Here is a 57671-nt window from a genome sequence, read left to right as displayed (position 1 = left end):
TGCTTTACCGTAATCAACCATTACTTGCTGCAGTTTTCGCTCATCACAGTCGTTGATATACAAATTAAGCGGCGTCATTTTGCGCTCTACATAAACATGGCGCAAAATAAGTGCATTACCCGAGATCACTAAGCTATCGCCAATTTGCTGCTGCATTGTTTGTATAAGCTCATCACTAAATCGGCTTAAATCAAACGCTAAATAACGAAATTCGTGTGTATCAACTAGGCGGCCTACTCGGTCAGCTTGTTTAACAAAGTCGTACTTGGCCATTACTTGTTGTTTGGTGGCTGTTTTTGGTGCACTAAATTTATCTTTTATTACCTTATACACATAATCTGAGCCTGGGGTGGTAAATACCAGCATCACCATGCCCGGCGTACCCGGCGCAAGTGTGTATTTATCGTCAACGGGGCTATTACGGGTGGTATCAACTTTGTAACGATAAAACTCGGTTTTCGCGTGTTTGATAAAGCCTATGGCATTAAACAGCTCAAAACGTTGCTTATGAGGCATTAAAACACTGAGGTAATCAACGTATCGGGCGGGTTGGTCAGTGTCGACCATAAAATAAGTACGCGCAAAGCCAAACAACAAGCTGAGTTGATCAGCTCCCATCATCACGGCATCAATGTGCAAACCTTTTTCACTGTTTAATAGCGCAATCGCAAATGGCATGTTATCGCCATTTTTAGCAATACAGCGGCCTATGATGTAGCAGGCTTTATTTCTGAAAAACAATGAATTAGCGTATTCAATATAACCGTCGTTAAGTGCAAGCAGCTCATAAACTTGTGGGCATTGTTGTTTCGCTCCAGCAATCAAGGTGCGCTGTAACATGGCAACATCATCAGTAAAATCAGCGTATTGTGACCGAAATACATGGCGCTTGATCAAGCTGCTGATGGCACATTCAAAGCCATTTTGCAGGGAAATGCGGCTAACCAATGAATCAAAGGGTCTTGGCCCCAGTTGATATCGTGCTTTTAATACAAACAAGTGCACATTGCGAATTTTTCGTGAGTCCCAAATTGCACCGAAGGTTGAGTTAAAAAAGGTATGAGCAATAGGCTGGTTTTCATGGCTTTGCACCATTTCTGCGTATATTTGTTTGGCTAATAACCAAAGCGCGGGGTCGTCTACTTCGCTATAAGCAATAATTTTTACCGCTTGGCTTACCTTTTTTACTTGCCCTTCGTAAACTTGCAATCGCGATTTCATAGCCCCTTGAACTTGATGCCACTGGCGCTGTTCAAAACGACTTTGTGCACCGAGGGTAATATTTAAAAACTCTGCAAACATAGCCTCAAAGCCAGCATACACCGCACGGGCAAGCTTAGTCGCTACGACCTGATTTAACTGTTCGCTGTGTGATTTAACAGCCAAATGTGAACTTTGCTGTGGCATTATTTTTATCGCTTATGCTGATTATTTTAGTCGCCTTGTTTACACACAATAGCAAGCGCGCTTTAATTTAGGTAATTAATAAAGATAATAAATAAGATTGATCAAATGAATATTAGGCACGTCGACCTCAACCTATTGGTGTATTTAAATGTCCTCATTGATGAACAAAGTGTGTCTAAAGCCGCCAATAAACTGGCTTTGACTCAACCTGCAATGAGTAACGCCCTTAAGCGTTTACGTGATTTATTTGATGATCCATTATTAGTGAGAGCCGCTGGCACAATGACGCCAACAGCAAAAGCGCTTAGCCTTAAACCTGAGATAGAATCACTGTTAAAAATGGCTGAGGAAATTACTCAGCCAAGTGAAGTATTCGGCCCGAGCACCGCCAATATTACGTTTCGGATCATGGCAAACGACTATCTTGAATCAACCCTTATTGCGCCGTTTATCACCCAGCAGCTAGCAAAGAATCCGGGGCTTAACTTTGATATTTTGAGCCCAAGCGATGTTAATCTTCAAGATATGGAAAAAGGCACCATCGACCTTGCCATTAATCGCTTTAACGGCCTGCCCCGCTCATTCCACCAAGCCAGTGTGTGGCGAGATAATTACTGCTGCTTAACACACCCAGACAACCCTTACTTACAACAGCAAAACCTTGAAGGCTACCTTGCACAAGAACACATTTGGGTGAATCGGGCTGGTTGGGGCGTAGAAGCGGCAGTAACAAATAAATCAGGCAGCCAAAAACTCGGCTGGGTCGATGAGGCATTATGGCAACTAGAACAAACCCGCAATATTCGCGTATTCACCCGCCATTACATGGTGGCGAGCCTACTTTGCCAATCACCTCAACTCATAGCAACATTGCCCCGCCGCCAAGCCATGTTATTAGCAAAACACACTGATTTGGTAATAAGTCCAGTGCCATTTCAAATAGTCCCTATTGAAGTAAAAATGTTATGGAGCCCTTTGCTACATCACGCAAACCCACACCAGTGGCTGCGTAGAGAGCTACTTGCCTTTGCCAGTACCGTGGCTGATCGCTAAAAACAGTATAATATTGATAAAATCAATATCAGTTATTGAAAACAACAATTTCATTAATAATGAGTGAAGGGCTAGAGTGAAGTTAAGCACATAAACAAAGAGAAAATGATTATGGAAACTTCAGCGCAATTCACTCAACAGGACGGCCTTTACATCAATGGTCAATTACACTCATTCATCGAGCAGCAGCTTTGTAAAAAAAGCGATTTAGCTTGCGAAGAAATTTACCAAACACTCGCAACAATGGTTGATGAGTTTGGTTGCCAATGCCGTAAAACCAAACATCAAGATGATGATGTTCTACAAGCAGAGACACTGTTAAAAGCATATAGCACAGTACGCACTCACCCGCATTGTCATGTTGATGCACAAACAACAACCGCAGTACTTGATGAATACTGCTGCCAAGTTCCGGCTATTTTAGTGGTTGCGTTAATGGATACATTAACAGGCATGACAAGCAACGAACCTGGTGCAGAACACATTTACCAACGTGCAGCACAGTTAACAGGTAAACCATGTGTCTACGCAGTTAAAAGCGCCAATGCCGCTTAATATGGTTCATTATTTGAGTTACTTATTCGCGCGATGATGCTTGTTGCAAAATCACTGCAACTAAGCATCGTCGCATCGGCTACTAGGTTAGCCAAATCAAACGTCATTTCATTTGCGCTAAGCGTCTGCTCTAGGGCTTTTTCAATATTATTCGCCGCTTCGTGCCAGCCCATAAAACGTAGCATCATGACCGCACTTAAAATACTGCTTGTTGGATTTGCACTGTCTTCCCCGGCAATGCGATTAAATGTGCCATGAGTCGGTTCAAAAAAGGCCACTTCATTATTTAAGTTTGCCGCAGGCATAATACCTACCCCACCAACCTGTGCGGTTAGCATATCAGCTAAGTAATCACCATTCTGATTGGTTGTTACCACCACATCAAATTGCTCTGGGGTGAGCAGTGCTTGTTGTAGCATGTTATCGGCAATGACTTCTTTGATGATTAAATCATCTTGCTCGTCACGCTTGATCACTAACCAACGACCATTTTCATGCGCTACAGCGTTAAACTCTTGCTCAGCAAGGGCAAATGCCCAACGTTTAAAGGCGCCATCGGTAAACTTAAGTACATTGCCTTTGTGCACCACAGTCAGTGATTCACTGTGCTCTTTAAGGGCAAAGTTAAGGGCGTAACGCATCAGTCGCTCTGCCGCCTCTTTCGAGCTATTTTTAATGCCAATACCGCATTGGTTATCAAAGCGAAGTCGGGTGACACCCATTTCTTGGCACAGAAAATCAAGCATACGCTCGTTATCGATACTGCCAGCCTGCCACTCAATGCCTGAGTAAACGTCTTCTGAGCTGTCGCGTATTACTGTGATTTGGGTTTTTTCAGGCTCTTTTAAGGGCGATGGTAAATGCGGATAACTGCGAATGGGCCGCATGTTAACGAATAAGTCCATCTCATGACGAAGAGCCACATTTAAAGAGCGAAAACCACCGCCAAGGGGGGTTGTTAGCGGCCCTTTTATGGCAATTTTATACTGCCTAACGGCATGCAGGGTTTCTTGCGGGAACCAGTCGCCATCGTAAAGCGCTGCTGCTTTTTCGCCATTGAACACTTCCATCCAATGTATTTGTTTATCGCCTTGATAAGCATGATTCACTGCAGCATCAACAATATCACGCATCACCGGGCTGATATCTTGACCAACACCATCGCCTTCAATGTAAGCAATAACCGGGTTATCAGGAATATGCCATTGACCCTTACTATCGATAGTAATTTGCGCGCCATTCGAGGGTACTGAAATATGTTGATACTGCATCATGCCTTCCCAGCAAGGTGTTTTAATAATATTAATATCAAGAAATAGCTAATTTGTCTGTGCTTACAAAGAAATAGCCGCTATTCAAGCAATCAATGCGTTACCTTGGTTATCTCGTCTTGCATGGCACAAAATAAGGATGCAATAAGCTGCGTATCGAGCGTGACGGTATCTTTTTTAAGCGCAGCATCAACGGCAACTGCTTTAACATAAAGCGTTTCACATTCGAACATGTTCGCAGCGCCTTTAAGCATATGAACATTTCTGCTTAAGCCATCAATGTCCATATTTTTGTATTGCTCGCGCATTTCTCGATACTGTTCTTCAAGACCTTTTATGTAGTCATCTTTAAGCGCCTGAAACTCTTTTTCAGGTAATTTGATATCGGCTAACTCATCGCAATCTAAGTAACTGGCAATTTTATGGCTAAACGCGTTTCTATCAATTGGTTTAGCAATTAAATCATTAAAGCCTTGCTTCATATAACGGGCAATTTCATGCTTCATCGTATTCGCTGTCAGTGCAATGATAGGCGCGCTCACTCCCGTTGCTTGCATCATTTTTAATGCTTCTTGACCGTCCATAATCGGCATTTGAATATCCAGTAGAATAAGATCAAAGCTGTCTTCAAGTGTTGCTTGCACTGCGTCTTTACCATTTTCAACGGTGGTCACTGTCAGCCCCATACGCTCTAATATTCGCGCAATTAAGCGTCGGTTGTCTGGGTGGTCTTCGGCAAGTAATACTCTGCCCTTTAAGTTCTCTGGTGCATCAAGCTTACTAAACGGTGAGGTTTCAACGAGCTTCACTTCGCTCATGTCATTGAGCCAGCGTGTATTATCTGTAGTATAAATCGACATGGTGAAAATAAACTCACTGCCAGAGCCGACATTACTTTTAACGCTAATATCCCCATCCAATTTCTGCGCAAGGCTCTTTGAAATATTAAGGCCAAGCCCGGTACCGCCATACTGGCGAGAAATACTTGAATCCGCTTGATAAAAGGCACTAAACAGGGCTTGTTGCTCTTTGTCTGTCATGCCAATACCGGTGTCTTTTACGCTTATCGACAACTTATCGTTATGACAGCTCACCGTTAAAGTTATACGCCCCACTTGAGTGAACTTAAGGGCGTTGGTTGTTAAGTTTAATAAGATCTGCCTTAAACGACTCGGATCGGTAATTAGGTAATCTGGCAACGGGAACTGATAATCAACACTGAACTTTAAGCCCTTATCACGGATTTGCTTGCCAATAAGTGACTCAATATTGGCAATCGTGGCAAACAAGTCTGTTTCGACTAAATCTATTTCTAGCTTGTTGGCTTCAATCTTCGACATATCGAGTATATCGTTTATTAACCCAAGAACATGGCGGCTATTTTGCAATATAACGCCAATCCCATGGTTGCGCTCATGAGGCTTAATGTCCCCGAGCATAATGCCATCTGCATAGCCAATAATTGATGTCATTGGGGTGCGAATCTCATGACTGATATTCGCTAAGAAACGGCTTTTAGCTTCATTCGCATCGCGAAGCTCTGAGGCGAGTTCTTCAAGCTCCAAGGTTCTTAAATGGACTTTTTCTTCTAGATTTTTATTGAGTTCTACGTTGTCATCGTGAAGCAGCCTAAACTTATCAGCAACAGCAAACGCCAGTAACATGGCATCCATCGCTGTGCCTATCAAACCCAATAAATATAAATTAATGGAGGTAGCAGGCAGCAAGCCTAAATTAGTTAAATTTCCGACCATATTCGGTAGCATCATGGCAATGTAAGCAAGCACAAAATAGCGTGCTGGCTTAAAGCCAATGAGCATACAGCGAATACCTATGTATAAGCCTAAACATAAAGCAACACCCGTTACTAACGTTGACCAATAAAAACCAAAGCTTGGCCATAAAATACAAAACGGAATACCCAAAGTGGCGATTACACCCACAGTCAGGGATAATTGTGCCAGTTTCGGAAATGTTTCTTTGAGTTTAAGTAAGTTGTTGTAAAACAGAATATTGGTTAATGGTGTGAGGGCAAAGCCGAGCCAGTGAAGATGGGGATTATAGTAACCAAACAGCTGATCAGAAATATGGAAAAAATGGCTCCAAGCAAACACCCAGGATGCAGTAAATAATGCGTAATACAGGTGTGTAACATCACGGGAAACCAAGTAAATTAATAAGTTATATAAACCAAGTGCAATGCCCACACCAAAGCACAGCATCATGATCATATTTTCGACGGTTATGTTTTGAAAATAATCTTGATAAGGCGTTAATACCAGCTTTGCGGGAGTATAAAAGTAGTCACTCTCAAAATAAGTGATAAGCGTATAGTGCTTACCTTTTTCAAGAGATAAACGATTACCATAGTGAAAAGCAAATTGATTTGGCTCGACCCCACCGGTTACAAAGTGCTGTATCGGGGCAGTTGGATCAGTAATATCGTAAATGCGGCTTTCTATTTTCGAAACCAGGGTGTTGTATGGGTAGAGAACTAAATCTTCAATATCACTTAGATTTTCAATTTCAACAATTAACCAATAACTACCGCCGACCGAGCTTATTCGAGATTGTGGTTTTTTGCTGGCTCGCCAAGCATCAATCGCAGCCACCGATTGCGGAAACATATTATCATTTGCCGTAAACACTTCACCTACATCATGAAGGTTTTGATCAGCCACAGCATCGGTGTAGACAAACGTCTCTTGTGCATTAGCCGCAACACTTAATAGCAATAAAAACAGCAGAGTGCTTAAATACAGCTTTAACCGCATTCACAAAACCCCTGTACCATTTTGGAGATGGCAACGACTAGAATTGCAGTGAAACATCAAAGCCATAGCGACGCCCTTCCCCTTTAAAGTCTTCAAGCATGCCTAAGAACGAGCTTAAATCGAACTTTAACTGACTGTATTCAGTACCAAATAAATTTTTGCCCCATAAAGTAAATGACCAATTATCAACATCATATTTTAGATGCGCATTAACAATGCTAAAGCCGTCTTGGCGGGCATATGGGTTCATGTTCTGGTCAAAATAAAACTCAGACTGATAATCGTAAATAATGTTGGCCGATAACGGATACGACGCCAAGCTGGTATCGTATTTTAATCCCGCTGATACATTCCATTTAGAGGTAAACGGCAGTTGGTTATCGGTAATACTGTTGCCAAGTGGGTCAACGTAATCTTCAAATTCAGCATGAGGGATATAGCCAACTGAAAGTAGCATGGCTAATTGTTTAGTTGCTTGGTAATTAATTTCAGCTTCAAGGCCGTAAATGATTGAATCAGCAACATTTTCAAGTAATTGCACAGGAGGCATTTGCGGTGTTTCTGACGCTTGGTTCATAAACACTTGTTGGTCGTTATAGTCATAGTAAAACGCCGCCCAATTCATTCTTAGTTGCTTGCCAGGCCAGAACGACTTTAAGCCAACTTCATGGGCATTCAAGCGCTCTTTGCCATAGTTTGCTAAGATTGCTTGTTCTTCAGATGACAAAAAGCCTCCGTTGTAGCCACCACTTTTACTACCATTAGCAAAACGATAATAAAGATTGCTTGCATCTGAATAGCGATAATTAACGGCAAATTGACCAGTAAAGCCATTGTCTGATTGCTCATCGGTAACGCGATAAAATGGTACAAGCACTCCGTCTAAGTCGTTCACATCAACCACCGCATTTAACGTGGCGATTGAGTCATACTCAAGTGACTCATAGTCATATCTAAGGCCGGCTGTAATCATCCATTTATCTGCGACAGGCACTTCAATTTGGCTAAATACAGCCAAATTTTGCATCTTGATTTCGTTATCGTAAATAAAGGTCGCGGTTAAGCTTGTCGGTAAAATACCCCGGAAATCACGCAAAATATCATTTAAATTATCTTGCTCAATCGTCTCATCTGCAAAATAAACACCACTGGTGAGTGTGTAATCAGCAAGTTCGTTTAATAACCTGAATTCTTGGCTGAATAGTTGGGTATCTAGCCCTAATACTCCTTCGCACAAACGAGCTGGCGATCCATCGCAGTTAAAAGCGTGGCTTCTTTCTAAATCGTTAAAGCTCGAAAGTGAGGTAAATGTACTTTGCTCGTTTAAATGCCAATTGACTTCGGCGATAAAACCGTAGCCATCAGACTTATGAGGTGAGTCGTTATTGACACTCACAGCAAAGAAGTCATCACTGCCATCATTAAAACCAAAGTTATCAAAACAGCCTGTTGAGCCCGCATCTGCTGGTGAACACAGCTCACCCGTTAAAGGGTTTGCGACAATACCAATACTACCAACTGGCTGGGCAATACCATCCCAATCTTCAATATGCGCTTGCAGGTAAAGATCAACATCATCCCACTCCGACAAAAAAGACACACGTGCATTTTTTTGCTCCATGCCTGCTGTTGGTGAGTCTGCATAAGTATTTTTTGTTGAATATTCATAGTCTTGATAGTTAACAGCAATACGCATTGCGCTGGAGTCTGAGAGTTGCTGGTTCCACATACCATCGACGCTGGTGGCGTTGTTATTAGCAGCACCTAATGTTAGCGAGCCATAGCTATCAAACTCAGGGCGATTTGAGCGTATAAGTATTGCACCACCGGTAGAGTTACGACCAAATAAGGTACCCTGCGGGCCGCGTAAAATATCGAGTTGTTCAATATCGTACAAGTTAACAATTTGATTATTAGCAGACCCCACCGCAACGCCATCAAGATACATGGCCACAGGTGAAGTATTCGCCGTATTATAATCAAGTAACCCCACCCCACGGATGCTCACAGCGGGAGGCGTCCCTTCTGCGGCGTTTTGGGTAATTTTAACGTTTGGCGCAAACAAACCAATTTCAGTTGAATCTTTAAAATGCTGAGCTTTTAAAATTTCGCCATCCACTTGGCTTACCGCTACACTCACGTCTTCAATTGCTTGCGGACGCTTTTGTGCATAAACGCTAATAACTTCCATGTCTTTTTCAGTCTCAGCTCCTTGTGCAACAGCGCTTGCCATTACACATGCCGCCAAGCTGGTGCTCGACAACATCATAAACTTAGGATCTTTAAGAAAAGGACGCTTCATTGGCTTTTAGACCTTAAAAGAGGGAAACTTGTTAAATTGTTGTAATTTAGTGGTAAGTATAGACCAAACAATAGATTAAAGTCGCATATAAATCATGAAAATTCATGACTTATACGCATACTTTTTTACAACTTTACTCACACTAACCTTTTTCGAATGCATGCTCTCCGCTGATTTCGCTTGGCCAACCACATATTGCCCGCGCTGTTTGCATACCGGCCATCACAGCAGCCTCAACACAGCCTGCATTAACCCCTGTTTTTATCCAGTCGCCAGTGATGCGCAAATTAACAAACTGACTGCCATCTGTAGCCAGGCGGTATTTACTCGAATCAACCACAGATAAAACATAGCGCTCACTAGGATCGACATTAACGCGCCAATATTGCTGCTCAAGAACAGGTAAAATGCTATGCGGATCACTGTAAAAAACCTGCCAATCAAACTTGTTATCAATATAGGCTTCAGGCCAAAGTGGCCGCATATCTGCGCTAAACAAATTATGCATATTCAATTTTACTTCGGCTTTCATTTGCTCTGGGAATTGATGTGCACTGGCAGGTGGGTAGTTTTCGCAGCTAAACGCACTGCAAAAATAGGCAATGTTCACAGGCGCATTTTCACTTGGCCAATCTTCTTTATCGAGTAAGTTACCCATTGCCGCCCAGGTATCAAACGGCTCGACAAAGCCACTTAAAATAGGCCCTTCGTGAGCAGCATTAGTTTGCGTAAAGCCAAGTTGTGAGTCGGTTTTATTCAACCATACTTGGCAAGCCTGAGTCGCCACACTTTGCACTTTTGTTGCTTGTTGAGAAAGCGCGTAATCTACAGCTAAAAGTTCAGAGGCAACGTGTTCAAGAGAGGCAACCGACACACCTAAAATCAGTGTATCAAAATCAATACCATGGCGAAGCGTCACTGTTGGCAATGCAGTACTAAAGTGTTCTTGATACACTTCGGGCCAATTACTCCAAAATGACTCTAAATTGATTTGATATTCTTGCAATAAGTGCGCTTGTTCGGGGCTGATTTGCTCATACAGGGGTTCACTTGGCCAGCATGGCAGCTGCTTTACATCTATGAGCGGTTCATAGTCTTGGCCAACTAAACTGACCTGTTGGCAAAGCTCAATCTCACTTACCTGCGGCTCACCTTGGTCAGTTTGCCCAGCAGATAAGTTAGTTAACTGATGGAAAAACTTAAACTTAACGCCGCGCTGCTTTAAAAGCTCATAAATTGGACCAAAAATGACATCGCCCATGCCTGCTTGCATTTTCCACATTACGCCGCCTTTATAGCAAAGACCTATACGTAACATAGCAAGGGCGGCAACGCCTGCTTCAACATTGGGTTTACTAAAGTCACCTTTAGGGTAAGCGAACACCAAATCATAAAAGCCGCGCACTGGCGCTGAATCAACGCTGTAAGTTTTATTCGCACCATTTTTTTCGAGCCACTGACGAAAATCGTAGCAATTAATGACACCAAAACCGTCGCGATATACTTTGTCTTTAATCAGTCCTGTGAGCATTGCAATCGCAAGATCGGCACAAATATAAAGTCTGCGCAGCTCCGGGTTGTCATCTAGTAGATCAATAACTTGGTCTTTAAACCAACGTTTTAACTTTCTGACGATATACCAAATCACCAGCCGATCGGCCTGCTTATCTGTATGGGTGGCCTGCTTTTCGGTGAACTGCAGCAAATGAGTTATCAATGTTCGTGGGTTCGAGGCAATTTCAGTTGCACCTGCTTCAATATCATCAATGAATTGCTTTGCGCCATTTAAATGGGTATCAATGTCTGCTTTGATTTCTTGATACATGTGTTTGAGTAACGATTGATCCCGTGATTTTTTAGTCACTAAAATGGTTTTAGCATCTTGCTGCTGACAAACATGCTCAATGCCTTCGGTCCATTTTTTTAGCCATGCTAATGTCATGGTGACAAAGTCCCACACTGTTATATCTAGACTGCCATCAGCGGGGTTGCCTTCAACGGTAGGAAAATCAATTGGCCAAGTTTGCCATTCGTTATCAATAAACTCTTGTAAAGCAATAAAATTGTGTGGTTTAAATGCCTGCTGCCAAGTAGCCAATGAACAACTAGCTGGTCGATTGAGTGAGTTATACACCCCTTCTAAGGTGCGAAAGCTATTCACGTAGGCGCCAAACCAAACATGTAAACCATGCTCTTCGATTCGCTGTCCAAAATGGGCGTTTCGGCCACTCGCCCCTTTACCGCCAATGCGCCAACCCTGTTGATAAACGGTAATTTCGCGCTGGCTTTGCCAATTAGCTTGCTCGGTTAAATACACTGCCGCAGTCATCGCTGCAACACCGCCACCGACAATGGTGATTTTTTCTTTTTCCATGGTTACCCCTGTGCTGGTAACAGTTGTGTTGCGCCAAGCTGGTCAAAGTCCATATTGACGTAAAAAGGTAAATGAACCGCTTGTTTGCCAAGTGCGATGCCAAACATGTCATGCAAAGGAAAGCTCGCAAGAGCTTTTACATCCAAGCTAAAATCATTGTGTAAAAGTTTTAATTGATGAATTTTTGTGATTAACGAGGGTGAGTGAACCACGCATTGATAAACGGCTTTATCTCCTTGGCCATCGGGAAATTGTTTAAACAAAATCTGATCCATCTGCGGATGAATAAACCCGTCTAACAATTGTTTAAGAAGCGATAAATCAATGCCTTTAATTTGCGCATCAAACAAATCTGTAACGTGTTTAGAAAAATGCGATAAGTTATCGAGTAAGTTTTCCTTGGTACTTGCCTGTGTTTGCTCAATGGTTAATAGCTCATGCATCGCTAATTTAGAGTCAGGGTTAAACACATCAAAACATTCTAAAGAAATACTAAAGGCGCCCGCATCACTCACAGTCGCAGGCATTTGATATTCACAGAGGTATTTATTGTAGCCCCAGGCTTCCCGGCCATTAATCAAAGCATAAATGTTATTGACGCTAATAAATGCCGGATACCAATATAAATGACTAATATCTCCATCGAACATTTTTGCTACTGGGAGCCAAATAATAATATCGGTTTCTTGCATCCAGCCATGCTCTGAAAACGGTGGCGTTAACGAAGAAATTTTTTCGATATCAGTGAAGGTAAGTAAACACGTGCTCCCTAACACATTAAACGAGGTTGACTCGGTTGCTAGTAGGTTTAAAGTTGCATCAACATACTGTTGCATTTTTTGCTCACAGCCAGACACAAAAAATCCGTACATTTGCGCATTGATCATTCGACAAGGTGGTTTAGCAACTGGGTTAGATAAGAAGTGGCTGTAATTTGCTTGGTCCGTCATAGTCATTACTTATATTATTGTTTAGTAATGACTATAGACTAGTTTTTAATGGTTGGTGGCAACTTCTAGATGACAACTTTCTTTTAACAGTTGTTCTGTAAATTGCTGATAGCCAAGCTGATTAAAATTTTCAGATAATGGATTCATAAAACCATGTCCAAAGTCGGCTATTTCACAGCTCACCTTCGCTTTACTTTTTAATGTTGCAATCACAGGCTTTATATCAAAATGTTCTTCACTGTGGGGAAAAATAAATCGGCAAGGAACTTTGGCTTCAAGCTCAAGGTGGTGCCTGACTTGGGATGGATAAAAGGCAATAATTTTTTTAATGAATGAATTTTTTAACTCTGCTTGAGCTCGCCAAACGGCAGCTGCGCCTGCACTAAATGCAATAATCGTGGTTGGCTGACGAATAGCGGCCATTTTGACATGCACCCGTTCAAAATAACTATCATGCCCGCAATGAGTTATAAAATGCTGGTATTGAAACTGCTCGTTTATAGGGAGCTGAATTTCTCCTAGATAAGGATCGCAAAGACTCACTTTACCGCGAAGCTGCTGAGCAAGCAGCGATAAATGCGCTGTTTTACCGAATATATCTGATACCAAAAGGTAATTCATAAGCATACTTCTTATTGTTATTTTGTGCCTAATCACAATACGCCTGTTTCTGTTAAACATCCAGAGATTATTTTTGATGTTTAAAAAATAAACCTTGCGCTTAGTTAATTCTTACAGTAATCTGCTTGTCTGGTTTTTAGAAACCACGCGGTTAACCCCTTACCTTGATCCAGTAATTCCCGCATATTCGTATAAATACTTGCAACTTGTTTGCTAAATGACATTTTGATGAATTTTCAAATCATCACCAAACTGTCACAAACTTAGTCAACACTGTTAGCAAGACAACAAATGTCGGTCTGTATTTTTAAATGCCTTTTAAAGCTCTACAGACACTGACAAAAGAAAGAGTGAGTTTTATTATGTCATATAAATACAACGGATCTTTGATCCAGATCGCACATCCAGTGCAATCAATCTCGGTAAATAAACAGCGTGTAATTTTTAGTGACACGCAGGGCTTAAAAAATGCCATCTTCCAAAAGGCCAGTGATGCACGCCAGTTTGTGAAGTGGTTAAAAGCCAACTAAACCCTACCGATAAACGCCAGCCAACAAGCTGGCGTTTTAGTTTTCACCACCAGCCTGCATATAGCTAAATTCCTGCTACACTTATATTTTTAGCCCATAAATAGGTAGTAAAAATGCGTTTTGTGTGGTCTATTTTACTATTACTTTTTTGCCTGCCAGTTGCTGCAACCAAGCAACCGAAGGCTATTGAGTGGATCATGGTCGATTTTGCCCCCTACTACATCATGCATGATAAATATGAAGGCACAGGTCGTGATGAAAGTGTGATCAAATTATTAGAAAAAGCACTGCCTGAGGTTTCATTTAAACGCACTTTATTGCCAGCCAGTCGTGCCGTGCATGAACTATCAAACCCACAAAATAATTACTGTATGCTGTCGTTATATCAAAGCGAGCACCGCAAACAGCATATTCAGTTTACTGAACATTCATCAACTGTTGGTTTGTCGCCGTCTATTGCAATACGTAAAGAGTTAGCAAAAAAACTTAAGCTAGACTCAACAAAACCTGTGTCACTTAAATCATTACTAGCCGAAAACCTTGCTTTAGGGGTCTCTATGAGTCGCTCTTTTGGAGCAAATATCGACAAAGTGATTAACGAAAGTCATGACGCTAATATTATCTCTCGCCCCGGCAGAGACACCCTCGCAAGCCTAACTTATATGCTACAAAAAAAGCGTATTGATATATTACTTGGCTACCCTAGCGAACATTATTACTTGGCTCATTCCATGGGCTTTGAAGGTGACTTAACTCAACTATCACTTACTGAAGCTCCGGCGTTAAGCATTGGCTATATAGGCTGCACTAAAAACAAGCAAGGTGAAGTAACGGTAAAATTATTAGATGAAGCTCTTGAGAAAATCGCTCATACAGATGCTTTTCATGATGTTTTAGTTCGCTGGCTACCGGATAATTTGCAGCCCATTTTAGAAAAGAGATTAAAAGATAGAAACGAAAGTGCCGCTCATTAAGCGGCACTTTTAATTTTACCAACCCACAGTTATGCGAATTGGCGGTCGTATTAACGGTGCTTACTTACGCACACCTTCAATGAATAAACCAATATCAACATGCGTAGAAGCCGGACCAAGGTTGTAGTCAATACCGTAGTCAGTTAATTTAAGACTTGTTTCGCCTTCAAAACCAACACGGTAACCGCCCCACGGATCTTTACCTTCACCAATTTTGTCAATTTCAAAAGTAATGGTTTTGGTTACACCATTCAAGGTAAATTCACCAGTAACATCTGCTTCGTCACCGTCTTCATCAAACTTGATTGAGGTACTTTTAAATGTTGCAGTTGGGTATTTATCAACATTTAAGAAGTCTTTACCGCGTAAGTGCTTGTCACGCTCAGCATGGTTTGAGTCGATGCTTTTAGTATCAATCGTTACATTGATTTTAGATGCATTAGGCGCTTTATCGTCATAGCTAAAATCACCTGAGAAAGTATTAAAGCGACCATGTAACCAGCTGTAACCTAAGTGCTTAATTTTAAAAGTTACAAATGCGTGTGCACCGTCTGTATCAATAACGTAGTCAGCTGCATTTGCGTTTGCTGTTGAGAAAAGTGCAGCACTTAGTGCTGTGCCTAATAGTAATTTTTTCATGTTAATCATCCTTCAATGGTTTGATCATTCTAATTAAGGTTTTATCTTTATCGATAAAATGATGTTTTAGTGCCCCTAAAGCATGTAAAACAACCACAGCTATTAGCCCATACGCGGCATAAAAGTGAATTTTACCTGCAATATCTTCTTGGTTCGCCACCGACTCTGGTAATGCCGGCACAGCAAATAAATTAAATACTTCAATTGCACGGCCATCAGCCGTAGAGATTAAATAGCCAGATGTCACAATGACAATTAAAGCTAAATAAATTAGTTTATGGACTGAGTGTGCAACTCGATTCATTGCTTTTGAACTACCTGCAACAGGCTCAGGTTGGGTGCCTAATAAGCGCCAACCAAAACGAAACAACAATAATGCCGCTAAGGTAATGCCCACGCTCTTATGTAAGTCCAAAGAGCCTTTGTACCATGCGTCGTAATAGGTTAGCTCAACCATATACACGCCTAAGCCAAACAAACCAAACACCCCAAGTGCCATTAACCAGTGCACTAAGATGGCAACCCAGCCATAACTTGACTTTGAATTCTTTAACATACTCATTTCCCATGAGAATCGTGAAACTAGATATAGATTAACCGATGGGTTATATAATGAAAATAGCGTAAAACGAACAGCTTCTGTGCGTATATGCACATCTTAGAGGAAAGGGTAAAGTTGTAAGGGAAAGGGGAAAGACAGAAGGTGCTAGGTGCTAGGTGCTAGGTGCTAGGTGCTAGGTGCTAGGTGCTAGCAGTAGTATGAATACTCGTTGATAAAAGCGTTTTAATTCTTAACGTGATAAATTTTTAGTTTTACTCACAACCGTTTAATCACTCAACCCAATAAACTCAGCCGATTTCAAAAGAAGTCACGCCAAAAATACGGTTTAATGGCAAGCTAGGACATTCGCCGGTATACATCCTGGCGGTTTCGAACGACACTTGCATGTTGTACTTCTGTGCTAAAGCGACAGCAGCTTGATTTATTTCTGGCGTATCAAGGAAAATAGCGTCAGAGGCACTCACTTTAGATTTTAAAGCAAGAAACAAAGATTCAGCCAATTCTGGTGAGTCGGCAAATAAAGGGCCAATCTTAAAGCCGTTCTGACATTTGCGAATTACCCCGTATCCTGCCAATTCCCCATTGCTCATTACGCCCAAAGCGTCGCATTGGGGTTGGCTTAACCAGGCTTTAGTAAAGTTTGCCCTATTTACTGGGAAAAAAGCCTGTTCGTATGCGACAATAATTTCGAATGGCACGGCATTAAGATCAACAATATCTGCACTTTTTGGTGAATTACCACCGCCGACTCCTGCAAAACGAATATTGCGATAAGCCAGGTTAAAACCAGACTTTTTATAGTTTTCTTGCTGTTCCACCACACCATCAAGGCCAATATTCAACCCTTCAAGGCGCTTTAACGCGGCATTCCAAATTTGTATTCCGTAACCTTTGCCACGGTAATCAGGTTTAACAATGTAAAAGCCAATAAAGCCAAATGCATCGTGGTAATTAATGGCAGAAATTGTAGCGATAGGCTCATCGTCAAGAAAACCAACCAGAAATCCTTCAGGATCAGCTGCAAAATAACAATCTGCATCATTAAGGCCTGGATTCCAACCTTCTGCTGCAGCCCAATCAATCATGAGTTCGACTTCCTGTTTGGTCATGGTTTTGATTGTAAAGTGTTTACTCTGCATCTGCTTTCCTTAAAAAATTGAAAATAACTAAAACTTAATAGCTCTTTGATAAGGGTGCTACTTAGAGTATGCCTATTTTTACAATTGCATACCTAAATATAGACGGCTAACTAATTGGAGCATGCTTAAGTTAGCCGCTATAAAAACGTATAGATATTCTAGAGCAATTATATTTTACTTGCTGTTATTTCAATCCTGTACACTTCAACACCCTCAGTGCCCACCTCAATCGTTGCAGGTTCGTTAAGGTTTACCATTAACTTAGGTTCTTGAAATTTATTGTAAGAGCCATTTTCAAATTTATAGAGTGCAGATGTTAGTGTCACAGTTTGCTCGTTCAATGTAGGGGTTACATCAAATTTAAGAATATCATCTGCAGTCACTGTTTGAGTTTTGTCTTCTTCAGTTTTAACAACGTGCGTTTTTACAAGTTGATTATTCAAATAAAGGTTAAGGTCTAATTGCAAGCTTTCTGCAGCTGAGGCACCAAATGCAGCGAGAGATAACAGTACCATTCCTAACTTTTTCATTATATTTTCCTTAATAGTAGGCTTACCCCAAAATGGGAAAAACCAACTTATCAGGTACTGAGACTTGGCGCAATTGTTTAACACTCTGTAAGTTAAGTGTTTTTATTCGCATATGAAGCAAACTTTCGTTACTAGCTACTTCTTGACTGGTGATGACTCAAAGATCTCGTAATGTCGCTCAACACAGGTGGTTACTTTACCCCATAAAGAGTTTTTAACTCTTTGCTGATGATATTCAAATGCCAATTTATCTATAAACTCTTCGTATACATCAAAGCGAAGTGGGTTTTCTGTATGTTCAGTAACACTGAAAGTAATACAACCAGGCTCTTCTAGGGTAAGACGCCTATGAGTCACCAACTCAGATTTAACGTTCTCTAAGTCAGATTCAGGAACTAAAATAAACCCTTTCAACGTTACTTTTGACATAAATATCCTTTTAGAATGAGTCGGAACATAACGGCAAGAACTGGGTAGTCGCAAATTGCTGGCGTCCTGATATATTTATCAGGCCCTCAACTAGTAATGACCCAGTTTTAATAATTGATCTACTGCCTTTAAAACTTACCGCTTAAAGCTTAAAACTATTAACTTTCAGCTATTCGCCTTCTTCCACCAAACCAACATAAATCTGGCTATTGGCATCTACCTGAAAGCAGCTGATCAGGTTTTCTTTCACCAACTCTAACATGGCGATAAAACTAACGACAACACCACTTCTGCCCTCTTCTACCGTAAAAAGAGTACTAAAAGGCAACTGTGATTGCGCTTCTGAGAGTTTATCTAAGATTAAGCTCATCCGTTCACGGGTCGATAAGGCTTCTGCGGTAATATGATGGTGTTCAAATGTTTTAGCTCGGGCCATAACGTCGCTTAGTGCAACTAACAGGTCTTTCATGTCAACGTCAGGTAACAGTACCTCACGCTCACTCAATTCTGGCACCAGTGCTTCGGCTACAAATATATCGCGGCCTTCGCGAGGGATCTCATCAAGATTTTCTGCGGCTTTTTTAAATTGTTCGTATTCTTGTAAACGTCTTACAAGCTCAGCTCGTGGGTCTTCTTCCTCTTCAAGCTCTTCATGTTTTGGTAATAATAATCGTGATTTAATTTGTGCTAATAACGCCGCCATCACAAGGTATTCACCAGCCAGTTCAAGCTGAAACTCGCTCATCATTTCAACATAACTAACGTATTGCTCTGTAATACTAAAAATAGAGAGCTCTAGTACATCGAGTTTATGTTTTTTAATTAAATACAAAAGTAAGTCGAGAGGACCTTCAAAGGTTTCTAAAATGATCTCTAACGCATCAGGTGGAATATATAAGTCTTCAGGTTTATCGACCACCGCTTTGCCATGCAAAAAAGCCAGTGGCAGCTTTTGCTGTACTGGCTCTTGTATATTATCTGGCGCGTCAAGCTCTGGGCTAGTCAATGAAGTCTCTACTCAAATGGTTTAGTATCACCGCAACCCACACGTAAGATTTCGATATCATCATCCGACAAGTCAATTACTGTGGTTGCCTGTTCAGGAAGATAACCACCATGAATAATTAAATCAACTTGCTTTTCAATGCGATCGCGAATTTCATCAGGATCAGCCTCGGTATATTGCTCACCCGGTAAAATTAAAGAACACGACATTAACGGCTCACCTAATTCAGCCAATAAAGCACAGGTGATTGGGTGTTCGATAACACGAATACCAATGGTTTTTTTCTTTTCGTTTAATAAACGCTTTGGTACTTCTTTAGTGCCTTTAAAGATGAACGTATATGGCCCAGGGGTGTTATTTTTAATCAACCTGAATAACTGATTATCAACGCGAGCATAAGTAGATAGCTCTGATAAGTCACGGCAGACCAAAGTAAAGTTATGGTGTTTTTCAATACCACGAATACGTTCGATGCGCTCTTTTGCTTGCTTATTACCAATGTTACAGCCAAGTGCATAACCCGAATCGGTTGGGTAAACAATAACACCGCCCTGCTTGATAATATCAACCGCTTGGCTGATTAAGCGTGGTTGCGGATTATCTGGATGAATATGAAAAAACTGACTCATTACACGCTCCTATTGCCCTTCCCATGCTTGCCAAACCCCTTGGCAATCTTTTGGTAAGTATAAATTTTTACCTAACTCCAACCAACTGGTCGGAAAATGAAAATCTGACCCTTGTGACGCAAGTAAGCCATATTCACGACTCAGTTCACCTAAAAACTGGCGCTCACTGGGTGCTTGCTGTGGTTGTGCAACTTCCATCGCATCGCCACCTGCGCCTTTAAATTCAATAATTAACTTACGTAGCCATTTGTTAGACATTTGATAACGCCCAGGATGAGCAAGAACGGCAACCCCACCGGCTTGGTGAATGGCAGCAATTGCGGTTTGCATATCACACCAACTACTTGGTACATAGCCTGTTTTTCCTCGCCCTAAGTACTTTTTAAATACCCCAGGAAAGTTTTTAGCAACACCACGCTCAATCAGCGCTCGGGCAAAATGCGCTCGTGTGATCTGTGCGTTTTCAGCAAATGTTTTTGCTTGGTCGTAAATGCCTTCAAAACCATTTTTAGCAAGGCGACGACCGATCTCTAAAGCGCGATCTTCACGCTTGCCTTGTTGCGCTTGTAATAGTGACAACAGTGCGTCATTTTCATCATCAACATTTAAGCCAACAATATGAATTTCAAAGCTTTCCCATTTTGTTGATACTTCAACGCCAGCAATTAATTTAAGCGGTAAATTATCATTTGCAATGACTTGGCGAGCTGGCTTTATCGCACTTAACGTGTCGTGATCGGTAATTGCAAACACATCTATGTTTTTCTCAACCGCGCGGTGTAACAATTGCTCGACTGATAGCTGACCATCTGAGTATGTGGTGTGGCTATGTAAATCGTATTTTATCAAAGGGAAAGACTGCTTTACGTAAGTTCTTGAATCAATAATGTGAGTATAACAAAAATTTACTGCCAAGGCGTGATTATCTTTTTAGGTTAGACATATATACCCACATAAATGGGCTATTGCGAGGGGTAAATGCCCAACACGTATTAATATGTAAATTAATGCTTGACAGTATTGGCTTAGGTACGCTTTACTGTATGCACTTTCAGACACGTTAAATAAGAAATAACAATGAACAAAACAATTCAAATCACAATTTGGTGGTGGCACTCGTAACTAGCGGGTGACGAATTGTCGTGTCTAACGATTTCAAAACCCGCTCATGTAGCGGGTTTTTTTATATCTAAATTTTAAGGTTTTATAATGAATTACATAGCAACTCTTACACATCATTGGTGGTGGCGCCTGGCTTAGCGGGACGGTAAGGGTCTATCTAATTTATAGGCATCTTTATACGAACCCCGCCAAGCATAGCTTCGCGGGGTTTTGTTTTTTAAAGAGTTTTTGGGAATGAGGGAGAATGAGGTTTGATTTTTAGTCATATAACAACGACACCGGGTGAAGTAACCAGTATCACTCAAGTGCGCGACTACATCAGTAGCCCACTTGCGTTATACAGTCTACTCGATAAGCCTAATTCACTGCTGTTAGAGTCTGCTGAAATTGATTCTAAAGACAGTGTAAAAAGTCTAATTTTGGTTGACTCAGCGCTACGTATTGTTTGCCAAGGCAAACAGGTCACACTCACTGCACAGTCAAATAACGGCAAACAATTACTGCCTTATTTACAAACTCATGTGCAAAACTGCTCTGCTGAGCTTGTAGAAGACACATTAACGTTAACCTACAACGAGGTAGCAAGCGACATTGATGAAGCCAGTAAATTAGTAGCAGATAACGCTTTTAGTGCGCTACGTAGCTGTATTAATAGTATTAAAAGCACCACAGACAACCCATTTTCTGTGTTCTTAGGCGGTGTATTTGCCTACGATATGGTTGCTAATTTCGAAACTCTTTCTGATGTGCCTGACGGCGAAAACAGCTGCCCAGATTATGTTTTCTACCTAGCCGAAACGTTAGTTGTCATCGACCATCAAGCAAAAACAACCGAGCTAATTGGCAATGTATTTAACGGCCCTGAAGTTCATGCTAATTGCTTTGAGGTTGGTCAACAGTTAGAGCGTTTAAATGCCGTATGTGACAATGCACAAAGCTACCAAGGGCAAAAGCAAACCGGCTCAAACCCAATTTCTGTTGATGTTAGCGACGAGCAATACTGCGAACATGTCATCAAGTTAAAAAACAACATCGTTGATGGCGATATTTTCCAAGTTGTTCCATCACGTACTTTTTCTCTCGCCTGCCCTGACTCACTTCATGCTTACAGCCAACTAAAACAACAAAACCCAAGCCCATATATGTTTTACATGCGCGATGAAGAATTTGTGTTATTCGGCGCATCACCCGAGTCAGCCCTCAAATATTGCGCAGAGAGTAAACAAGTTGAGGTATACCCAATTGCTGGTACTCGCCCTCGCGGCAAGTTTGCTAACGGGCAAATTAATCCAGACCTAGACAGCCGCATTGAGCTTGAACTTCGCAACGACCAAAAGGAACGTGCCGAGCACCTGATGTTAGTTGATTTAGCGCGAAATGATGTAGCCCGTATTAGCGTACCAGGCACTCGTCACGCTAAAGAGTTATTAAAAGTAGACCGCTACTCACAAGTGATGCATTTAGTTTCACGCGTGGTGGGTACTTTAAAACCTGAACTCGATGCGCTACATGCTTACCAAGCTTGTATGAACATGGGCACCTTAGTGGGTGCACCTAAAGTACGCGCGGCTGAGTTAGTTCGTCAAACCGAACAAAAACGCCGCGGCAGCTATGGCGGTGCTGTGGGTTATTTAACGGGCGATGGCGCCATGGATAGCTGTATTGTTATTCGCTCTGCCTTTGTTAAAAATGGCACGGCCTACGTACAAGCAGGTGCAGGTGTGGTGTTTGATTCAGACCCACAATCAGAAGCCAATGAAACCCGCGCTAAAGCACAAGCTGTGATCACTGCGATTCAATCGACTTACGAGGCACAATAATGACGACAACATCAGCCTATAAAATCTACTTTTTAGATAACTTTGATTCATTTAGTTATAACTTAGTCGATGAACTTTCTATGTTAGGGTGCCAGTTAGTGGTATACCGTAATAACATCAGTGCACAAAGCATCTTTGACAAAATGTGCCAAGAGACCGTACCTGTGTTACTAGTACTTTCACCCGGCCCTGGCGCACCATCTGATGCGGGTTGTTTAATGGAACTCATTGAACTGTGTAAAGGCCGCTTCCCTATGCTGGGTATCTGTTTAGGGCAGCAAGCACTAACACAAAGCTACGGTGGGGTTATTGGTCATGCAGGCGAAACTGTGCATGGCAAGTCATCAATTATTGCGTTGACTGAGCACCCAGTATTCGCGGGTATGGGCGATAAAATGCCAGTTGCTCGTTATCATTCATTAATGGCAACCAAAGTCCCTGATGACGTTGAAGTAATTGCTTGTTATGAAAATATTCCAATGGCAATTTACCATCAACAAGATAATGCCCTTGGCTATCAGTTTCATCCTGAGTCAATTTTAACGCCAAATGGCGCATTGCTATTACAACAAAGCATTGAATTTTTAACAGCACGCGTGCAGTAGAGGAATAACATGGAAGCAACAACTCAAACCCAGTTAAACCAATTATTAGCAAAGCAAGATTTATCATTTTCGCAAGCAACTGAATTGTTTGACGCCATCATGAATGGCAAGCTTAATGATATTGAATTAACTGCTGCACTTATCGCCCTAAAACTAAAAGGCGAAACAAGTGATGAAATCGCCGGTGCTGCAGCATCAATGCGTGCCAATGCAGTGCCATTTCAAACCAACAAAACCTTGCTTGCTGATAGCTGTGGTACCGGTGGCGATGGCTCAAACACAATTAATATTAGTACCACGGCTGCTATTGTTGCCGCCGCTGCGGGCATCAATATGGTCAAACATGGTAATCGCAGTGTGTCGAGTAATTCGGGCTCTGCGGATTTACTTAAAGCCTTGGGTATCAATATAGATATGAGCCCTGAGCAAGCGGCCCATTGTTTAGAAAATACCGGCTTTACATTTTTATTTGCGCCGCATTATCACAGTGGTGTACGCCATGCGATGGGTGTGCGTACGGCCCTTAAAAGCCGCACAATTTTTAATATTTTAGGGCCACTGGCCAACCCTGCTGCCCCTGAGGTGCAATTGCTTGGTGTTTATGACCCTTCGCTGTGCTTACCCATGGCCGAAACCTTAAAAACCCTTGGCACAATACGCGCTTTGGTGGTTCACGGTGCAGGCACTGACGAAATTGCCTTACACGGGACAACCAAAGTGGTTGAACTTAATAACGGTAAACTGAGCGAATACACGCTAACAGCGAGCGATTTTGGTCTTGCAAACTATTCACTTGAACAACTAGCAGGCCAAGGCCCAGAATATAACGCAAAAGCAAGCTTAGCGATTTTACAAGGTCAAGGTGAAATGGCGCATAACGCAGCCATTATAGCCAACGTTGCCGCCCTTCTTTATTTAACCGATAAAGCAAGCGATTTAAAAGCAGCCGCAGATCAAGTAAGCGAATTATTAGCATCAGGCAAAGCGATGGACACATTGAACGCAATTATTGAGGTAAGTCATGGCTAACGTGTTAGACAAAATTGTTGCCGACAAACGTATTGAATTAGAACAAAGAAAAGCACAGCGCCCGCTTGAGTCATTCATTAGCGAGGTTGTGCCAACCAAGCGAGACTTTGAAGCGGCATTAGCAGCAACCGGTACGCAGTTTATTTTAGAATGTAAAAAGGCCTCACCGTCAAAAGGGCTTATTCGCGAACCATTCAATTTAGAGGAAATTACATCGGTTTATAAAAAGTACGCAACCTGTATGAGCGTACTAACGGATGAAAAATATTTCCAAGGCAGCTATCAGTACCTTGAATACGTGCGCAGCCAAGTGGAACAGCCGCTTATTTGTAAAGATTTCTTTATTGATGAGTACCAAGTTTATTTAGCACGCTTATCTGGTGGTGATGCCATTTTATTAATGCTCTCAGTTCTTGATGACGAGCAATATTTAGCGCTTCACAAGGTGGCTGATTCTTTAAATATGTCGGTACTCACTGAAGTCAGTAATGAGCAAGAAGTTAGTCGTGCACTTGCACTTAATGCCAGCCTAATTGGTATTAATAACCGCGACCTTCGTGATTTAAGTACTGATCTTGCAACAACTGAGCGTTTACGTCAGCTTATCCCAAATGACAAAGTAGTGATTTCAGAATCGGGCATTTATACCCATAAAGATGTAAAACGTCTTGCACCATTATGCGATGGCTTTTTAATTGGCAGCTCACTGATGGCTGAACGCGACTTAGAAGCCGCGTGTCGTAAAGTGATTTTAGGTGAGAACAAAGTGTGCGGTTTAACCCGTTCACAAGATGCGATGGCAGCCTACGCCAGTGGTGCTGTGTATGGTGGCTTAATTTTTTATCCTAAGTCACCGCGCTATGTCGATATAGACTGTGCCAAGCAAGTTACGCAAAGTGCCCCACTCGCGTATGTAGGTGTGTTTGTCAATGCACCTCTAGAACAAGTGGTCGATTATGCACAAAGCTTAAAATTAGCGGCCGTGCAATTACATGGCGATGAGAATAGCGAGTATATTCAAAGCCTCAGAAAGCAATTACCGATTGGCTGTGAAATTTGGAAAGCCCAAGCCGTTAAAGGTGAATTACCTAAACCGCTTGAAGGGGTTGATCGCCATTTATACGATACTTACAGCAAAAGCCAAAAAGGCGGCACAGGCGAAGCATTTGATTGGTCAGTGCTAGAGACGGCAACCGTGCCGTTTATGTTAGCCGGGGGTTTAAACCCAGAAAATATCCATGCAGCGCTTTATCGCGGTGCTAACGGCCTTGACCTAAATTCTGGCGTTGAAGCGTCAGCGGGTAAAAAGTGCCAAACAAAATTACAAAATGCGTTTTCGCATATCAGAAATTATTGAGGTTAGAATGCAAAATCCAGCTTATTTCGGTGAATTCGGTGGTATGTTTGTACCACAGCTGCTTGTGCCAGCACTCAAGCAACTAGAAGCAGAGTTTAATAAATCACAAAACGATCCTGCTTTTCAGGCTGAGTTTGAAAAACTATTAAATGAATACGCAGGTCGCCCTACACCATTAACACTGACACGTAACTTAGTTAAAAACCCTAAGGTAAAACTGTATTTAAAGCGTGAAGATTTACTGCACGGTGGTGCGCACAAAACCAATCAAGTACTTGGTCAAGCACTCCTTACCAAACGCATGGGTAAAAAAGAAGTGATTGCAGAAACAGGTGCCGGCCAACACGGTGTTGCAACGGCCCTTGCCTGTGCCCTACTTGGCTTAAAATGCCGTATTTACATGGGTGCAAAAGACGTTGAACGTCAGCAACCAAACGTATTTCGTATGAAACTAATGGGCGCAGAGGTTATTCCTGTCACAGCGGGCTCTGGCACCTTAAAAGATGCCGTAAATGAAGCCCTGCGTGACTGGTCAGCAAATTACAAAGATGCTCACTATTTACTAGGCACTGCAGCAGGCCCTCACCCATTCCCTACAATGGTACGCGAGTTCCAAAAAATGATTGGTGAAGAAGCAAAACAACAAGTGCTTAAAGCAGAAGGTCGCTTACCAGATGCTGTGCTTGCTTGTGTAGGTGGTGGTTCTAACGCCATTGGAATGTTTACAGACTTTATTGATGAGCCAAGCGTTAAACTAATTGGTGTAGAGCCTGCTGGTAAAGGCTTAGATACCCACCAGCATGGTGCAACCTTATGTAAAGGCACCAAAGGCATTTTACACGGTACCTATACCTACATTATGCAAGATGATGATGGCCAAATTGAAGAGTCTTACTCTGTATCAGCAGGTCTTGATTACCCTGCTGTTGGCCCACAGCATGCTCACTTGCATGAAACTGGCCGTGCTGAGTACGTAGGTATTACCGATACTGAAGCGCTTGAAGCATTCCAACTACTGGCTAAGAACGAAGGGATCATTCCTGCACTTGAATCAAGCCATGCCCTAGCATATGCCCTTAAATATGCCGAGCAACAAACCGAAGACACCATTTTAGTGGTTAACCTAAGCGGCCGAGGCGATAAAGATTTGGCTCACGTACACAGTGTTTTATCAGAAGAAGGCGCACTATGAGCCAGACTAACCGTTACGGACAGCTGTTCGCCACATTAAATGAAACAAACCAAGGTGCTTTTGTACCCTTCGTTACGATTGGCGATCCTAATAAAGCACTGAGTGTAGAAATCATCAAAAGCTTAATTGATGGCGGCGCTGATGCCCTTGAGCTAGGTATTCCATTTTCTGATCCGATTGCTGATGGCCCAGTGATCCAAGCTGCTAACATTCGTGCACTTGATGAAAACATTAATACCCAAGATTGCTTTGATATCATCAAACAAGTGCGCCAGTACAATGCCGATATTCCAATTGGCCTGTTATTGTATTCAAACTTAGTGTTTAAACGTGGCATTGAGAAGTTTTATCAAGATGCTAAAGAAGCCGGTGTCGATTCAATTTTAGTGGCTGACGTGCCGCTACATGAATCAAAGCTATTTCGCCAAACAGCAATGAAAAATGGCATTGACCCAATTTTTATTGCTACACCGAATGCTGATGATGACACTTTACGAGAGTGTGCGTCATATGGCCGTGGTTACACATACCTTCTTTCACGCGCAGGTGTGACAGGTACAGAAACCAAGGCACAAATGCCAGCAGATTCATTAGTTAAAAAACTAAAAGATTACCATGCTGCACCGGCATTACTTGGTTTTGGTGTATCAACACCAGAAGATGTTAAATCAGCACTTGAGTCAGGAGCCGCTGGTGCGATTTCAGGCTCTGCGGTTGTTAAAATCATCGAGGCAAACCTTGATGATCAAGCAGCAATGCTAACTGGTTTAAAAGAGTTTGTAGCCAGTATGAAAGCAGCTACAAAGTAAGTTTGTTTTATTACTTCAAAAAGGGCCATAAAGGCCCTTTTTTGTTCTTAACGATTCATGGTTAATGATGGCGGTGCACACCCTCTTTAATCTCTTCTATGAATTTTCGATTAAAGGCCTCTAAGTCGGCTGGGCTTCGGCTTGTAACTATGCCCTTATCAACACACACCTCTTGATCAACCCAATTAGCTCCTGCATTGATCAAATCTGTTTTGATACTTGGGTATGAGGTTACTTTGCGCTCCCGTAGTTTGTTAATTTCGGCTAATAGCCATGGACCGTGGCAAATCGCGGCGATAGGTTTGTTTTTACCGGCACTGAAAAAACCATCAACAAAGGCTTTTGCTTCGCTATCTTGACGTAACGTATCTGGGTTGAATAAGCCACCAGGCAGAAGTAACGCGTCATACTCTGCAGAGTCTGCTTCGCTGACTACACGGTCAACACTGACTCGCTCACCCCATTGGTTTTCATCCCATGCTGTGATATCGCCACGCTCAAGTGACACAACTTCGACAAGTGCACCAGCTTCTAATAATGCGCTTCGTGGTGACAATAGCTCGCTTTGTTCAAAACCATTGGTTGCAAGAATGGCAATCTTTTTACCATTCAGTTGGCTGTTTAAATTTGACATGTTATCTCCTTATTTAGGTAAACCTAAACGATTAACAGCAGACAACATGCCAAACTTAATATGTTGAAAATATTGAATAAATTTTCAGGTGTTCTATTTATGCTCTGTAAATACTACAACAGCTTTGCAAATCCTGCTTATAAACCGTCTTTGAGTGCTTTAGCAGGTTTAAAAACTGGCTTGTTAGCGCCTTCTATTTCAATTTCTTCACCGGTTTGTGGGTTGCGCCCTTTGCGTGCTGGGTAATAACTCAGAGCAAACGTACCAAAGCCATTAATTTGCACTTGGTCGCCCTCAGAAAGAGACTTTTCGATAGCATTTAACATGCTGGTTAAGGCAGCTTGTGTGTCTTTTTTTGTTAACTCACTGTGGGCAGCCATTTGCGATACTAACGCGGCTTTATTCATAAAAAGTGCTCCAAAATACGCCGCTTAATCATCTGAGGTTAAGCGGAAAAAGATAAGGTAAAACAACCTAAACGCAGGTTTAGGCCAGATTGGCTCGGGAGGCTAAGCTTTCAGGGCTGTTAAGTCAACCTTGTATCTTGCGTGATAACTTGATACAACCCAGTATCTTTTTAAATTAGAGCATTTATAAATTTATGCATGCGATTATTGAATACATCCCGCTGATTTTATTTTTTGCGGTTTTCAAGTTAGTTGATATTTATTGGGCAACAGCCTTGCTGATGCTAACCACCTTAATTCAAGTTGCTTACTGTTATTTTAAAGATGGTAAAGTGCCAACCCGTCACTGGGTGTTTTTTGCTATAGCGGTGGTGTTAGGTACCCTCACCTTAGTGTTCCACGATGAGCAGTTTGTGAAATGGAAAGCCACCATTGTGTATGCCATTTTCAGTGTTACTTTGTTAGTAAGCCGCTATGTACTTGGCAAAAACTTAGTGAAGAAAGCACTTAGCTCGATTTTAGAAAATGCCTCTGAGAGTAAACAAGAAATCAACGTACCTGAAGCGCTCTGGAACAAACTTAACCTATTTTGGGTTGCGGTGACTGCAGGTATCTCGGCGCTGAATATCTACATTGCCTATAACTTCTCGCTCGATTTTTGGGTTAACTTTAAAGTGTTTGGCTTAATGGGCATTACCTTTGTTTGCGTGTTAGCAACGATCATCACCCTATTCAAATACTTACCTGAAGATGACGAAGAGAAAGATCCAAAGCAATCTTAATGTCATAAATCTGTCGTCTTAGCTTGTTAGCGTAAACAAAAAACACGCTGAGACGACATTGAACGCTAACCAATACCGCTGGCTTGAATTTACCCTCATATTTGTTTCTTTGCCGCTATTAGGCTTCTTTCTTCGTGCCTACCTCGCTAACTGGCTTATTCCTGCCCTTATTATTTTAATGGCCGTGTGCGGCATGTTGCTTTTATCTGATCCCCATTTTAAACGCTTTCGTTTAACTAGCCTTGGGCAATTTAGTGCGGTAAAACGTCGCTTATTTAGTTTCTTCTTTTTAGGGGCGTTATTCTCCGGAATGTTTTACGGCATTATGAACCAAGAAAACTGGTTTTCACTGCCACGAAACTCATTTAACGATTGGCTAATGTTGTTATTGCTCTACCCCATTTTATCGGTGATGCCGCAAGAACTTATTTTTAGAACCTATTTTTTCCATCGTTATAAACGCATTATGCCAAGTAAAACAGTTCGTATTATTGTCAGCGCATCAGTGTTTGCGTTGGCGCATATTGTCTATGCGAATATATTGGCCGTGCTTCTAGCATTTTTAGGTGGGCTGTTGTTTTCTTACACCTATGCGCAAAGCCGCTCAACCTTCGTGTGTGTGATTGAACATAGCTTATGGGGACTTTGGATGTTTACCCTTGGCTTGGGTGATGTGCTTGATGCCGGGGCCTTTTAAAATAATAAAGGTAGGCATAAAAAAGCCGCGCAAAGTGCGCGGCTAAGTATTGAACTGGTTTTTAAAATCCGAAAATACTAAATGCAAAAAACTTAGTGGCCACCGTATTTACAAAAATTAGTAATAAAATGGCAGGGATAAACGTTGATAGCGAGAAGTTCACATACTTCTCTGTAAAGCTACCAACATAGCCTTCACAGCCTTGGCTTAGCTCTGCCGATAAGTTTGCTTTTTTCCAACGATACATAACGAATAAACACACCATTAAACCATTAAGCGGTAAAATTGTGTCGTAAAACACATCATAAACGATATCAAATAAGCTCTTATCTGCACCGCCATAGCTAACAAACTTTGTAAGCGAGTCAACCATACCAAATGACATGGTACACAGCACAGTCAATACACCTGTAGATAAGGTTAAGATAGCCAGTGCTTTTTTACGGCTGATACCTTTGCGGTCACTTAATGTTGCAGTTGGCACCTCTACAATTGATACAAGTGACGTAATTGCAGCAAAAAAGACAAGTAAGAAGAATACAAACGCAACAATTGATGCACCCACGTAGCCAATATCAGCTTGTAACGCTAATAAAATTTTTGGTAGGTAGACAAAAATCATCGATACTGACGAGTCAGATAAAGTACTTGGGTCAGTATCTGGGTTAAAACTGAAAATAGCTGGAAGCACCATTAGACCAGCAATAAATGCCACCATCGAATCAGTAACTGCAACCATTTTTGCACTACCAACAATATCGTCTTTCTTAGAGATATACGATGCATAGGTCATTAAGATACCCATACCTAGTGACAACGAGAAAAACGCTTGAGCTAATGCACCATTTAATACGCTGGCATCCATTTTTGAAAAGTCAGGCACAACATAGTACTTAACACCGGCCATTGCGTTATCAAGAGTTAGTACGTATACAACCAATGCGGTGAGTAGTACAAATAAAGCTGGCATCATAAACTTAGCCGCTTTTTCAATACCTTCTTTAACACCGCCCACTAAAATCAAGTTAACGATGATGGCAACCACGGCCATGTAACCAAACACGGTGTAGCTATTGATAAAAGTGCCAAAGTTATCTGGCTGGGCCAAGGCATCTAGATTACCAAATGCGGTTTGCGATAAATAACCGAAAATCCATACCGTGATCACCATATAAAAAACAGCAATCATAAATGGCGTTAATACGGCTAAAAAGCCAGCAAAGTTCCATTTAGGATCATTGCCTGCTAAAAATTTGTATGAACCAAGTGGATCTTTTTGCGCTTTACGACCCATGGCCATTTCAGCCATCATCACTGGCAAACAGATAAAAATGACAAACAATGCATAGACTAAAAGGAAAGCACCACCGCCGTTTTTTGTAGCTGAAACCGGAAAACCCACTAAGTTTCCGATACCTACAGCAGAACCGGCTGCCGCTAAAATAAAACCGAGGCGGGAGCTAAAATGCTCGCGTTTTTCGCTCATTTAAAAACCTTATTATTATTTTCTCAACCCAGCGACTCTACCAGTGTTTCACCGCGTATTTCAAGCTTTATAAGTTAAAGTTATATGGGTTTGTGTAAAGATTATTACGCGAATAATCTCTCGTCTATTGCTAAGAATATGCTACTATTTTTTAAAAATAACATTGAGAACACACCATGCTGTATATGATTTATTCAACTGATGTTGAAAATAGTTTAGAAGCTCGCAAATCTGCACGCCCTGCTCACTTAGCACGCCTTCAAGAATTAGACGATCAAAACCGTTTATTTACGGCAGGCCCATTGCCAGCCATTGATAGTGAAGATCCGGCTGACGCTGGTTTTACTGGTTCATTAGTGGTAGCAGAATTTGACTCATTAGAAGCTGCACGCGAATGGGCTGCAAACGATCCGTATATTGCGGCGGGTGTTTACGACAACTCAGTCGTAAAACCATTTAAAAAAGTATTTGGTTAACCTCTGAACTTAACTGAATCAATAATTCAGTGTTTGTTCACGGCTTATTAACTAAGATTTGGCTATTGAATTACAGAATTTAACGTAATTACTTGAATTTTAGTTAATTGGTTAATTAAACTAAATGGGTCTGGTTTAGGAGTTCCCCGTCATGCGCATATTATTAGCCTTCAGTTTTAGTCTTTTATTTGCATTATCAAGCTTTCATGCTGATGCCAATAAGAAACAAGCCCAAGAGGTGACTAAAAAGCAGGCTGTGACGATCGCCAAAAAATCTGAAGACGGCCGAACCCTAAAAATCACAGAGCAAGATAAAGTATTTACCGTAAGAATTTTAAAAACGAACGGCCACGTGGTTGATGTCCATGTGAACAAAAAGACTGGCGAAGTGAAAAGGATTAAGAATGCGAATTTTAGTTATTGAAGATGATTTACACTTAGCAGATAACCTTCGTAATGCCCTAGAAAAAGAGCGTTACAGCGTTGACCTTTGTCACGATGGTGAAGCTGGTTTATTCCATATTACCGAATACCCGCTAGATATGGCGGTAGTCGATTTAGGCTTACCTAAAGTAGATGGTATTGAATTAATTACCAAAGCACGTGCACAAGGTATTACTATTCCTATTTTGATTTTAACGGCACGTGACCGTTGGCAAGATAAAGTAGAAGGCTTAGATGCTGGTGCAGATGACTACCTAACTAAACCTTTCCACGTTGAAGAGCTAATTGCCCGCTGTAATGCACTTATCCGCCGCAGCGCAGGTAAAGCAAACCCAGAAATGACAGCTGGCCCTATTAAAATTCATACTCGCTCACAGCAAGTATGGGTAAACGATAAAGAACTTAGCTTAACAGCATACGAATACAAAGTTTTAGAATACCTAATGGTTAATCCACAAAAGGTAATTTCTAAATCTGAATTAACAGAGCACATTTACGACCAAGACTTCGACCTTGATTCAAACGTAATTGAAGTTTTCGTATTGCGTTTACGTAAGAAGCTTGACCCTGATGGTACCCTAAACCCAGTTGAAACATTACGCGGCCGTGGTTATAGGCTAAAAAGTCAGTGGTAGCATCGCAAATACCGCTTAAAGTAAGGCAAGGATTTATCCTTGTCTTTGTTTTATTAGTCGCCCTACCAATTCTGTTTTTCTCAATTGGTAAGGCTTACTACGCCTCTTTGGTCGAAGCGACCGAAAAAACCCTTGAAGCTCACTTATATTCATTAATCTCTGAAGTCGATTTCACTGAACGCGGCATCGTTATGCCAAGTACTATCTTAACGCCAGAGCTAAACAGATTAAACTCAGACACCTATGCGATGGTTTATCGCGGTGACTTGCCGGTTTGGTACTCCGAATCGGCGACCAATATCAACTTTATTCCTGATAACTTTGAAGCCCCTGCAGGCTCTGCTGATTTTCGCCGTGTTGAATACAACAATACCGTGTACTGGCAGTTAACGCTTACCGTTATTTTAGAAAACATTGACCAATCAGAGCATGCACGTTTTATTCTATTAAAGCGTAATGATGCCCTACTGAGGCTGATGGATGGCTTTAAGCAAACACTCGTAAATTGGATGTATGTCATGGGTGTGGCCATTGCTGCGCTAATGGCAATCGGTTTTGTTTGGAGTGCAAGGCCACTGCAACGACTCGACAAAGAAATAAAAGCCATTGAGTCGGGTGATAACCAACAAATTAAAGGTCTTTACCCGGTTGAACTACAAACCATTAAAGCCGATTTAAACTTATTGCTTGAATCGCAGCAGCGCCAAAAAGAACGTTATCGCGCGTCATTAAGCGACCTTGCTCATGCATTAAAAACACCTTTGGCAGTGCTTAAATCTAGCCCATTGGCCAATGATGCGGATGCACAAGAGCAGCTAGACCGTATTAATGTGATGATCGAACACCAGTTAAAGCGCGCTGCAACAGGTGCGTCTGACACCTGGAAGAAACAAACTCATATCAAGCCTGTTATTGATTCAATCTTAAGCGCGATGAGCAAGGTTTATCGCGACAAAGATATTATTTTTACCTCAGAGGTCAGCGAAAAAGACTATTTCTTAGGTGATAAAACAGATTTGATGGAACTACTTGGTAATTTAATCGATAATGCCTGTAAAGCTTGCCGTTCACAGGTCGATATAAAGGTTAAGCAGAACAAAAAGTTAACGCTCAGTATAAGTGATGATGGCCCAGGTGTACCTGAGCACAAGCGTGAATCATTACTAACTCGCGGTACCAGACTCGATACCTACGAAAGCGGCCATGGTGTCGGCATGGCTATCGTGTCGGATTTAGTCAACTCGTATAATGGCACATTAACCATTAAAGACGCAGAGAAACTAGCCGGTGCTGAGTTTATATTAGAGTTTAATTACCATGATAAAAAATAAAACATCAATACTCGTAAAAGGCAGCTTTTTAGCTTTAATTGCAAGTGCATCGCATGCTCAAGCAGAGCAAACGTGTGAGCTTGCGAGCAACAATACCGATGACACAAAACGCTATATTCAATGTCTAGATCAAGTTATCGCCGATATTCAGCGTGACCAAAAGATGTGGATTAATAAGCTCACTATGGATCTTGAGAAAATTAAAGAAGATACTGGTAACAGCCAATTGCTACCAATTTTTAATCGCAGCATCAAGAACCAAGAGCGTTATTTAGAAGACAGCTGTCGTTGGCGTTATTTACAAAAAATGCCAAATGGTACGAAAGCCGCTATTGCTTACAAGCAATGTGAAATTGAGATCCTAAAAAACCATGTGCAGGTTTTACAGCGACCTCTAAAGTGATAACTGTTAAACATATCGAAAAGTAAAAAAGGCGCTTAAGCGCCTTTTTTAATCTTCAAGTTTTAGCTCTTCGCCATTGCCAAGCAAGGTAGCAAGCCATCGCCCTTCTTGACTAGTCTCTAAGGCTATTTTAACTATCATGGTCAATGGAACTGATAACAGCATACCCACGGTCCCCATCAGCCAGCCCCAGAAAATCAAGGATAAAAACACCACTAGCGTCGATAAACCCAGCCCTTTACCCATAAAACGCGGCTCGACGATATTACCCATCACCGTGTTTATAACTAAATAGCCACCAGCAATAAACCCTGCAACCAGTGGGCCTTGAGTGATCAAAGCGAGTAACACTGGAGGCACAGCGGCAATGATAGAGCCTATATTAGGAATGTAGTTAAGCATAAAGGCCACTACAGCCCAAAGTATAAAATAATCAACATCAAGAGCCCAAAGCATAAAGCCTGCAAGCATACCTGTGCCTAAGCTAACCAGCGTTTTAATAGCCAGATAAGAATTAATTGAATCTAAGAATCGGTCAACCTGCTGCATTTTCATTTCAGGATCGTCCAGTGCTAAATGCACTTTTTTACTCAGCATAGGTCCTTCAAACAACATGAACACCACGGTTAGGATAATCAAAAACAAATTCGCCATCACGCCACCAAGGCCTGTGAGCATGTTGGTTGCAACATCAATCATTTTGCCCGGATCGAATAAAGAGATGATCTGCTCTTTATCAATCAGAATGTTATAACTCGCTGCAACATTAACCACCCAGACAAACTCTTCTTTTAGTTGTGCTTTGTACTCAGGCAGCTTTTCAGAAAAATCGGTCATCGATTGCCCAACCAACCCGGCAAGGCTTATCCCTACACCAACAATCATCAACATAACAAACACAACGGCAATCCCTTTAGGGATACCGTATTTAGCAAAGAAACGAATTAAGGGATTACAAATAATGGCAATAAAGGCTGCCAACACAAATGGGATAACAATCACACTTGCAGCTTTAATACCCGCTAAAACAACGACTAAAGCAGCAAATATCACTAAACTTTTATTTACACCAGTCAGGCTCGACAAAATAAAATCCTTGTTAGTTTTTTTATCAGTGTAAGTGAAATACGCCGCAAAAGAAATCACAAAGCAGCTGGCACAATTAATGCTCATTATACGTGCATAATTTGAACAATTTATGATACATATAAGTAAGCGTGCTTTAAAAGGAGCTTTATATGGCACATTTATCCGAACAAGAACTCTCTTTTTTCAACCGTTTATTCGAGGCTGAACGGACTGATAGCGATCCAACCGATACAAAAATGTCTGTTAGGCTTAATTTGCCTGATAAATTAAATGGTTTACTTACCAATGCCAAACTGACACTACTGGCTGAAGTAGGGATTTATCAGTTGTGGTTTCCGCTTGAATTTAGCAAGGACGAGAATGGCCAACTGATCCCTGTACTTAGCGCACCTGAAGTAATAGATACCAAAGGTATCGAACGCAGCTGGCGTACGCCAGATCTTGAAATACACACAGAACAATTTCAAATATTGTCTTTATCAAGTACGGGCGTGTTACTCAAGCCAAAGCGTCAATCACCGGATCTTAATAAAGAGATACTGTTGGCATTTAATTTACCTTCTGAAGATCACATTATTCTTAGTGTGAAGCCAATACGAACGACCAGCAAAGGAATTGCCGGAAAAATAATGCAAGTGTGTCAGGGTGAAGATGCACTGCGTAAATACTTATTTGAGACCCATAAGCATCATCATGCAAAGCTGTACGAGCAAGGTAACTTTACTACTGAGCTTATCTAGTTGCAGCAGCTTAACAGCTTAGATAAGCTTGGCGTTTTGTAGCAAGTCACAACAAGGTATTTTATGAGTTACCCTATTGGAACCCCAGGTAAACCGTGGAACGACGCAGATAAGAAAGCATGGTTTGAATTACAGTCAGTAAAGCGTAGCTATTTAGATGATGTTGTATCGCAACTAGACTCTTTATCAAGCGATTTCAATATTGAGCAATATGGCGCATTAAGTTACGACAGCGACAAATACCCACTTTACATTTTAAAGAGCAAGCAATGGCAAGCTGATAAACCTGTTGTGCTGGTTACCGGTGGTGTTCACGGTTATGAAACAAGTGGTGTGCATGGTGCTTTAGCGTTTGCTAAGAGAAGTGCCAAAGACTACTTTGCTGACTTTAATATTTTAGTGGCTCCGTGTATCAGCCCATGGGGTTATGAAACGATTAACCGCTGGAATCCAAATGCCACGGATCCAAACCGCTCTTTCTATGCAGATAGTCCAGCTGAAGAGTCTGCAGCAATCATGCAGTATTTAGCCGACAACGCCATTACACCTTATGTGCATATTGACTTACATGAAACTACAGACACTGATAATAGTGAGTTTCGCCCTGCGCTAGCAGCACGTGATGCAACGACCCACGATAACTGGAACATCCCGGATGGCTTTTATCTTGTCGCTGATAGTGAGCGCCCGCATGAAGCATTTCAAACAGCGATTATAAAATCAGTTGAGAAAGTAACCCACATCGCACCAAGTGATGAGAATAACCAGTTGATTGGTGTGCCACAAACTCAATTTGGTGTGATTAATTACCAAGCGAAAAAACTGGGGTTATGTATGGGCTTAACCGATGCAGAATATGTTACAACAACAGAGGTTTACCCTGATAGCCCACAGGCCAATGACGCAATTTGTATTGATGCACAAGTAGCCTCAATTACCGGTGCATTGAACTATATTGTTAACGAATAGTTAGTTATATTTTAAATCTGAGGTGAATGATTTATTCGCCTCAAACCTAAATAGCTAGATAAAATCTACATATATACAAATTTAATGAAAAAGTTATGTTTTTTGAAATTTGTATACTAAATAACTAGACACATACATAGAATTGTATAAAATTCGCGCTCTTTTTAATTCAAAAGGGAAGCAAATTGGAATTTAAGAATCACTATGGCAGTGTCAGTATCATCACCGATGGTCCAATTATTATTGGACAATTTTCTGGTAATATTAACGCACGTTTAGTCAATGACTTTGCAGTCGATTTAAAAAAGCATATTTCTGCTTTAGCTGGAAAGCCGTGGGCGTATATTAGTCATTCTACCCAATTACTTGCTACCACCCCTGATGCAGAACGTGGTTTTACCCAATTATTTCGTGCCCTGCAAGGCACTAACTGTATAGCCACCGCTTATATGTTTAGCTCGTCTATTGTGCTTAATCAGATGAAACGCATTATTGCGCAAGCGCAATCACCGATTCAAATAATGGACTGTTTATTTGATGATTTAGACAGCGCTAAGGCTTATGTGCTTAAGCAGCTCGAATTTGCAGAAATGGCTTGTTAAAAACAAGCCATTTTCGTTTCTAGAGCCGTGATTGAGGTTAATCTCGGTAAAACTTAGTCTCTTTAGTTATTGCGATATCAGCATCTTCTAATGCTTGAATGTGAAAACTGATAGGCGTTACTTTTGATTTCAGCTCGTAGCCATCTGCAACCACAGTGACAGGAACACGCTTCATCTGACCAGCCTCAACAGTTATCGTTTCAGGCACTTGTAAGCTTGCTTCTTCAATACCACTGATGCCGATTGAATAGCTCAAGCTATGCTGTGTTTTGTTGATAATTGATAAGGTATATGGGTTTTCTACTAAGCCTTCAAAATTTACACGGTACAGGGCATTACGGTCACGAATGACAGAAGCCTCAATAGGTGTACGCATTGCCATCCACACAACCATGCCCACGACAAACAGCGCTGTTAAACCACCATAGCCAAGCAGTTTTAACCTAAATGGATTGGTCGTTTTGCCTTCCATTTGTTTTTCAGAGGCGTACTTGATAAGGCCTTTTTGATAGTTGAATTTTTCCATAGTGCTATCGCACGCATCAATACATAAGCCACAGTTTATGCATTCATACTGCAAGCCATTACGAATATCGATACCGGCTGGGCATACTTCAACACATAGGTTACAGTCTACGCAGTCACCTAAGCCTAACTCTTTAGGATCGGCTTTACGTTTACGCGCACCACGAGACTCCCCTCGCGCTTGATCGTAGGTAACAACTAACGTGTCTTTATCAAACATCACTGATTGAAAACGTGAATAAGGGCATGCGACAGTACACATTTTTTCACGTAAGAATCCCGCATTGCCATAGGTACAAAATGCAAACAGGAATACCCAAAAACTGACGATCCCAGACATTTCTAGAGTAAATAAGCTCATGTATAAAGACTTAGCGGGGATGAAATAAGCCATAAATGACATAGATGTAAGCAAAGAGATCAGCAGCCAAGCTGCATGCTTAGTGATTTTCTTCTGCCATTTACTCACTGACCAATCTGCTTTATCAAGTTTAATACGTTGGTTACGGTTACCTTCTACTTTGTGTTCAACCCAAGTAAACATCAGCATCCAAATTGTTTGTGGGCAAGTGTAACCACACCAAACACGCCCTAACCAATTAGTGACGAAAAACAAAGCAAACGCTCCTGTCATAAATAACATAGCTAAGATCATAAAATCTTGCGGTAACAGCGTTAAGCCAAATAAAGTAAATTTTTGGCTGGCTACGTCGAGTAATACAGCTTGACGGCCATCATAGGGGATCCACGGAATGGCGATGAACGTCAGCATTAGCACCCAGCCTAAGTAACGGCGGATACGTTGGAAATATCCCTTTTGCTCACGAATATAAATTGGCCCTTCTTGGTTGTAGGGCTTGATGATTAAGTCTTGCTCTTTAATATCAAATTTCATTTTGCTACTTACTTTTGTGTCGGTAATAGCCTGATAGAGCAACAATCAGGCCAACACAAATTAAAACTAAGTTATTGATATTAAATGATTAAATTTATATCTGAACGTTCAAAAGCACGATATATCGCGAATACTCGCGATATATCACGAATCAACGCTTTATCGCTAGCTTTTTCATCTTTGATCTAAGGGTACTTTCTGGCAGGCCCAGCAAGGTTGCAGCACCATTTTCACCTGATATTTGCCCGTTACAGCGTTTTAGCACCTCACAAATATGCTGCTTTTGTACAGCATCAAGAGAAACCACCTGCTCATTTGATTGCTCGTTACTCAAAGGTGCTGAAAGCTGCAGTACAGTTTGCTTAGACAAAATAGCTTCACGCTCAAGGATATTTTGTAGCTCACGAATATTGCCTGGCCAATCATAATTCGCCAGTTTGGTGAGTGTTGCTTTGCTTAGCCCTTTTAACTGTTTACCTAAGCGCTTATTCAGCTGCGTAATAATATTTGCTGCAAGTAGTGGAATATCTTCCTTGCGCTCACGAAGCGCAGGCACACGAATAGGAAACACATTTAAGCGATAATACAAGTCCATTCGAAAACTGCCCTGCTCAACCATTTGCCACAAGTTACGGTTTGTTGCAGCTAACACTCGGATATCGACTTTTAAAGTTTGACTGCCCCCGACGCGCTCAAACTCTTGCTCTTGTAGTACCCGCAGTAATTTACTTTGCGCCTCTAATGGCAGCTCTGCCACTTCATCTAAAAATAAAGTGCCTTTATCAGCCAGTTCAAAACGCCCTTTTCTGCGTTCATTAGCGCCAGTAAACGCCCCTTTTTCATGACCAAATAACTCAGACTCAATTAAGTTGGCGGAAAACGCCGCGCAGTTTACTTTTATGAAAGGTTGCTCAGCACGATTGCTTAAGCGGTGAAGGTTTCGTGCCACTAGCTCTTTACCCGTGCCGTTTTCACCTAAAATCAAAACCGTACTATTGGTTTGGCTTACCAAGGTAATTTGCTCGAGCATACTTTGAAATGAATGACTTTGCCCAACTAAGCCAGAGTCTTGCCAATCTTCATTTAACTCTGAAATAAGGTAAGCATTTTCAGCTTGTAGCTGCTCAGATAAGTGCTGAACTTGTGCTAAGGCATCACGCAACGCCACTTCTGTTTGCTGTTGTTTGGATACATCGCGAAAAATCGCGACTGCCCCAATCAAGGCACCATTTTTATAAACTGGCGTTGAAGTATACTCAACAGCAAAATAGCTTCCATCTTTACGCCAGAATACTTCATCGTTTACATGACGGTGCTTGCCATCGAACATAGTGCAATATATTTGGCATTCATCAGCAGGATATGGTGAGCCATCTTTACGAGTATGGTGATGATATTGGTGTATTTTTTTACCAAGGAGTTCGTCTGCTTTCCAGCCTGTCATGCGCTCCGCAGCAGGGTTTACAAAAACTGCATTACCCGATAAATCGAAGCCATAAATACCTTCACCTACGGCATTTAGCAGTAATGTGGGGTCGTTTAAAAATTCCTTGATCATAGCCATCACTCAATTCGCGAAATATCACGAGAAATTATGACAAGGTTGAACATGCTTAACAAGCAATTACAAAAAAAGCGGCTAGAAGCCGCTTTAAAATATCAAATAGTTTTACAGTGTGGGCACTAAAATAATTTCACCCTGAGATACTTTCATATCTAATGGTAGTTTGCTCAACAATGCGACTTTAGGGTCGTTCATATTTAGCTTATAGACAGGGTTAACCGCTAAAAAGCCGTTAATCACTTGCATTGCTTGGTCATCTAATAAGTTTAAACTGCCCTTGAAACCCGCGGTGTCGATTGTTGTATCAACCAGTTTTACATTACGTAAAAAGACCGCTTTTTTCTCGCTGTCATAAAATGGGCTACCTTCAATTTGTAGCTTTAAACGAACTGGATACTTAAGCGCAAATGCTTTGATGACAGCACTAGAATCGGCTCCTAAAACCACCACATCACGCTTATCTGGGCCAACATTGACACTCAGGTCGTTTACCGCAAAATCAACTGGTAAGCCCATCAGCTTAATCTGTTCACTTAGTTTTGGTAATTGATTAGCAAGGGCTGCTTCAATTTCAGAATTGGTAAACGAGTAAACAGACATCCCTTGATCTGTACTTTTACATGCCCCTAAAAATAAACAGGTAAGTAGTAATAAAATTCTCATTGTTTTCCTCAAAAACACACGGAAAAAAACCGCTTAAAAAAGCGGTTTTATTCGTTAAATTGCAAATATTGCTTTAAGCCTTGCTAGTGTGTCAGCTGAAACTGAACCCTCACTGACTGCAAGTAGTTGCTTTAAGTAATAATAAACATCTGCGTGCTCACCACGGTGTTTATCATCTAACATCGCAACTTGCTCTGTCATACGTAACTGACTATCAGCCGATTCAACGCCCGCTAGAATTTCGATACGAGTTAACAGCTGCGCAGCGTTTAGATTAGTTATTAATGAAGCTTGGAACTGCGAAGGCAGTTCACTGTGGCTCTCAAGAGCTGCAAATAAAGCCGTTAATTTAGACTGCTCTGCTTGCTTGCTGATCAGCGCTGTTTTTGCGCTAATCGCGGTCTCTAACTGAGTCACGCGTGCCGATAATGCTTTTGAGTACTCAAGCTCTGCAAGCTTCACTGTTAAATCTTTAAGCTGTGCAAGGTGCACCACGGTCTCAAGTGCAGACTCAAGCTCACTTAATTGCTCTGCGGCAACTTCGTCATTTTGTTGCTGAACTTGCTTTTGCTGTTCAAACTCGGCACTGCGCTTAGCAAAGGTGTCGTCATTAACTCGTCTGAATTGCTGCCACAAAGTGTTTTCAGCTTTCATTCCAGCAAAACCAATAGTCTGCCATGTTTGTTGAAGTGCTTTTAGCTTCTGGCACGCAGCAGCTAAATCATCGCTTTGCGATAACTGTGTTGCTTGCTCAACAAGTGCCGCTTTTTGCTCAGCGTTTGCTTTATGAAATGCAGCAAGTTGACCTTGAACTTGTGATTGCGCAGCTTTAAATTGCGCTTGTAGTTCACGGTATGTTTTAGGATCGACGTTACCTGCAGAACGCCACGCTTTTGCGGTACGGTTGAACTTGCTTTCAAACTGCTTCCAATCAAACTCATCAGAAGAGCTATCAAGCTCTGTTAACTGCTGCATTTGCGAGATTATTTCAACGCGCTGTGCTTTAGCTTGTTCACGTTGCTGCTCCTGCTCTGCAAAATACTCACGACACGGCGCAAACAGTAATTCAATTTGTTGATCGAATAACTCGCCTTGTTGCTTTTCTGCATCAGTATCTAAACGCCCTAACTCATTCCAACGACGACGTAACTGTTTAACTTGCTCTGCGCGTTGTTTAGGGTCAGTGCACTCGGTTGCAACAAGTTCATTTACTTCAACAAGTAATGCATCACGCTTTGGCGCTGATGCGTATTTTTGCCAATCTTTTGCTTCTGCTAATTGCGCTTCTAAATCAGCTTTCAAGCTATTTAATGGCTGCTTATAATAGTCTGTAAGTGTTGCGTATAGCTCTTCAAAACCTTTAAACACACCAAAGGCAACATTAAAGCGACCTTGGTCAATTAAGCGTTTTACATCGCGAGCTTTACGCTTCGCTGTTTGCTGATTTTTCTCAAACTTATTCGTCAGCGGTGCCATCGCTTGCTGCCAACTGTTTACTGTTTCAGCTAAATTGGCTTTAAAGCGACCTTGTAAACGACTAGGAATACTTGCCAGCTTTTTGCGCGCTAATTTTTGCTGTTGCTCAAACTGCTGTTTTAGCCCGTCAAACTCGCTTTCGTCTTCGGTTGTCGCAACTGAGTTTAATTGATCCAATGCCTCTTTAAACTCAGCAATAGCACTAACCAGTTGCGGTAACTGTTCGACTTGGTTAAATAAATTTGTTAAGTGCAGTTTTACATCACTAACATGTTTGTTCTCAGATAAGTTTGCCTCTGCTAACGCATCTTTTGCCTCTGCAACTTTTGCCTCTAGCCAATCTTGCTGAATTTGCTCTGGCGTTTCTAAGCCTAATTGCAATGCATTTTCAATTTCTTCGCCAATTGCTTCAAGGCTTGCCAGGGCTAATACCTGACGTTGTTGTTCAGCTAACGCTTGCTGCGCTGCTTCATGCTCTTTACTTAAAAGTGCAATATGAGACTCAAGCTTTTGCGTAATCGCTGAATATTTCTTATCTAACGTGCTTACTTGCTCATCGCTCAGCCATTTTAGTTCGATAGCTTGCCACTGCTGTAATAACTCAGCATGTTGCATCGACACTAACTGAAAGTCATTTTTATCACGAAGCGCATTAAGCTTTGCTAATACCACACGTGTATCAGCTTCTACTTTGGCAGGCATTTCTATCGCTAAGCGTTCATTGTCAAGATGAGTCGCCAGTTGTGTGTGTGCCTCACCTTTTGCATGCTTTAATAATGATTTAGCAAGTTGATGATTAATCACAAGCTCAACAAGTTGCAATTGCAGCTCTTCACGGCCTTCCTTAAAAGCTTTATCAATTAGGCTTGGGTTTGCTAAACGCTTTAATAACTTAACGCGAACTTGAAGTTCTTTTTCTGCAAAGGCGAGTTTCTCAAGAGTTTTGACAGGTGCATAACGCTCAATAAACTCATTTTTGATGTTTGCATCTAGCTGGCTATCGGTATTTAAAACCGCTTGGTTAATATGCTGTTCTGCAACGTCTTTAAGTGCTTGGTCTTGCTTGTATGCTTGCCACCACAAAACAATATCGTTCACTTTGTTTAATGCTTTTTTGCGGATCTCAGCTGAGCTGTCTTCAAGGGCAATGCTATTTAAGATGCTAAGGTCACGCTCTGTATCAAGACGTTCAACTGCAGCTAAACGCACTTGGTTTTTAGGATGCTTCCATTTTGGAGTAAACAGGTGTTTAAAGATCATTTTCACTAAACCTAGCTATTTCATTTTCTGATGCGAATTCTTTTTGCAATTGAGCTTTGCTCTTTTGCACCATTTCACCATTTGCGCCAATGGTAAACTGCTCATTGCTTTGCGAAACTTTAGCTTGATAAAGCATCACGAGTTGAACGGTTTGTTGTTTTTGTTCTTCAGACAAAGGTGTGCCGTCAGGCCACTTACCCGTTGAGGCACCATACTGAAGACGTTCAAATACTTCTGGGGTGATATTTTTAACGATGTGATCAATATTCATGTTACTTTTTCTTTTTTAAAACAACTAAATAGATGCGGCTTACAAGATACCACACAAAACCTACTGCCATTGCCGATGTATAGGCATACCACTCAAGAGACTTTGCTTCGGGGTGCATAAAGTAATAACAGAAAAAGCCCCCTAAAAATAAAATCAGTGCGAGGAAAGACTGATTCATAAACTTTTGTTGTCTACGAATGCGCGTTTCTTTTTGCATTTGCTGCAATTGCTCATTGCTTAGATCGGTGACTTGGCATTCACAATGCGGGCATTGCTTATGTTTGTCAGATATTGATTTTGCACACTGCGGGCAACTAATAATCGCCATATCTTTCTCCATACTACGCATAAAAAAGGCGCCTTTAGGCGCCCTTTATTGTACTTGTTTTATGAGTCGATGTCTTATTTGAATTTCATTCATTTGTGAAGATTCGAAAACCTGCACAACTAAATTCACTACAAAAACTCAAAAACCTGATTTATTGTTTCTGTTTCGCCTTTTCAGCTAGACGCTTTTCCCAGAAAGTCGCATTTTTAATGCCTAATTTAACTGGATCAAAAGTGATTTCGCCACCGGCTTTCTTTTGATCTTCGTAATCACGTAAGCAGTTAAGGGCAGGTTTTGCGACAAAGAAAATAGCCAAAATACCGACAATGTTGATCCAGGCCATTAAGCCTACACCAATATCACCAATATTCCAGATATAACCAGAGCTGTTTACCATGCCGTAAGCAACCATAAACATGATGACTAGCTTAACAATAACCAGTGGAATATTGCCTTTGAAATAACGGTTTAAGTAAGCAACGTTCGTTTCAGCAATGTAGTAATAAGCAAGAATTGTAGTAAATGCGAAGAAGAATAAAGCAATACCAACGAATGCTTCACCAAAGCCACCAAATACGCTAAATAATGCCATTTGTGTGAAAGCAGCAGAGCCTACTTCTGTTGCAGCATCAACGTTTTGCACAATGAATTGACCTGCAGGTAACTCACCCACAATGTTGTATTGTTTAGTGATTAGAATCATTAACGCCGTTGCTGTACAAACAAAAATGGTATCAACATAAACAGAAAATGCTTGCACTAAGCCTTGTTGAGCTGGGTGATCAACTTCAGCAGCTGATGCTGCATGTGGACCCGTACCTTGGCCTGCTTCGTTTGAGTAAATACCACGTTTAACACCCCAACCAATAGCAGCACCAAAGCCTGCTTGCGCGGTGAATGCATCAGATAAGATCATTGAGAAGATACCTGGCACTTTATCTAGGTTTAAGAACACCACGATTAAAGCTAACACGATGTAACCTAGTGCCATAAATGGCACCACGATTTGTGTGAAGTTTGCGATACGTTTAATGCCACCAAAGATGATAAATGCAAGCACAATTAAGATGATTGCAAGCGCAACAAGCTTAAAGCTACCTACTTCACCAAAGCTGGTGCTAACCAATGTGCCTTCACCAAAAACTTGTGTGAATGCATTACCTACCGCATTCGCTTGAACGCCCGGAAGGAACACACCACAAGCAATAATCGCCGATACTGCAAATAATACGGCTAACCACTTTTGCTGTAAGCAGCGGTCGAAGTAAAATGCTGGACCACCGCGATATTGACCATCTTCTTCTGATTTATAAATCTGACCAAGAGTTGACTCGGCATACGCAGTACTTGCGCCAAGGAACGCAACTATCCACATCCAAAAAATCGCCCCAGGACCACCAAAGCCGATTGCTGCAGCAACCCCGGCAATATTACCGACACCTACACGGCCTGATAACGATACAGCAAGCGCTTGGAACGAAGAAATACCCGTATCTGAATTATTAGAGCTAAGCAATAATTTACACATTTCTTTAAAATGTCTAACTTGTGCGAATCGGGTTAAAACGGAATAAAACAGACCTGCACCTAAACATAAATAAATGAGTGCACTACTCCAAATTATGTCATTAACGGCGCTTACTAAAGCTTCCATGGATATCCTCTATGATTATATTTTTTATTGTTAGTTACGATACTCAGCGTGAGCTTGTGAGAATGCGCGACACGATGACTGTGAGAAATAAAAATGAGATTTTGTTACTTCACAGCTGAACATATTGAATATTAACTTAAACCCACCAAGTTTGTTAACAGTTAATTTTCAATATGCTAAATGTACCTACCTCGTTAACATTTGATGCATCCTGCTCTACACCGTCATTTTTCAGTCAACAGATACAATTACGGGCATCAGTTTTGCTGATGCCCGTAAGGTTCGTTATCTTAATTTATCAACCACGTTAACAATAGCCGCTAACGTATCTTGACCAAATTGATACGAGCGACGATCTGACCAGCCGTAATCTGGATCTGGTAAATCATCGTTATCTTTAAATGGCATCTCTACCGTGTAAGCTAATGCATTAAATTCATGCGCAACAGCAGAAGAACCGACAGTTAGGTTAGCCTGGCCCGGCTCATCTTTTGGATAACCATGTTCGTCTTGGAACTCAGGCGTCACAGTTAAAAGCGCAGCTTTAAAGCTATCTTCTAACTCTTTTAAGCGATCATCGTAGCCAGGGATACCTTCACTACCCGCAACAAAGTTATAAGGAATTGCCTCGTCACCATGAATATCTAAGTGCATATCAAGGCCCGTTTCACGCATTTTGTTAAGCACTAAGAAAACTTCAGGGCTATTTTCCATGCTCGGTGTTTGCCATTCACGGTTCAAGTTAACGCCTTTAGCGTTAGTACGTAGGTGACCACGCACACTGCCATCTGGGTTCATATTTGGCACGATGTAGAATACCGCTTTAGATAATAGTGCCGCTGCATGTGGGTCTTCATCATCAAGTAATTTATGAAGTAAACCTTCAACGTACCACTCAGCCATAGTTTCGCCTGGGTGCTGGCGCGCCGTGATCCAGATTTTTTTCTTCTCACTGCTAGGAATACCCACACGTAAAACACTCATGTCACGGCCATCAAGGGTTTCGCCTAATGTTTCTATTTCACAAGCATGCTGGCTTTGTGCCCATGCTAGTAAATCTAAGTGGCGGTCATAGCTGTATGGCGCAAAGTAAGCAAAGTACATGCTGCTACACTCAGGCTCAACTTCGAATGATAGCGTGCCGTTTGCGTACTCAGATGGTACACGGAACCAAGTTTGACGGTCGTATGATGCAACCGCATGATAACCTTCCCAGCCATCAGGGTATGCTGAGTTCTCTAGGTTATTAATGTGTAATTTATGGTTTTGAAACGCAGTTGTTTCAAGACGAAAGTGAAACCACTGGAAAAAATCAGACTGATTGTCTTTATTGATTTCTAATTGAATATTCAGTGGATCAACGGCTTCAATAACCTTGATATTACCACTGTCAAAATTGCTGGTGATTTTCATTCTATAAACCTATTGGTTAAAAATAATTCTTAGCTATTCGCTTGTTAGTTAAGAATTAAGTCAACGCTCTGTAGTTAGAACGTTTTGTTAGTAATATGGTGTAGACCCTTAACAGCCTATCACATGCTGAAAATTTGCAAAAACTTTCACGACTAAAAAAGCCAGCATAATGCTGGCTTCTAGATTCTTTATAACTTAGGTATTAGCGAGGTAAGCTTGGGAAAGTTACTTCAGCCATATCACGCATACAGCGTACTACCTGACAGCTATAACCAAACTCATTATCGTACCAAACGTAAAGTACAACGCGGTTGTCATCTACGATTGTCGCTTGTGAATCAACAACACCTGCGTAACGGCTACCTACTAAGTCAGTCGATACGATTTCAGTAGACGCTGTGTAATCGATTTGATCACGAAGGTCTGAATGAAGTGCTGTTTCACGTAAGAACGCATTTAGTTCTTCAACAGTTGTACCTTTTTCAAGATTTAAGTTCAAGATAGCCATTGATACGTTTGGCGTAGGAACACGGATAGCGTTACCAGTTAGTTTACCTTCAAGCTCAGGTAAAGCTTTAGAAACCGCTTTTGCAGCACCTGTTGAAGTGATAACCATGTTAAGTGCAGCAGCACGGCCACGACGCTCAGCTTTGTGGTAGTTATCAATTAAGTTTTGGTCATTTGTGTACGAGTGAACTGTTTCAACGTGACCGTTTTTGATACCAAACTTATCGTTAAGTGCTTTTAACGTAGGGGTAATAGCATTGGTTGTACAGCTTGCTGCACACACAATCTTATCTTCAGATTTGATATCTTGGTTGTTTACACCGTATACGATGTTTTTGATGTTGCCTTTAGCTGGTGCAGTTAATAATACTTTTGCTGCGCCTTTTGCTTCTAAGTGCTGGCCAAGGCCTGCTTCGTCTTTCCAGATACCTGTGTTATCAACAACAAGTGCATTCTCGATGCCGTAAGCTGTGTAATCAACTTCGCTAGGAGAGTTAGCATAGATAACTTGAATGTAGCTACCGTTAGCTTTAATTGCATTGCGCTCTTTATCAATTGTGATTGAGCCATTGAATGGACCGTGGATAGAGTCACGGCGAAGTAAGCTTGCACGCTTTTCTAAGTCGCCGTCTTTACCGCCACGTACAACGATTGCACGTAAACGTAGGTCTGCATAAGGACCTGACTTTTCGATTAATAGACGAGCTAATAAACGACCGATACGACCGAAACCGTATAACACAACATCACGTGGCTCTTTGCGCTCTGAGTTTGCGATTTCTGCTAGTTCGTCAGTTAAGTATTCTTCAACTGAGCGACCTTTCGCAGCATCGTTAAACAAATAACCATACGCTAGTTTACCAATATCGATACGTGCTGAGTTTAAGTCCATTTTGCTAATTGCTTCTAAGAAAGGGAAGCTTTCACGTAAACGTAGTTTTGTACCTTCAAACTGAGCAACTGTTTTGTGTGCTTTGATGATATCGATTGTACTGGCATTAACGAGAGGACGGCCATATACAGCGATTTCGATACCACGATTACGGTAAAGTCTACCAATAATAGGTTGCATACTTTCTGCGTAATCTTGACGTTCTTGCCAGCTGCTTGTGTATTCTAACTCGTGAGATGAGGTCATTTTTTTTACCTAATTAAACAATTTTGAACGGATAGCCTTAAAAAATGTGTTGTGATTTGAGAGCAACACATCTCAGGCATGGGTATTCTAATTTAAACTCGAACGATTCTCCACTGTTACAGAACAAATCATTGCGCTAGAATAAAGTAGTACAAATTAAGTAGAGGTTAAGGAATGTTATTAAGAGCAAGCGTGTTGCTTGGTTTATTGGCATTAGCAGGCTGTGAAGATCCGCTTACACTAGCGAAAGTGTGCGACGAAACACCTGGCTTCTGCAGTGATTTAAATAAAGATAGTCACTGCAAAGAGCAACGTGCCGAGGTCATCATTCAACGTTATGTTGAATATAAGTCACCAACAGACGAAAACAAATACCAATTATTAAAGGATTTTGAGAAATACGATCAATGTGTGTCGCTTGCCGCCAAGATTGAGCACATAAAACTAAAAGAAAAAACCACGTCTCGTGTTGAAGGTCATTTAACAAGCATCAAAGAAATGACTCGAATTTTTCAAGATACCAAAAATACTGACCACCCAGGTTTATTGTATTACCATTGGTCGCGTAATAACGACCAATCTGCGTTAACTAAATTGCTCGCCCTGGAAGAAAAGCAAGATAAACGGGTGACTGAAGATGCCGAAATGCAGTTTTTCTTGGCAAGCTACTACGTGAAGTTTGATGATGAAAAAACCATTGATTTGCTCTACAAAACGCTAGAGCTAAATAAAGCAGGTGAAGCACCCAACCCTGAGATCTACCCTACTCTTGTGAGCTTATTCTACAAACATGAAAAGTATAAGCATGCCTACACCTTTGCACGTGTAGCACAATTATCAGGGTATGAAGATGTCGATATATTACCTATTGAGCATCAACTCGCTGCCGCAGGCAAAAGCCTAGACAGCTTAGATGATTTAGCACAAAAAACTTACGACAGTATCCAAGAAGGAAGCTTCGTATCACCACGCGGGTTTTGATAATTCCAACTCGCTAATGTGCAGTGCTCAGACAAATAAAAAAGGCAGCTAACGCTGCCTTTTCTTATTTTGCTTTGCTTGTACCAACTTCTACACGAGTTTTTAGCTTTTGACCTGGTCTAAAAGTCACAACTCGGCGCGCCGAAATAGGAATATCTTCACCTGTTTTCGGATTGCGGCCTGGACGTTCTTTCTTATCTCGAAGATCAAAGTTACCAAATCCAGAGAGCTTAACCTGCTCGCCTTTTTCTAGCGCTGAGCGGATTTCTTCAAAAAACGCTTCAACTAAATCTTTGGCATCTTTTTTATTGATCCCGAGTTTTTCAAATAGGTGTTCAGCTATGTCGGCTTTAGTAAGCGCCATATCTAGTCCCTCAACGATGCGTTAAATTGTTCGGCCAGTGCGGCCACCACATTATCAACTACTTGATTGATATCTTTCTCTTCGAGCGTTCTATCAACCGCTTGCAGTGTTAGAGCAATCGCCAAACTCTTATAATTTGGCTCAATACCTTTGCCCTTATACACATCGAATAAGTTTAGGTCAACCAATTGATTTCCGCCAACTTTTTCTATGACATTTAAAATATCGCCAGATTTTACGTGATCTTCCACTAAAATCGCGATATCACGGCGGTTTGACGGGAATTTCGACACTGCCACTGCTTCTGGTAATTTTCTTTTTTCTAGTGCAGACATTTCGATTTCAAACACAAATGCTGTGTTGTTGATATCTAGTGACTTTTGCACTTGTGGGTGCACTGCACCAAAGAAACCTACTTTTTTACCATCAACATAAATAACGGCTGATTGGCCTGGATGTAAGCCATCAGACTGCTCTGCTTTTATCTCAAAGCGTGATGAATCGTTACTAATTGCTAAAAGTGCTTCAACATCACCTTTTAAGTCATAGAAATCAACGCTACGCTTTTCTTGAACCCAATGTTCACCGTGTGCAAGACCAGAGATTACACCACCAATAACAGCCACTTGGTTTACACCGTTTTCAGCATTTTCGTCACGTAAGAATTTTAAGCCGTGCTCAAATAAACGTACACGTGGTTGCTGACGGTTTTGATTATAAACTAATGACGCTAATAAACCCGGCATTAAGCTAACACGCATTGCTGACATTTCAACAGAAATTGGGTGTGGTAATACAAGCGCATCACTTTGCGGGTGTAAAATTGCTTGTGCTTTTGGATCAACAAAGCTGTACGTAATTGCTTCTTGGTAACCACGAGTTACAAGCGTATTGCGGAATTTAGTGACCGCAACATGAGACTCGTCATGGTTAGTCATTTTTAATTTAGCAGTTGGTGCAACGTTAGGAATACTGTTATAGCCGTAAACACGCGCAACTTCTTCAATTAAATCTTCTTCGATACGAATATCAAAGCGATAGCTAGGTACGTCAGCACTCCATACACCATCAACAATTTTCACGTCTAAACCTAAACGCGTTAGGATGTCAGTTACTTTTGCATCATCAATGTGATGGCCAATTACACGGTCTAAACGCTCACGACGTAAACGCACTTCTGTTACTTTTGGTAATTTTTCAGTTGCGACTGCTTCAACAACAGGGCCTGCTTCACCACCAACAATCTCAAGAAGTAATGCTGTCGCACGTTCCATTGCATCTTTTTGCAGTGCAAAATCGACACCACGCTCGTAACGGTGTGACGCATCAGTGTGTAAACCGTAGCTACGTGCTTGACCCGCAATAGCGACAGGGTTAAAGAACGCACTTTCTAACAAAATGTCTGATGTTGCTTCAGTTACACCTGATTTTTCACCACCAAAAATACCTGCAATAGCAAGCGCTTTGTTATGATCAGCAATTACAAGCGTAGATTCGTTTAGTTTAGCTGTGTTGCCATCTAACAGAACTAACTCTTCACCCGCATTTGCGCTACGTACTTTAATACCACCTTCAATCGCATTTAAATCAAATGCGTGCATTGGGTGACCTAGCTCTAATAACACGTAGTTTGTTACATCAACAACAGGGTCAATTGAGCGAATACCACTGCGACGAAGTTTTTCTACCATCCAAAGTGGTGTTTCTGCATCAAGGTTAATACCTTTGATCACACGACCTAAATAACGAGGACACGCTTCATCATTCACAAGCTCAATTGATACTTTGTCTTCAATCGTCGCCGCAACAGGTGCGATTTCAAGTGTGTTTACATCAACACTGTTAAGTACGCCTACTTCACGCGCTAGACCTTTAATACCTAAACAGTCACCACGGTTTGGTGTTAAATCAACATCTATAATGTTGTCGTCTAGGCTTAAATACTCACGTAAATCAGTACCGATTGGTGCATCACTTGGTAATTCCATGATGCCATCACCTTCTTCGCTGATACCTAACTCAACGAATGCGCACAGCATACCGTGTGAAGGTTGACCACGAAGTTTGGCTTTTTTAATTTTGAAGTCGCCAGGTAATACAGCGCCAACTGTCGCAACAGCTACTTTTAAACCTTGACGACAGTTAGGTGCACCACACACGATATCAAGTAGCTCATCACCACCTACGTTTACTTTAGTTACACGTAATTTATCAGCGTCTGGGTGTTGACCACACTCAACAACTTCACCAACAACAACGCCTGTGAACTCTGCTGCTGCAGGCTCAACACCGTCAACTTCAAGACCAGCCATTGATAACTGTTCCGAAAGAGCCTGTGTGTCGATTGCTGGGTTAACCCACTCTCTTAACCACTTTTCACTAAATTTCATTTTATATCTTCACTCTTAACGGAACTGGTTTAGGAATTTTAAATCGTTTTCGAAAAATGCACGTAAGTCGTTTACGCCGTAACGCAACATAGTCAAGCGCTCTACACCCATACCGAATGCGAAGCCTGTGTATTTTTCTGGATCAATACCCACTGATTTAAGAACGTTAGGGTGAACCATGCCACAGCCTAATACCTCTAACCACTTGCCGTTTTTACCCATAACATCAACCTCAGCTGATGGTTCAGTAAATGGGAAGTAAGAAGGACGGAAACGAATTTCCATATCTTCTTCAAAGAAGTTACGTAAGAAGTCGTGCAGAATACCTTTTAACTCAGTGAAGCTTACATCTGTATCAACCATTAAGCCTTCCACTTGGTGGAACATTGGCGTGTGTGTTTGGTCATAATCGTTACGATAAACACGACCTGGTGAAATGATACGTAGTGGTGGCTGCTCAGTTTCCATAGTACGGATTTGTACGCCACTAGTTTGTGTACGTAACACAAGCTTAGGGTTGAAATAGAAAGTATCGTGATCAGCTCGCGCTGGGTGGTGCTCAGGAATATTTAGCGCATCGAAGTTATGAAAATCATCTTCAACTTCAGGACCTGATTTAACCGCAAAACCTAACTCACCAAAAAAGCTTTCAATACGTTCAATAGTACGAGTTACTGGGTGTAAGCCACCTGTTGGCATAACACGACCCGGTAAAGTTACGTCGATCGTTTCTGCAGCTAGTTTCTCTTCAAGAGCCTTACTTGCTAGTAACTCACGCTTTTCGTTAATGGCTGTTTGTACTTCTTGTTTTGCTTGGTTAATCACTTGACCCGCTTCTTTACGCTCTTCAGGGGCAATCTTGCCTAGCGTTTTAAGTAAGCTGGTGATTTCACCTTTTTTACCAAGGTAATTAACCCTGATATCTTCTAGTTGCGCGATTTCATTCGCACTGGCAACTGCCTCAAGTGCTTGCGCTAAAATATTTTCTAAGTTCATTGAGTACCTGGTCTTTCACAGAAGGATTTTTGTAATAGCTAATGATAACTGAAAGCAAGGACTAGATTCTAGCCCTACTAAAGCTTTAACGTTGATTTTATAAAAGGAATTGTTAATTTTCTTTGTGCAGCCATTGAGGCATGGTCAAGTTTGTCTAAAACGTCTAATAATGCACGCATATCGCGGCTTAATCGCGTTAATAAAAAGCGCGCACATTCATCAGTTAGTTCAAGGCCGCGCATATGAGCACGGCGTACGAGGGCTTCGGCTTTATCATCATCGCTCATTGAGCGAATTTGTAATGTTGTGCCCCACTTCAAACGCGATACTAAATCCGGTAGGTTTATATGCAACATGTCAGGTAATAAATCAGCTGTGACCACAAGGTATTTGCCTGGCTCGTTAAAGCGATTGAAAAAATTAAATAACCCTTTTTCCCATGCATCGTTCCCTGCCACTAAGTGCACGTCATCAATACATAACACATCAAGATTTTCCAGACCTTCAAGCACAACAGGACCATAATCAATCACTTCACGCATTGAAAGTAACATGGTTGATAAACCGCGCTCTTGGGCATGAATACAGGTCGCGTACAATAGGTGGGATTTACCAGAATCACCTAAACCGCATAAGTAGGTATATTGAAATTTATTACTGAGCTTTGTGAAAGCATCTTTAAGGTGACTCACTTCAAGAGAGTTTTCGCCACCAAAATAAGAAGTAAATGTTTCATCATCAGGCAAAGTAACTGGCAATGCCATTTGCATTGGTTCTTGCACTTCGATTAAAGCCCCTGCCACTGATATTCAAGCTCATCTTTATTGACCACTTGATAAAAATCACGCGGGTCCTGATACGCTTTAAAGGCACTATCAAGTTCTAACGCTTTTCTAAAATCATTCATGCTGCCAGTGTGATTAACTATAAATTGTACGGTATCAGGCGTACGTACAGATATTACAGCGCGAGTAACAACACTTAAGCTTTCTAAACGGCGTTTAGCAAATTCAATATCAACAAAGTTATTAATACCTTTAAGATAGAAGGTTGCTGTCGCAAGTTGGCCAATCATTGTTGGATCAATGGCATATTCTGCTGCTAAACCACCCGCTAAACTGTCAATCATATCTGCAACAATTTGCTGCTTATCACCCATCAAACGATTGGTATCAAATAATTCTGCATTAGTAAAACGCCAATCTAGGATCCAGGTTTCTGAATCAGCTTGTTGGTACATTCTTGCAGTAATACTGCGCTCTGCACTATAACGACTCGATGCACGCTCTACTGGCTCAGAGAAATTACCCCACACTTCTGGGATACCAACAATAGCGCGGTCTTGTAAATCAAGTAATGGCACAACCACAGGTAAACCACGACGACCTGCTTTGTCGTATATAAGCTGCTCAAGCTGCGGATAAGACTCTTGGGTAACCAGTTCACGGCGCCAGTTATCTTCAATGCCTAACCAGATAGCCACTAAAGGACGACGCGTGCCCCACAATGGCAAGCCTAGATCTTTGATTAATGCATTAATCTTATTGGCTTCAAATTTAACAACCAGATTTAAACTGCCATCAGCTTTTTCGTCATATTCGAATTTGAGCATGTAATCTGAAATGTCGCGCGTGCGCTGTTTAACAACAGGGTTTTGATCTGCGCTTGTATCACCACTCACTTTCACCAGCACATTTAGCAGTGCTTCACGGCTTGCTGCCAAACGAGCATCACGTGATTTGTCTGCAACTTTAAGAGTATCTTGATATAAATTAGTCACCTCAACAGCGAAAGTTGAAGCACTCGAAAATAATAATAATAAACAAATAAGTAATCTAGACACAGGCCATTAGTTCTTGCTTTTAAACTGATTTGATCCTAAATCAAAGCCATAAACAAAGCAAAGTTAATTTAATGAACGGTAGCTGAGCGAGTTCGTGAGTTACGAGAGTAAAGTTAGCGAGTTTGAAAGGGGAAAGTTAGCGAGGGGAAAGTTTGAGGGTCTGGCGTAGGTTGGGTAGAGCGTTGCGAAACCCAACACATCACAGAGCTATCAGCTTTCAGCCGTCAGCGATCAGCCGCGCAGTGTGGGTTTTTGGGTAATAGTCTCCCTCTGCCGAAGCTTCTAGGCTCTAGGCTCTAGGCTCTAGGCAAAGTGTACTTGTAGGAATGACTTTAGCCGTGAATGTGTTTGTTATGGTCTAGATTCGGCACTGAAGTGCCTCCTACGGCGCTTTGTTGCTGAGGGTGACTCTGTACTAAACAACCCCGCAGTTCAAATTTACCCTTGCTAACTAGCAACTCGCTAACTCGTGTTGGGTTTCGCTGCGCTCTACCCAACCTACCTAGAGAATGAACAGGATGAGCTTAGAATGACTCTGTACTAAACAACCCCACAGTTCAACTTTACCCTTGCTAACTAGCAACTCGCTAACTCATGTTGGGTTTCGCTCCGCTCTACCCAACCTACCTGAAGAATAAATAGGGCACGTTGTGTGGATAGCTCAAAACGCAAAAAAGCCCGACTCTTTCGAATCGGGCTTTCTCTTATTTGGAGCCTGGCGATGACCTACTTTCACATAGCAGCTGCTACACTATCATCGGCGCTGTTTCGTTTCACTACTGAGTTCGGCATGGGGTCAGGTGGGTCCAAAACGCTATTGTCACCAAGCAAATTTGGTTTAATTCGCTCATCTGAGCAAATTAATAAATCTGGAAATCTGATATTTTCTTACAGCTTAAAGCTTATGGCTTACAGCTTCGTAAAATCTACTTTAGTGTCTTAACTTCTGTCTGTTACGCTGTCATAAAACGCGTTTGGCGTTGTATGGTTAAGCCTCACGGGTAATTAGTACAGGTTAGCTTAATGGCT

The 57671-nt window shown here is 41.5% G+C and carries 54 protein-coding genes and 1 rRNA gene (1 of these 55 running past the window's edge); 21 read left to right on the top strand and 34 right to left on the bottom strand.

The window, feature by feature from the left end; genetic code table 11:
- Positions 1–1407, bottom strand: the 5' portion of a protein-coding gene (aceK, locus tag HUS61_RS00280) for a bifunctional isocitrate dehydrogenase kinase/phosphatase (protein WP_175081754.1). Its footprint begins 423 nt before the window's first position; the window shows 1407 of its 1830 coding nt (coding positions 1–1407); it begins with the start codon at positions 1405–1407; its stop codon lies beyond the left edge, outside the window.
- A gap of 105 nt (positions 1408–1512) precedes the next feature.
- On the opposite strand from aceK, the gene HUS61_RS00275 reads away from it, so the two are divergent.
- Positions 1513–2460 carry a LysR family transcriptional regulator gene (locus HUS61_RS00275; protein ID WP_175081753.1) on the top strand — a complete coding sequence of 316 codons (948 nt, stop codon included), beginning with the start codon at positions 1513–1515 and terminating at the stop codon, positions 2458–2460.
- Between the two features lie 111 nt (positions 2461–2571).
- Positions 2572–3015: a hypothetical protein gene (locus HUS61_RS00270; protein WP_175078139.1), complete on the top strand. Its 444-nt coding sequence runs from the start codon at positions 2572–2574 to the stop codon at positions 3013–3015.
- Here the strand turns inward: HUS61_RS00270 and icd are convergent.
- From icd to HUS61_RS00240, 6 genes are all read right to left on the bottom strand, one after another.
- Positions 3012–4286: an NADP-dependent isocitrate dehydrogenase gene (icd, locus tag HUS61_RS00265; RefSeq protein ID WP_175082028.1), complete on the bottom strand. Its 1275-nt coding sequence runs from the start codon at positions 4284–4286 to the stop codon at positions 3012–3014. The two genes, HUS61_RS00270 and icd, sit on opposite strands and share 4 nt — an antisense overlap.
- 92 nt (positions 4287–4378) lie before the next feature.
- The gene (locus HUS61_RS00260; protein WP_175081752.1) at positions 4379–7060 is read right to left on the bottom strand and encodes a 7TM diverse intracellular signaling domain-containing protein; all 2682 of its coding nucleotides are present in this window, start codon (positions 7058–7060) and stop codon (positions 4379–4381) included.
- Positions 7061–7097: 37 nt separating this feature from the next.
- A complete protein-coding gene (locus HUS61_RS00255) occupies positions 7098–9362 on the bottom strand; it encodes a TonB-dependent receptor (RefSeq protein WP_258535959.1) in 2265 nt (754 codons plus the stop codon).
- A 142-nt stretch (positions 9363–9504) separates the two neighbouring features.
- Entirely contained in the window at positions 9505–11736 is a 2232-nt protein-coding gene (locus tag HUS61_RS00250; protein ID WP_175081751.1) for an NAD(P)-binding protein, read from the bottom strand.
- A 2-nt stretch (positions 11737–11738) separates the two neighbouring features.
- Positions 11739–12686, bottom strand: coding sequence for an acetoacetate decarboxylase (locus HUS61_RS00245; RefSeq protein WP_175081750.1), 948 nt, complete (start codon positions 12684–12686; stop codon positions 11739–11741).
- Positions 12687–12731: 45 nt separating this feature from the next.
- Positions 12732–13343 (bottom strand): hypothetical protein, encoded by a 612-nt coding sequence (locus tag HUS61_RS00240; RefSeq protein ID WP_175081749.1) that lies wholly within the window; start codon positions 13341–13343, stop codon positions 12732–12734.
- A gap of 326 nt (positions 13344–13669) precedes the next feature.
- On the opposite strand from HUS61_RS00240, the gene HUS61_RS00235 reads away from it, so the two are divergent.
- Both HUS61_RS00235 and HUS61_RS00230 read left to right on the top strand, forming a co-directional pair.
- Complete coding sequence (locus HUS61_RS00235; RefSeq protein ID WP_165381452.1) at positions 13670–13837, top strand: hypothetical protein; 168 nt, start codon at positions 13670–13672, stop codon at positions 13835–13837.
- 113 nt (positions 13838–13950) lie between these two features.
- Positions 13951–14811 carry a TIGR02285 family protein gene (locus tag HUS61_RS00230; protein WP_175081748.1) on the top strand — a complete coding sequence of 287 codons (861 nt, stop codon included), beginning with the start codon at positions 13951–13953 and terminating at the stop codon, positions 14809–14811.
- A gap of 60 nt (positions 14812–14871) precedes the next feature.
- Here the strand turns inward: HUS61_RS00230 and HUS61_RS00225 are convergent, their stop codons facing one another.
- The 8 genes from HUS61_RS00225 to HUS61_RS00190 form a co-directional block, all read right to left on the bottom strand.
- Positions 14872–15450 carry a YceI family protein gene (locus tag HUS61_RS00225; RefSeq protein ID WP_054561236.1) on the bottom strand — a complete coding sequence of 193 codons (579 nt, stop codon included), beginning with the start codon at positions 15448–15450 and terminating at the stop codon, positions 14872–14874.
- Between the two features lies 1 nt (position 15451).
- Positions 15452–16006: a cytochrome b gene (locus HUS61_RS00220; protein WP_054552924.1), complete on the bottom strand. Its 555-nt coding sequence runs from the start codon at positions 16004–16006 to the stop codon at positions 15452–15454.
- A gap of 293 nt (positions 16007–16299) precedes the next feature.
- Positions 16300–17151, bottom strand: a complete 852-nt coding sequence (locus HUS61_RS00215; RefSeq protein ID WP_175081747.1) for a GNAT family N-acetyltransferase — start codon at positions 17149–17151, stop codon at positions 16300–16302.
- 167 nt (positions 17152–17318) lie between these two features.
- Positions 17319–17681, bottom strand: a complete 363-nt coding sequence (locus HUS61_RS00210; RefSeq protein ID WP_105180801.1) for a hypothetical protein — start codon at positions 17679–17681, stop codon at positions 17319–17321.
- Between the two features lie 135 nt (positions 17682–17816).
- Positions 17817–18110 (bottom strand): putative quinol monooxygenase, encoded by a 294-nt coding sequence (locus tag HUS61_RS00205; protein ID WP_175081746.1) that lies wholly within the window; start codon positions 18108–18110, stop codon positions 17817–17819.
- Between the two features lie 169 nt (positions 18111–18279).
- Positions 18280–19116, bottom strand: a complete 837-nt coding sequence (locus tag HUS61_RS00200) for a ScpA family protein (RefSeq protein WP_181447698.1) — start codon at positions 19114–19116, stop codon at positions 18280–18282.
- 8 nt (positions 19117–19124) lie between these two features.
- The gene (locus HUS61_RS00195; RefSeq protein ID WP_055021149.1) at positions 19125–19745 is read right to left on the bottom strand and encodes an L-threonylcarbamoyladenylate synthase; all 621 of its coding nucleotides are present in this window, start codon (positions 19743–19745) and stop codon (positions 19125–19127) included.
- A 9-nt stretch (positions 19746–19754) separates the two neighbouring features.
- Positions 19755–20594, bottom strand: a complete 840-nt coding sequence (locus HUS61_RS00190) for an RNase RNM (RefSeq protein WP_175081745.1) — start codon at positions 20592–20594, stop codon at positions 19755–19757.
- 524 nt (positions 20595–21118) lie between these two features.
- Between HUS61_RS00190 and HUS61_RS00185 the strand changes: the two genes are divergently transcribed.
- From HUS61_RS00185 to trpA, 6 genes are read left to right on the top strand one after another with little or no spacing between them, the layout of a single operon-like run.
- A complete protein-coding gene (locus tag HUS61_RS00185) occupies positions 21119–22687 on the top strand; it encodes an anthranilate synthase component 1 (RefSeq protein ID WP_055021151.1) in 1569 nt (522 codons plus the stop codon).
- Entirely contained in the window at positions 22687–23292 is a 606-nt protein-coding gene (locus tag HUS61_RS00180) for an aminodeoxychorismate/anthranilate synthase component II (RefSeq protein ID WP_175081744.1), read from the top strand. Before HUS61_RS00185 ends, HUS61_RS00180 begins: the two co-directional genes overlap by 1 nt.
- Before the next feature lie 9 nt (positions 23293–23301).
- Entirely contained in the window at positions 23302–24321 is a 1020-nt protein-coding gene (gene trpD / locus HUS61_RS00175; RefSeq protein WP_175081743.1) for an anthranilate phosphoribosyltransferase, read from the top strand.
- Positions 24314–25678: a bifunctional indole-3-glycerol-phosphate synthase TrpC/phosphoribosylanthranilate isomerase TrpF gene (trpCF, locus tag HUS61_RS00170; protein WP_175081742.1), complete on the top strand. Its 1365-nt coding sequence runs from the start codon at positions 24314–24316 to the stop codon at positions 25676–25678. Before trpD ends, trpCF begins: the two co-directional genes overlap by 8 nt.
- Positions 25679–25685: 7 nt before the next feature.
- A complete protein-coding gene (gene trpB / locus HUS61_RS00165) occupies positions 25686–26870 on the top strand; it encodes a tryptophan synthase subunit beta (RefSeq protein WP_175081741.1) in 1185 nt (394 codons plus the stop codon).
- A complete protein-coding gene (gene trpA / locus HUS61_RS00160) occupies positions 26867–27679 on the top strand; it encodes a tryptophan synthase subunit alpha (RefSeq protein ID WP_055021153.1) in 813 nt (270 codons plus the stop codon). The genes trpB and trpA overlap by 4 nt, the downstream gene beginning before the upstream one ends.
- 61 nt (positions 27680–27740) lie before the next feature.
- Here trpA and HUS61_RS00155 read toward each other — a convergent pair whose 3' ends face one another.
- Both HUS61_RS00155 and HUS61_RS00150 read right to left on the bottom strand, forming a co-directional pair.
- Positions 27741–28313 (bottom strand): type 1 glutamine amidotransferase domain-containing protein, encoded by a 573-nt coding sequence (locus HUS61_RS00155; protein WP_175081740.1) that lies wholly within the window; start codon positions 28311–28313, stop codon positions 27741–27743.
- Between the two features lie 137 nt (positions 28314–28450).
- Positions 28451–28720 carry an HU family DNA-binding protein gene (locus tag HUS61_RS00150; RefSeq protein ID WP_054561225.1) on the bottom strand — a complete coding sequence of 90 codons (270 nt, stop codon included), beginning with the start codon at positions 28718–28720 and terminating at the stop codon, positions 28451–28453.
- A gap of 194 nt (positions 28721–28914) precedes the next feature.
- Between HUS61_RS00150 and HUS61_RS00145 the strand changes: the two genes are divergently transcribed.
- Entirely contained in the window at positions 28915–29502 is a 588-nt protein-coding gene (locus tag HUS61_RS00145) for an inner membrane-spanning protein YciB (protein WP_054561224.1), read from the top strand.
- Between the two features lie 58 nt (positions 29503–29560).
- Positions 29561–30199: a type II CAAX prenyl endopeptidase Rce1 family protein gene (locus HUS61_RS00140; RefSeq protein ID WP_175081739.1), complete on the top strand. Its 639-nt coding sequence runs from the start codon at positions 29561–29563 to the stop codon at positions 30197–30199.
- A 61-nt stretch (positions 30200–30260) separates the two neighbouring features.
- Here the strand turns inward: HUS61_RS00140 and HUS61_RS00135 are convergent, their stop codons facing one another.
- Positions 30261–31685 carry a sodium-dependent transporter gene (locus HUS61_RS00135; protein WP_175080752.1) on the bottom strand — a complete coding sequence of 475 codons (1425 nt, stop codon included), beginning with the start codon at positions 31683–31685 and terminating at the stop codon, positions 30261–30263.
- A 176-nt stretch (positions 31686–31861) separates the two neighbouring features.
- On the opposite strand from HUS61_RS00135, the gene HUS61_RS00130 reads away from it, so the two are divergent.
- The 5 genes from HUS61_RS00130 (at position 31862) to HUS61_RS00110 (ending at position 34974) form a co-directional block, all read left to right on the top strand.
- The gene (locus HUS61_RS00130; RefSeq protein ID WP_063704552.1) at positions 31862–32161 is read left to right on the top strand and encodes a YciI family protein; all 300 of its coding nucleotides are present in this window, start codon (positions 31862–31864) and stop codon (positions 32159–32161) included.
- Between the two features lie 151 nt (positions 32162–32312).
- Positions 32313–32585: a PepSY domain-containing protein gene (locus HUS61_RS00125; RefSeq protein ID WP_175081738.1), complete on the top strand. Its 273-nt coding sequence runs from the start codon at positions 32313–32315 to the stop codon at positions 32583–32585.
- Positions 32566–33240, top strand: a complete 675-nt coding sequence (locus tag HUS61_RS00120) for a response regulator transcription factor (RefSeq protein ID WP_054552907.1) — start codon at positions 32566–32568, stop codon at positions 33238–33240. The genes HUS61_RS00125 and HUS61_RS00120 overlap by 20 nt, the downstream gene beginning before the upstream one ends.
- Positions 33234–34571, top strand: a complete 1338-nt coding sequence (locus HUS61_RS00115) for an ATP-binding protein (protein ID WP_058584761.1) — start codon at positions 33234–33236, stop codon at positions 34569–34571. Before HUS61_RS00120 ends, HUS61_RS00115 begins: the two co-directional genes overlap by 7 nt.
- Positions 34558–34974 carry a hypothetical protein gene (locus tag HUS61_RS00110; RefSeq protein ID WP_062565116.1) on the top strand — a complete coding sequence of 139 codons (417 nt, stop codon included), beginning with the start codon at positions 34558–34560 and terminating at the stop codon, positions 34972–34974. The genes HUS61_RS00115 and HUS61_RS00110 overlap by 14 nt, the downstream gene beginning before the upstream one ends.
- Positions 34975–35022: 48 nt before the next feature.
- On the opposite strand, the gene HUS61_RS00105 is transcribed toward HUS61_RS00110, so the two are convergent.
- Entirely contained in the window at positions 35023–36060 is a 1038-nt protein-coding gene (locus HUS61_RS00105) for an AI-2E family transporter (protein ID WP_058584824.1), read from the bottom strand.
- Between the two features lie 152 nt (positions 36061–36212).
- Between HUS61_RS00105 and HUS61_RS00100 the strand changes: the two genes are divergently transcribed.
- The 3 genes from HUS61_RS00100 (at position 36213) to HUS61_RS00090 (ending at position 38374) form a co-directional block, all read left to right on the top strand.
- Entirely contained in the window at positions 36213–36803 is a 591-nt protein-coding gene (locus HUS61_RS00100) for a hypothetical protein (RefSeq protein ID WP_175081737.1), read from the top strand.
- A gap of 63 nt (positions 36804–36866) precedes the next feature.
- A complete protein-coding gene (locus HUS61_RS00095) occupies positions 36867–37772 on the top strand; it encodes a M14 family metallocarboxypeptidase (protein ID WP_175081736.1) in 906 nt (301 codons plus the stop codon).
- A gap of 185 nt (positions 37773–37957) precedes the next feature.
- Entirely contained in the window at positions 37958–38374 is a 417-nt protein-coding gene (locus tag HUS61_RS00090; protein WP_175080755.1) for a hypothetical protein, read from the top strand.
- 37 nt (positions 38375–38411) lie between these two features.
- Here HUS61_RS00090 and ccoG read toward each other — a convergent pair whose 3' ends face one another.
- The 9 genes from ccoG to HUS61_RS00045 form a co-directional block, all read right to left on the bottom strand.
- A complete protein-coding gene (ccoG, locus tag HUS61_RS00085) occupies positions 38412–39794 on the bottom strand; it encodes a cytochrome c oxidase accessory protein CcoG (protein WP_175081735.1) in 1383 nt (460 codons plus the stop codon).
- 151 nt (positions 39795–39945) lie between these two features.
- A complete protein-coding gene (locus tag HUS61_RS00080; RefSeq protein ID WP_054553081.1) occupies positions 39946–41352 on the bottom strand; it encodes a sigma-54-dependent Fis family transcriptional regulator in 1407 nt (468 codons plus the stop codon).
- A 111-nt stretch (positions 41353–41463) separates the two neighbouring features.
- Positions 41464–42021, bottom strand: a complete 558-nt coding sequence (locus HUS61_RS00075; protein ID WP_054561215.1) for a DUF1439 domain-containing protein — start codon at positions 42019–42021, stop codon at positions 41464–41466.
- 54 nt (positions 42022–42075) lie between these two features.
- Complete coding sequence (locus tag HUS61_RS00070; protein ID WP_175081734.1) at positions 42076–44757, bottom strand: DUF349 domain-containing protein; 2682 nt, start codon at positions 44755–44757, stop codon at positions 42076–42078.
- Complete coding sequence (locus HUS61_RS00065; protein ID WP_054561213.1) at positions 44747–45028, bottom strand: YeaC family protein; 282 nt, start codon at positions 45026–45028, stop codon at positions 44747–44749. The genes HUS61_RS00070 and HUS61_RS00065 overlap by 11 nt, the downstream gene beginning before the upstream one ends.
- Before the next feature lies 1 nt (position 45029).
- The gene (locus HUS61_RS00060) at positions 45030–45356 is read right to left on the bottom strand and encodes a hypothetical protein (RefSeq protein WP_054553080.1); all 327 of its coding nucleotides are present in this window, start codon (positions 45354–45356) and stop codon (positions 45030–45032) included.
- A gap of 151 nt (positions 45357–45507) precedes the next feature.
- Positions 45508–47010 carry a sodium:alanine symporter family protein gene (locus tag HUS61_RS00055; protein ID WP_054561212.1) on the bottom strand — a complete coding sequence of 501 codons (1503 nt, stop codon included), beginning with the start codon at positions 47008–47010 and terminating at the stop codon, positions 45508–45510.
- 285 nt (positions 47011–47295) lie between these two features.
- Positions 47296–48423 (bottom strand): carboxypeptidase family protein, encoded by a 1128-nt coding sequence (locus HUS61_RS00050; RefSeq protein ID WP_175080759.1) that lies wholly within the window; start codon positions 48421–48423, stop codon positions 47296–47298.
- A gap of 202 nt (positions 48424–48625) precedes the next feature.
- Entirely contained in the window at positions 48626–50068 is a 1443-nt protein-coding gene (locus HUS61_RS00045; RefSeq protein ID WP_054561210.1) for a glyceraldehyde-3-phosphate dehydrogenase, read from the bottom strand.
- 174 nt (positions 50069–50242) lie between these two features.
- On the opposite strand from HUS61_RS00045, the gene HUS61_RS00040 reads away from it, so the two are divergent.
- On the top strand, positions 50243–51049 hold the full coding sequence (locus tag HUS61_RS00040) for a DUF2989 domain-containing protein (protein ID WP_055021158.1): 807 nt from the start codon (positions 50243–50245) through the stop codon (positions 51047–51049).
- A 64-nt stretch (positions 51050–51113) separates the two neighbouring features.
- Here the strand turns inward: HUS61_RS00040 and ihfA are convergent, their stop codons facing one another.
- From ihfA to rrf, 6 genes are all read right to left on the bottom strand, one after another.
- A complete protein-coding gene (gene ihfA, locus HUS61_RS00035; RefSeq protein WP_002960690.1) occupies positions 51114–51413 on the bottom strand; it encodes an integration host factor subunit alpha in 300 nt (99 codons plus the stop codon).
- Positions 51414–51415: 2 nt separating this feature from the next.
- Entirely contained in the window at positions 51416–53803 is a 2388-nt protein-coding gene (gene pheT / locus HUS61_RS00030; protein WP_175081733.1) for a phenylalanine--tRNA ligase subunit beta, read from the bottom strand.
- 15 nt (positions 53804–53818) lie between these two features.
- A complete protein-coding gene (pheS, locus tag HUS61_RS00025; RefSeq protein WP_054552893.1) occupies positions 53819–54799 on the bottom strand; it encodes a phenylalanine--tRNA ligase subunit alpha in 981 nt (326 codons plus the stop codon).
- Positions 54800–54876: 77 nt separating this feature from the next.
- The gene (hda, locus tag HUS61_RS00020; RefSeq protein WP_171037157.1) at positions 54877–55587 is read right to left on the bottom strand and encodes a DnaA regulatory inactivator Hda; all 711 of its coding nucleotides are present in this window, start codon (positions 55585–55587) and stop codon (positions 54877–54879) included.
- On the bottom strand, positions 55587–56642 hold the full coding sequence (locus HUS61_RS00015) for a DUF2066 domain-containing protein (protein ID WP_175081732.1): 1056 nt from the start codon (positions 56640–56642) through the stop codon (positions 55587–55589). The genes hda and HUS61_RS00015 overlap by 1 nt, the downstream gene beginning before the upstream one ends.
- 713 nt (positions 56643–57355) lie before the next feature.
- Positions 57356–57470 (bottom strand): 5S ribosomal RNA (gene rrf, locus HUS61_RS00010).
- Between the last annotated feature and the right edge of the window lie 201 nt (positions 57471–57671).

Origin of the sequence: Pseudoalteromonas sp. 0802, from assembly GCF_013350085.1 — a bacterium.
Lineage (GTDB): Bacteria > Pseudomonadota > Gammaproteobacteria > Enterobacterales > Alteromonadaceae > Pseudoalteromonas.
This window is presented reverse-complemented; position numbering and strand designations above follow the sequence as displayed.

Bases quoted from the DNA above. Each gene is read 5' to 3' on its own strand.
- ihfA (WP_002960690.1), bottom strand. From the start codon at position 51,413: ATGGCGCTTACTAAAGCCGACATAGCTGAACACCTATTTGAAAAACTC.
- HUS61_RS00060 (WP_054553080.1), bottom strand. From the start codon at position 45,356: ATGGCGATTATTAGTTGCCCGCAGTGTGCAAAATCAATATCTGACAAA.
- HUS61_RS00065 (WP_054561213.1), bottom strand. From the start codon at position 45,028: ATGAATATTGATCACATCGTTAAAAATATCACCCCAGAAGTATTTGAA.
- HUS61_RS00195 (WP_055021149.1), bottom strand. From the start codon at position 19,745: ATGAGTCAGTTTTTTCATATTCATCCAGATAATCCGCAACCACGCTTA.
- pheT (WP_175081733.1), bottom strand. From the start codon at position 53,803: ATGAAATTTAGTGAAAAGTGGTTAAGAGAGTGGGTTAACCCAGCAATC.
- HUS61_RS00150 (WP_054561225.1), bottom strand. From the start codon at position 28,720: ATGAATAAAGCCGCGTTAGTATCGCAAATGGCTGCCCACAGTGAGTTA.
- HUS61_RS00110 (WP_062565116.1), top strand. From the start codon at position 34,558: ATGATAAAAAATAAAACATCAATACTCGTAAAAGGCAGCTTTTTAGCT.
- HUS61_RS00070 (WP_175081734.1), bottom strand. From the start codon at position 44,757: ATGATCTTTAAACACCTGTTTACTCCAAAATGGAAGCATCCTAAAAAC.
- HUS61_RS00225 (WP_054561236.1), bottom strand. From the start codon at position 15,450: ATGAAAAAATTACTATTAGGCACAGCACTAAGTGCTGCACTTTTCTCA.
- icd (WP_175082028.1), bottom strand. From the start codon at position 4,286: ATGCAGTATCAACATATTTCAGTACCCTCGAATGGCGCGCAAATTACT.
- ccoG (WP_175081735.1), bottom strand. From the start codon at position 39,794: ATGAAATTTGATATTAAAGAGCAAGACTTAATCATCAAGCCCTACAAC.
- HUS61_RS00155 (WP_175081740.1), bottom strand. From the start codon at position 28,313: ATGTCAAATTTAAACAGCCAACTGAATGGTAAAAAGATTGCCATTCTT.
- HUS61_RS00080 (WP_054553081.1), bottom strand. From the start codon at position 41,352: ATGATCAAGGAATTTTTAAACGACCCCACATTACTGCTAAATGCCGTA.
- trpCF (WP_175081742.1), top strand. From the start codon at position 24,314: ATGGCTAACGTGTTAGACAAAATTGTTGCCGACAAACGTATTGAATTA.
- HUS61_RS00210 (WP_105180801.1), bottom strand. From the start codon at position 17,681: ATGAAAAAGTTAGGAATGGTACTGTTATCTCTCGCTGCATTTGGTGCC.
- HUS61_RS00100 (WP_175081737.1), top strand. From the start codon at position 36,213: ATGGCACATTTATCCGAACAAGAACTCTCTTTTTTCAACCGTTTATTC.
- HUS61_RS00045 (WP_054561210.1), bottom strand. From the start codon at position 50,068: ATGACCTCATCTCACGAGTTAGAATACACAAGCAGCTGGCAAGAACGT.
- pheS (WP_054552893.1), bottom strand. From the start codon at position 54,799: ATGAACTTAGAAAATATTTTAGCGCAAGCACTTGAGGCAGTTGCCAGT.
- trpA (WP_055021153.1), top strand. From the start codon at position 26,867: ATGAGCCAGACTAACCGTTACGGACAGCTGTTCGCCACATTAAATGAA.
- trpD (WP_175081743.1), top strand. From the start codon at position 23,302: ATGGAAGCAACAACTCAAACCCAGTTAAACCAATTATTAGCAAAGCAA.
- HUS61_RS00270 (WP_175078139.1), top strand. From the start codon at position 2,572: ATGGAAACTTCAGCGCAATTCACTCAACAGGACGGCCTTTACATCAAT.
- HUS61_RS00130 (WP_063704552.1), top strand. From the start codon at position 31,862: ATGCTGTATATGATTTATTCAACTGATGTTGAAAATAGTTTAGAAGCT.
- HUS61_RS00075 (WP_054561215.1), bottom strand. From the start codon at position 42,021: ATGAGAATTTTATTACTACTTACCTGTTTATTTTTAGGGGCATGTAAA.
- HUS61_RS00235 (WP_165381452.1), top strand. From the start codon at position 13,670: ATGTCATATAAATACAACGGATCTTTGATCCAGATCGCACATCCAGTG.
- HUS61_RS00255 (WP_258535959.1), bottom strand. From the start codon at position 9,362: ATGAAGCGTCCTTTTCTTAAAGATCCTAAGTTTATGATGTTGTCGAGC.
- HUS61_RS00145 (WP_054561224.1), top strand. From the start codon at position 28,915: ATGCATGCGATTATTGAATACATCCCGCTGATTTTATTTTTTGCGGTT.
- HUS61_RS00095 (WP_175081736.1), top strand. From the start codon at position 36,867: ATGAGTTACCCTATTGGAACCCCAGGTAAACCGTGGAACGACGCAGAT.
- HUS61_RS00275 (WP_175081753.1), top strand. From the start codon at position 1,513: ATGAATATTAGGCACGTCGACCTCAACCTATTGGTGTATTTAAATGTC.
- HUS61_RS00215 (WP_175081747.1), bottom strand. From the start codon at position 17,151: ATGCAGAGTAAACACTTTACAATCAAAACCATGACCAAACAGGAAGTC.
- HUS61_RS00135 (WP_175080752.1), bottom strand. From the start codon at position 31,685: ATGAGCGAAAAACGCGAGCATTTTAGCTCCCGCCTCGGTTTTATTTTA.
- trpB (WP_175081741.1), top strand. From the start codon at position 25,686: ATGCAAAATCCAGCTTATTTCGGTGAATTCGGTGGTATGTTTGTACCA.
- HUS61_RS00250 (WP_175081751.1), bottom strand. From the start codon at position 11,736: ATGGAAAAAGAAAAAATCACCATTGTCGGTGGCGGTGTTGCAGCGATG.
- HUS61_RS00050 (WP_175080759.1), bottom strand. From the start codon at position 48,423: ATGAAAATCACCAGCAATTTTGACAGTGGTAATATCAAGGTTATTGAA.
- HUS61_RS00220 (WP_054552924.1), bottom strand. From the start codon at position 16,006: ATGTTAAAGAATTCAAAGTCAAGTTATGGCTGGGTTGCCATCTTAGTG.
- HUS61_RS00260 (WP_175081752.1), bottom strand. From the start codon at position 7,060: ATGCGGTTAAAGCTGTATTTAAGCACTCTGCTGTTTTTATTGCTATTA.
- HUS61_RS00180 (WP_175081744.1), top strand. From the start codon at position 22,687: ATGACGACAACATCAGCCTATAAAATCTACTTTTTAGATAACTTTGAT.
- HUS61_RS00040 (WP_055021158.1), top strand. From the start codon at position 50,243: ATGTTATTAAGAGCAAGCGTGTTGCTTGGTTTATTGGCATTAGCAGGC.
- HUS61_RS00205 (WP_175081746.1), bottom strand. From the start codon at position 18,110: ATGTCAAAAGTAACGTTGAAAGGGTTTATTTTAGTTCCTGAATCTGAC.
- HUS61_RS00055 (WP_054561212.1), bottom strand. From the start codon at position 47,010: ATGGAAGCTTTAGTAAGCGCCGTTAATGACATAATTTGGAGTAGTGCA.
- HUS61_RS00120 (WP_054552907.1), top strand. From the start codon at position 32,566: ATGCGAATTTTAGTTATTGAAGATGATTTACACTTAGCAGATAACCTT.
- HUS61_RS00125 (WP_175081738.1), top strand. From the start codon at position 32,313: ATGCGCATATTATTAGCCTTCAGTTTTAGTCTTTTATTTGCATTATCA.
- HUS61_RS00230 (WP_175081748.1), top strand. From the start codon at position 13,951: ATGCGTTTTGTGTGGTCTATTTTACTATTACTTTTTTGCCTGCCAGTT.
- HUS61_RS00245 (WP_175081750.1), bottom strand. From the start codon at position 12,686: ATGACGGACCAAGCAAATTACAGCCACTTCTTATCTAACCCAGTTGCT.